General features: G+C 53.2%; 43 protein-coding genes (1 of these 43 running past the window's edge). 22 read left to right on the top strand and 21 right to left on the bottom strand.

The features are described from left to right. Positions 1-72 precede the first annotated feature (72 nt). The 4 genes from ABD892_RS09630 to ABD892_RS09645 all read right to left on the bottom strand — a co-directional run bounded on the left by ABD892_RS09630 (position 73) and on the right by ABD892_RS09645 (position 12,983). Positions 73-1,569 carry a cadherin-like domain-containing protein gene (locus ABD892_RS09630; protein ID WP_345195375.1) on the bottom strand — a complete coding sequence of 499 codons (1,497 nt, stop codon included), beginning with the start codon at positions 1,567-1,569 and terminating at the stop codon, positions 73-75. Between the two features lie 144 nt (positions 1,570-1,713). Next, a complete protein-coding gene (locus ABD892_RS09635) occupies positions 1,714-3,282 on the bottom strand; it encodes a TolC family protein (RefSeq protein ID WP_345195377.1) in 1,569 nt (522 codons plus the stop codon). A gap of 39 nt (positions 3,283-3,321) precedes the next feature. Next, entirely contained in the window at positions 3,322-12,213 is an 8,892-nt protein-coding gene (locus ABD892_RS09640; protein ID WP_345195378.1) for a cadherin-like domain-containing protein, read from the bottom strand. 170 nt (positions 12,214-12,383) lie between these two features. Then, positions 12,384-12,983 (bottom strand): DUF938 domain-containing protein, encoded by a 600-nt coding sequence (locus ABD892_RS09645; protein WP_345195380.1) that lies wholly within the window; start codon positions 12,981-12,983, stop codon positions 12,384-12,386. A gap of 228 nt (positions 12,984-13,211) precedes the next feature. Between ABD892_RS09645 and ABD892_RS09650 the strand changes: the two genes are divergently transcribed. The 3 genes from ABD892_RS09650 to ABD892_RS09660 all read left to right on the top strand — a co-directional run bounded on the left by ABD892_RS09650 (position 13,212) and on the right by ABD892_RS09660 (position 18,492). Next, positions 13,212-14,918 carry a hypothetical protein gene (locus tag ABD892_RS09650; RefSeq protein WP_345195381.1) on the top strand — a complete coding sequence of 569 codons (1,707 nt, stop codon included), beginning with the start codon at positions 13,212-13,214 and terminating at the stop codon, positions 14,916-14,918. Positions 14,919-15,059: 141 nt separating this feature from the next. Beyond that, positions 15,060-16,457 (top strand): hypothetical protein, encoded by a 1,398-nt coding sequence (locus ABD892_RS09655; protein WP_345195383.1) that lies wholly within the window; start codon positions 15,060-15,062, stop codon positions 16,455-16,457. Positions 16,458-16,677: 220 nt separating this feature from the next. Beyond that, the gene (locus ABD892_RS09660) at positions 16,678-18,492 is read left to right on the top strand and encodes a sensor domain-containing diguanylate cyclase (protein ID WP_345195384.1); all 1,815 of its coding nucleotides are present in this window, start codon (positions 16,678-16,680) and stop codon (positions 18,490-18,492) included. Between the two features lie 62 nt (positions 18,493-18,554). Here ABD892_RS09660 and ABD892_RS09665 read toward each other — a convergent pair whose 3' ends face one another. After that, on the bottom strand, positions 18,555-19,151 hold the full coding sequence (locus ABD892_RS09665) for a pyridoxamine 5'-phosphate oxidase family protein (protein WP_345195386.1): 597 nt from the start codon (positions 19,149-19,151) through the stop codon (positions 18,555-18,557). Positions 19,152-19,240: 89 nt separating this feature from the next. Here ABD892_RS09665 and ABD892_RS09670 point away from each other — a divergent pair, with 89 nt between their 5' ends. After that, positions 19,241-20,356 carry a DSD1 family PLP-dependent enzyme gene (locus tag ABD892_RS09670; protein WP_345195387.1) on the top strand — a complete coding sequence of 372 codons (1,116 nt, stop codon included), beginning with the start codon at positions 19,241-19,243 and terminating at the stop codon, positions 20,354-20,356. Positions 20,357-20,370: 14 nt separating this feature from the next. Here ABD892_RS09670 and ABD892_RS09675 read toward each other — a convergent pair whose 3' ends face one another. Further along, positions 20,371-21,657: an amidohydrolase gene (locus ABD892_RS09675; RefSeq protein WP_345195389.1), complete on the bottom strand. Its 1,287-nt coding sequence runs from the start codon at positions 21,655-21,657 to the stop codon at positions 20,371-20,373. A gap of 203 nt (positions 21,658-21,860) precedes the next feature. Between ABD892_RS09675 and ABD892_RS09680 the strand changes: the two genes are divergently transcribed. From ABD892_RS09680 to ABD892_RS09700, 5 genes are all read left to right on the top strand, one after another. Further along, positions 21,861-22,547, top strand: a complete 687-nt coding sequence (locus ABD892_RS09680) for an energy transducer TonB (protein WP_345195390.1) — start codon at positions 21,861-21,863, stop codon at positions 22,545-22,547. Between the two features lie 91 nt (positions 22,548-22,638). Further along, positions 22,639-24,633, top strand: a complete 1,995-nt coding sequence (locus ABD892_RS09685; RefSeq protein WP_345195392.1) for a TonB-dependent copper receptor — start codon at positions 22,639-22,641, stop codon at positions 24,631-24,633. Positions 24,634-24,711: 78 nt separating this feature from the next. Next, positions 24,712-25,995: an ATP-binding protein gene (locus tag ABD892_RS09690; protein WP_345195394.1), complete on the top strand. Its 1,284-nt coding sequence runs from the start codon at positions 24,712-24,714 to the stop codon at positions 25,993-25,995. Further along, on the top strand, positions 25,992-26,549 hold the full coding sequence (locus ABD892_RS09695; RefSeq protein WP_345195395.1) for a response regulator transcription factor: 558 nt from the start codon (positions 25,992-25,994) through the stop codon (positions 26,547-26,549). Before ABD892_RS09690 ends, ABD892_RS09695 begins: the two co-directional genes overlap by 4 nt. Positions 26,550-26,592: 43 nt before the next feature. After that, a complete protein-coding gene (locus ABD892_RS09700) occupies positions 26,593-27,297 on the top strand; it encodes a pseudouridine synthase (RefSeq protein ID WP_345195397.1) in 705 nt (234 codons plus the stop codon). A 103-nt stretch (positions 27,298-27,400) separates the two neighbouring features. Here the strand turns inward: ABD892_RS09700 and ABD892_RS09705 are convergent, their stop codons facing one another. Next, on the bottom strand, positions 27,401-28,963 hold the full coding sequence (locus ABD892_RS09705) for a WD40 repeat domain-containing protein (RefSeq protein WP_345195398.1): 1,563 nt from the start codon (positions 28,961-28,963) through the stop codon (positions 27,401-27,403). A 441-nt stretch (positions 28,964-29,404) separates the two neighbouring features. Here ABD892_RS09705 and brnQ point away from each other — a divergent pair, with 441 nt between their 5' ends. From brnQ to ABD892_RS09720, 3 genes are all read left to right on the top strand, one after another. Next, positions 29,405-30,727 carry a branched-chain amino acid transport system II carrier protein gene (gene brnQ / locus ABD892_RS09710; RefSeq protein ID WP_345195399.1) on the top strand — a complete coding sequence of 441 codons (1,323 nt, stop codon included), beginning with the start codon at positions 29,405-29,407 and terminating at the stop codon, positions 30,725-30,727. 127 nt (positions 30,728-30,854) lie between these two features. After that, a complete protein-coding gene (locus ABD892_RS09715; RefSeq protein ID WP_345195401.1) occupies positions 30,855-32,090 on the top strand; it encodes a sterol desaturase family protein in 1,236 nt (411 codons plus the stop codon). A gap of 52 nt (positions 32,091-32,142) precedes the next feature. Further along, positions 32,143-33,192, top strand: coding sequence for a saccharopine dehydrogenase family protein (locus ABD892_RS09720; protein WP_345195402.1), 1,050 nt, complete (start codon positions 32,143-32,145; stop codon positions 33,190-33,192). A gap of 45 nt (positions 33,193-33,237) precedes the next feature. Here the strand turns inward: ABD892_RS09720 and ABD892_RS09725 are convergent, their stop codons facing one another. Further along, positions 33,238-34,023, bottom strand: a complete 786-nt coding sequence (locus ABD892_RS09725) for a hypothetical protein (RefSeq protein ID WP_345195404.1) — start codon at positions 34,021-34,023, stop codon at positions 33,238-33,240. A 232-nt stretch (positions 34,024-34,255) separates the two neighbouring features. On the opposite strand from ABD892_RS09725, the gene ABD892_RS09730 reads away from it, so the two are divergent. Next, complete coding sequence (locus ABD892_RS09730) at positions 34,256-35,002, top strand: SDR family oxidoreductase (RefSeq protein ID WP_345195405.1); 747 nt, start codon at positions 34,256-34,258, stop codon at positions 35,000-35,002. Between the two features lie 240 nt (positions 35,003-35,242). On the opposite strand, the gene pfkA is transcribed toward ABD892_RS09730, so the two are convergent. The 4 genes from pfkA to eno form a co-directional block, all read right to left on the bottom strand. After that, positions 35,243-36,226 carry a 6-phosphofructokinase gene (pfkA, locus tag ABD892_RS09735; RefSeq protein WP_345195406.1) on the bottom strand — a complete coding sequence of 328 codons (984 nt, stop codon included), beginning with the start codon at positions 36,224-36,226 and terminating at the stop codon, positions 35,243-35,245. A 39-nt stretch (positions 36,227-36,265) separates the two neighbouring features. Beyond that, positions 36,266-37,687 carry a pyruvate kinase gene (pyk, locus tag ABD892_RS09740; RefSeq protein WP_345195408.1) on the bottom strand — a complete coding sequence of 474 codons (1,422 nt, stop codon included), beginning with the start codon at positions 37,685-37,687 and terminating at the stop codon, positions 36,266-36,268. Positions 37,688-37,906: 219 nt separating this feature from the next. Next, complete coding sequence (gene gap, locus ABD892_RS09745) at positions 37,907-38,911, bottom strand: type I glyceraldehyde-3-phosphate dehydrogenase (protein WP_345195409.1); 1,005 nt, start codon at positions 38,909-38,911, stop codon at positions 37,907-37,909. A gap of 548 nt (positions 38,912-39,459) precedes the next feature. After that, entirely contained in the window at positions 39,460-40,746 is a 1,287-nt protein-coding gene (eno, locus tag ABD892_RS09750) for a phosphopyruvate hydratase (RefSeq protein WP_345195410.1), read from the bottom strand. Between the two features lie 417 nt (positions 40,747-41,163). Between eno and ABD892_RS09755 the strand changes: the two genes are divergently transcribed. The 9 genes from ABD892_RS09755 (at position 41,164) to ABD892_RS09795 (ending at position 50,502) form a co-directional block, all read left to right on the top strand. Then, entirely contained in the window at positions 41,164-41,931 is a 768-nt protein-coding gene (locus tag ABD892_RS09755; protein WP_345195411.1) for a GntR family transcriptional regulator, read from the top strand. A gap of 222 nt (positions 41,932-42,153) precedes the next feature. Beyond that, complete coding sequence (locus tag ABD892_RS09760; RefSeq protein WP_345195412.1) at positions 42,154-43,155, top strand: OmpA family protein; 1,002 nt, start codon at positions 42,154-42,156, stop codon at positions 43,153-43,155. Positions 43,156-43,438: 283 nt separating this feature from the next. Continuing rightward, on the top strand, positions 43,439-44,797 hold the full coding sequence (locus ABD892_RS09765) for a sigma-54 interaction domain-containing protein (protein ID WP_345195414.1): 1,359 nt from the start codon (positions 43,439-43,441) through the stop codon (positions 44,795-44,797). A gap of 4 nt (positions 44,798-44,801) precedes the next feature. Beyond that, on the top strand, positions 44,802-45,131 hold the full coding sequence (fliE, locus tag ABD892_RS09770) for a flagellar hook-basal body complex protein FliE (protein WP_345195415.1): 330 nt from the start codon (positions 44,802-44,804) through the stop codon (positions 45,129-45,131). Between the two features lie 23 nt (positions 45,132-45,154). Continuing rightward, on the top strand, positions 45,155-46,777 hold the full coding sequence (gene fliF / locus ABD892_RS09775; RefSeq protein WP_345195416.1) for a flagellar basal-body MS-ring/collar protein FliF: 1,623 nt from the start codon (positions 45,155-45,157) through the stop codon (positions 46,775-46,777). Then, entirely contained in the window at positions 46,777-47,793 is a 1,017-nt protein-coding gene (fliG, locus tag ABD892_RS09780) for a flagellar motor switch protein FliG (protein ID WP_345195417.1), read from the top strand. Before fliF ends, fliG begins: the two co-directional genes overlap by 1 nt. Positions 47,794-47,819: 26 nt before the next feature. Then, positions 47,820-48,689 (top strand): FliH/SctL family protein, encoded by an 870-nt coding sequence (locus tag ABD892_RS09785; protein ID WP_345195419.1) that lies wholly within the window; start codon positions 47,820-47,822, stop codon positions 48,687-48,689. Next, a complete protein-coding gene (fliI, locus tag ABD892_RS09790) occupies positions 48,686-50,065 on the top strand; it encodes a flagellar protein export ATPase FliI (protein ID WP_345195420.1) in 1,380 nt (459 codons plus the stop codon). The genes ABD892_RS09785 and fliI overlap by 4 nt, the downstream gene beginning before the upstream one ends. Beyond that, on the top strand, positions 50,062-50,502 hold the full coding sequence (locus tag ABD892_RS09795) for a flagellar export protein FliJ (protein ID WP_345195421.1): 441 nt from the start codon (positions 50,062-50,064) through the stop codon (positions 50,500-50,502). Before fliI ends, ABD892_RS09795 begins: the two co-directional genes overlap by 4 nt. Here the strand turns inward: ABD892_RS09795 and ABD892_RS09800 are convergent, their stop codons facing one another. The 9 genes from ABD892_RS09800 to ABD892_RS09840 all read right to left on the bottom strand — a co-directional run. Next, the gene (locus ABD892_RS09800) at positions 50,503-50,988 is read right to left on the bottom strand and encodes a flagella synthesis protein FlgN (RefSeq protein WP_345195422.1); all 486 of its coding nucleotides are present in this window, start codon (positions 50,986-50,988) and stop codon (positions 50,503-50,505) included. Further along, on the bottom strand, positions 50,985-51,284 hold the full coding sequence (gene flgM, locus ABD892_RS09805) for a flagellar biosynthesis anti-sigma factor FlgM (protein WP_345195424.1): 300 nt from the start codon (positions 51,282-51,284) through the stop codon (positions 50,985-50,987). Before flgM ends, ABD892_RS09800 begins: the two co-directional genes overlap by 4 nt. 131 nt (positions 51,285-51,415) lie before the next feature. Then, on the bottom strand, positions 51,416-52,582 hold the full coding sequence (gene flgL, locus ABD892_RS09810) for a flagellar hook-associated protein FlgL (RefSeq protein WP_345195425.1): 1,167 nt from the start codon (positions 52,580-52,582) through the stop codon (positions 51,416-51,418). A gap of 15 nt (positions 52,583-52,597) precedes the next feature. Then, entirely contained in the window at positions 52,598-54,559 is a 1,962-nt protein-coding gene (gene flgK / locus ABD892_RS09815) for a flagellar hook-associated protein FlgK (RefSeq protein ID WP_345195426.1), read from the bottom strand. A gap of 26 nt (positions 54,560-54,585) precedes the next feature. After that, on the bottom strand, positions 54,586-54,882 hold the full coding sequence (locus tag ABD892_RS09820) for a rod-binding protein (protein WP_345195427.1): 297 nt from the start codon (positions 54,880-54,882) through the stop codon (positions 54,586-54,588). Between the two features lie 50 nt (positions 54,883-54,932). Continuing rightward, positions 54,933-56,045 carry a flagellar basal body P-ring protein FlgI gene (locus tag ABD892_RS09825; RefSeq protein WP_345195428.1) on the bottom strand — a complete coding sequence of 371 codons (1,113 nt, stop codon included), beginning with the start codon at positions 56,043-56,045 and terminating at the stop codon, positions 54,933-54,935. A gap of 14 nt (positions 56,046-56,059) precedes the next feature. Next, positions 56,060-56,776, bottom strand: a complete 717-nt coding sequence (locus tag ABD892_RS09830; protein ID WP_345195429.1) for a flagellar basal body L-ring protein FlgH — start codon at positions 56,774-56,776, stop codon at positions 56,060-56,062. A 2-nt stretch (positions 56,777-56,778) separates the two neighbouring features. Then, positions 56,779-57,567 carry a flagellar basal-body rod protein FlgG gene (flgG, locus tag ABD892_RS09835; protein ID WP_345195430.1) on the bottom strand — a complete coding sequence of 263 codons (789 nt, stop codon included), beginning with the start codon at positions 57,565-57,567 and terminating at the stop codon, positions 56,779-56,781. A gap of 27 nt (positions 57,568-57,594) precedes the next feature. Beyond that, positions 57,595-57,671, bottom strand: the end of a protein-coding gene (locus tag ABD892_RS09840; protein WP_345195431.1) for a flagellar basal body rod protein FlgF. 664 nt of this gene lie beyond the right edge of the window; only the last 77 of its 741 coding nucleotides appear in the window; the start codon falls outside the window, past its right edge; its stop codon occupies positions 57,595-57,597.

Here is a 57,671-nt window from a genome sequence, read left to right on the forward strand (position 1 = left end):
TTTGCCTGAAGAGCACAGGGGACGCTCTCTTCATTCAATTTAGCCTTACTTCTTCAGATCGTTAAGCGGGAGTTAAGGTATATAGGCCTGCAAAAGACCATGTTCCGGCATTTGTTCCAGGGTATACACAAGGTGTTTGTCGATACTATCCACATCGGTAACTAACAAATCATCCTTGGTGATGACCACATAGCCACCGGGATTCACAGTCGCGCCGTTGTTGATATCCAGCACGGGATCATCGTTGACCGGTGTAATATCCAGATTGACCGTTGATGAACCGGTCAGGCTGCCTGCCGCGCCTTCACCGCCGCCGCTGTCCGTCAATGACATCGAAAATGCCAATGCACCACTCAGTCCGGTTTCATTCCCGTTATGTTCAAACGCGACGCGACTCAGCTGATCGGCAGAGAATGTACTGTTCAATACAAGTTCAACATCACCAACACCGAACTTGCCATCCCCATCGTTGTCCAGAAACAGACGACCCTCGGCAGTCAGTCCATCCGACATATCGGTGATCTCTACTAACGTATCGCCAGGTACATCAGCATGCTGGCTTTCACGATCCATCAGTGTTAATCCAAGATGGGTACTTTGCCCTTCAAAGAGGCTACCGCCCGGATGATTCACAGCAGGGGGTTGATTCACTGGCTGCAGGTTAAGCGTTACATTCGCAGACGACGATTCTCCGGCACCGTCATTCACCGTGACAGTAAACGCATCTGTGTCACCCACGGCCACATCAGAGCCGTCATGGGTATACACCAGCTGATCAAGTTGGTCATAGGAAAAGGTGGTACCGGCAACGACGAGATTGCCATTCAACGTCAGCGTTCCATTGCTGGGTAGACGATCGATCCGAATGATCATCTGCTCTTCAACCTGGTTGCCGGTGGTGATATCCGGGTCAATCAGACCCAATGCATCATCCGAAAATATCAGTGACCCGCCTTCACTGACCGGGATCTGTATCGAATCAGACAACGTCGGCTGATCATTCACGGCAGTGACTTCGATATCGACCGTATGGGCATCACCGGTATTACCAGCCTCATCGGTCACCAAAAACGTGAGCGTGATCGTTCCGTTATAGTGCTCAGCCGGTTGGGCACTCAAGCCAGATAGCGCCTTATTAATCGCATCCGCACTACCTGTCAGGGTATAGGTGCCATTCTGAGCAACAACAGCGAGGTCTGCAGTACTGTCAAACTGCAGCAGCTGCTCAATCGCGCCGGGATTGGCCTGATCATTGTTATCTGCCACTGAGATGGTCAGTGTGAGGACATCATCTTTTTTCGCATCGCTGACCGTGATGCCATCAATACTGATCGGCGTATCAGCATCTTCAACGGTTTTACGTTTAGAGTCCTGACTGTCACTGATGGCCGGTACTGTCGTGTCGGCAATAGCAGCAAAGGCTGCAGGTGTATGATCCTGTGAGTTCTTGTTCTCTGTCCCTGCCTCAAAGCCACCCGTGGGCTGTGCGGTTTCAGCCGCCGTCACCAGACCAGCGGCATCAAGAAGAACACGGGGCTCAAGCGCCTGCAGTAGCATCTTGCGGGACATGTTTCACACCTGACCTGTATTATTTTTGTCGCGCAATTCTATACGTATGGTCAAGAAAGTGTAAAGGTCACCCTTGCACTATCCAGGCATGTCGGTTCTGGCAGATTCAAGGTTGGAGTTTTATTGTTGCTGCCCAGATTCTGATTACAGATTTCTGAATAACGGCGTTTTCTTATCGACCTTCAATGGGCAAGCGTCAGGCTCATTGTGAGCGATTGCCTGCACGGTAGGTATGGCGCCAGACTCCCAGCGTGCATAGGTCATATCAAGGGCATGACTGATATCCGCCACTGACCATTGCTGGTAATCCTCCGGCACCGGATCGAGATTAAGGCTAAACAACATGGCGCCCCAGGCGTCCTGCGCCTCGGCATAGGCCAGCAAACGATTCATGGAAGAACGCAGGGCGCGGGCTTCACTTTGTATACGTTCCATATCACTGGCAGCCTGGCTCCTCATGGCCTGACCGGTCAGGCGCGCGATATCCTGGTCAATGCCATAAAACTCACCGGCACGCTGATAGCGATTGAGGGTATTCTGGTAATGCTGCCAGGCCAGATGAACCTGGGCAATGACCGCCATATTCACAGCCATGCGACGCGCATCCGTTAACTGCATACGCGCCTCTCCCTGGGCTTCAATATCCCGATGCGACAGCAACCGGAAAATATTCCACGACACCCGGATGCTGGCTTCCCCCCATCCCTGGTGATACAGATAGCTGTTGCTGTCATAGTTTCCGGTATAGGCAAACTCCACGCCCGGCCAGAGTCGCAGCAATTCCTTTCGTGTCTCCCGCTGATCAATACGGGCGTTGTACAACTGGTTGGAATAATCCATGGAATTGGCCAATGCCGTCAGTTCAAGGGCTGACATATCAGAGGGCGCGACGGGCAATGCCGGCAAAGTTTCGGGACAATCTAGCGTGACATGTGCACCGGGCGGAATATTCACCAAGACGGCCAACTCCACATTGGCCGCATTCACTGTCTGCTGCATCTGTTCAAGTTCACTGACGATATCCAGTAATCCACGAAGATTTTGCAGGGTTCCCAGCGGCATTTTCAGTTTTTCCCGCCGCACCTGTCGCAGGCTGGCGGCTGAGCGTTCGGCACGGGCCAGCAGGCTGTCAATTTCATCTGACATCTGTTGCATAACCGCCGCACGCCAGAAAGTAGCCCGTGTCTGCTGTAAGAGCCGAAGCATCACCTTCTGCCGCTCATTACGCGCGATTAGATAACGATCCGCTTCCTGCTGGGCACGCAGGTAACTGACACCGAAATCCAGGGCATTCCAGGCAAACTTCAAATCCGCGATCTTACGTTCACGATCCTGAGAGGTGGAAGGTTCCAGCGAGACGTTGCCGGTTTCAATCGACACACTGGTTGAGGCATTCGTATTATCACGATTGAGATAACCGGCAGAGGCCGCCAGTATCGGCAGCATATCCATTTTGACCAGATCAAAATTTCGCTGGGACAGCGCCTGCTCCATCAGTTTGACGCGATTATCCAGATTGTATTTCAGCGCCCTGGCCATCGCCTCACTGAGGCTCATGCCAGAGCCGACAGGCTCCTGTGAGGCATGGATTAACGCCTGATCAATCTGGGCTGACCGGGTTCGGTCATCCTGCAGTATCGGTGCGGGAGCGACCGTGCAGCCGGTCAGTAATCCTGCTCCCACCAACACAAGCACCTTGTTCGTCAGCAACATCGTTTGCCTGTTCCCGTTTCAGCATCCGACTCGCCCAGGTCACTCCCCTGCCGAGAGATGCGCCAGCAACTGGTCACGCTGGAAAACAAACCCCGTGGTCATCACTGCCTGCCGGAGCTGCTGATCCAACCCTGCACCGTGGAATGACGATCCGGAAGGGGGCGTGTAAGACGCATCACCGGGGAAGTGCATCTTGTCCAAATCGCTATTACGTTCTTCTGCTGACGATGAATCATCAGGATTACCCGCCGCCGGTGCTTCCAGATCATCCAGTGTTTCTACGTCAGCTGCCGCTGGTGCTTCAGCCTGCTGCATGAAGCTTATGGCAAAGGTGGTCGCCGCTTCATTACCGGTTTGGTCGCGACCCCGCACCAGAATGTCCAGGTGATCGACCCCCAGTGCTCGCGCCGCATCCGCATTGACAACAAAGACCCCGTTTTCCGAGTCAAACTGAATATAGTCGGGCAAACCGGATCCGTCCGCCAGGCTGGCCTCCAGTCGCACCTGCTGAGAGCGATCAGTATGCTCAAAGGCGCCGGAAGGAATCGCAAAACGGTAGAGATGTTCTGTGACCAGCTGATCAGGCAGTAATGCAGACAAGCGGAGGGGATTTAAACGGGGATCTTCGGGAAAACGTAACAGGGTAATGCCAATACCCGGTATAACGGCCGTTTCCTGGCCGAATGGATTCTCTTGATCACGATCCGGGCGATCAGGTGTCACCGGAGTCGGCTTTTCATACGGGGGAATATACGGATCCTGTGGCACTATCACCGAGATGGTCAACATTGCCTGATCCCGCACGGAAGAATGTCCAACCGAAAGTCCTGCGGTATAAGTAAACTGGTCAGTGTAGCGCTGTCCCGGAAGCATAGCCCTCACATCAGCACTGTCGTTATCCAGTTCATAGACATAGTCGCCGTTCCAGGTCACTTTCAAACGACCATAGTCGCCCTGGATAAACTGCCCAATACACAGTGAACAATTATTCACTTCAAAGACATGCAACCTGCCCGAGCCTATGTCCACCCCAAAACCATCATCATCGGTGATCACATTCCCTATCGCACTCAGTACACGGTCACGGGTGACCGTGCCAAGATTATCTATGGCTATTACCTTACCAAACGGATGAGGAGGATCCGGCGGTTTGTCGCCCATTGTGACAGTAATGGTCAAACTGGCCTGGGCATTCAGCCCCTGGGAGTCACTGATGGTATAGATAACCGCTGTTTCAGCACTTTCTCCTTTCGACAAATAGGAAAAATCACCCACCGGATCAAACTGATAACTGCCATCTGCATTTATGACAAAAAAACCACCATTGTCTCCTTTGACAAGCTGTCCTTCATTAACGGAGACCGCTTGCCCAGACATATCCCGTCCCGCGACACTGATCACACTCAACTGGTCACCGATATCCGGATCACTGTCGTTCACCAACACACCTTCGTGGAACTCAACGGCCAGTGCTGAATCGGCAGTGCAGGTATTGACATCATCACGGGCAATCGGTGGATCATTGGTGCCCACCATTCGCACGGTAACCGATACCGTTGTTTCTCTCACACCGGTTCCCTGGGGTAAGGCGGCAGGGTCATTGCCATCATCGAAGTGGAAATTGATGGCGATATTTTGCGTCATGCCAGCCGCCAGAGAGTCATCCGTATTCGCGAATGTAATGCTCTGGATAATCTTATCCACAATGGCCTTATTCGCAGGCTTCAAGAACTCTATTGCCAGGCGCCCACCCCTGTTGTTCGTCACATCAGCAACTGCGCCTGCAGTACTCTCAACAATCTGCAAACCCGATAAAACCAATCCCTTCCCGGTGAAATCAAAGTCAAACTGATCCTGTGAATTGGCGCCGCCAGCCCGTTGCACGACGAGCGTTGCACTTTCAAAGTCGTCTTCACCCCGAAGTATGAGTTCCACATCACTCACTGCCCCGGATGATGCCAGGATGACGGGCACGCCAAGATCCCGCCCCTCCGTATAGATCACCGTACCGCCAAACCCAGTGAGTACCGGGGCATCATTAACGGCAATCACTTTCGTCTTGAGCGATGTCAGCAATGACCACTGGTCTGTCGGACCTAATGCACCAGAAATATCCCTTCTGTTAGATACCACCGGTTGGTCTGACAGCCGAACGGACAACACACCCGGCTCACCATTGAAATCAGTTGCCGGCAGGAAACGCAGCTTTGCCTCATTCGGCAGGAGTTGTGCCTGTTGATCGGATACGACAGGGATCGTCTGCCAGCCACTGCCTGTCGTATACTGCCAAAGCCCTTCTGACGGAGTGGCGGCGTTTCCCACAACCGCAATCCCCCCCATCGGTGTATCCGCTTTCTCTCCACCGGCAATCGCTGTCTGATTATCAATGTCATCGCTGTAGACAGGACGGAACAGATTGTCGACACGTTCCCCCGGTGGATTTTTATGATCTTCAGCAACGGCAGCGAGACGGGCACCAGACGCAGCAGAGGGCCTGTCGTTCACCGATGTCACACGGGTATCAATCGTAACCACCGAGACAGACCAGACACCGGTCCTTCCCACGCCGCCCGTTGTTTCAGGATTCTTGAGATCCGAGGAGGCTGTGCTCATGGCCAGATCCGGCACTGAACCATCGCCAAGGCGCACTTCCAGATGACCCGGTACACCGTGGAAATCGGTAGCGGGCACAAAGCGCAGCAGATGATCGGACCTTGCCAGAAAAGCCTGCTGATTGTTCAACCCGGCAGGAATATCCAGCCAACGCCCTGCACCATCGCCCACCTGCCATGTTCCCTGTTGTGCATTGGACAGGTTACCTATGAACGCTACATAGGTCAGGGGCGTTGCATGCATCTGGGGGAACCAGTCATCCACTGCATCGTCATAGTTCCCACGCAGTAATGAAATAAGCGACGAACCATAAATATTCGCAGCCTGTGTGTCTTCAAGAACCGCAGGAATCTGTGCAGAACCACTGGCAACGGGAGCATCATTAACAGAGCGAACATCAATCACAAAACTGACTTCTTTTGATGCTTCGCCCGGCAAACCGGTATGACCTTTGTCATCGACAATCAAACGCACATTGAGCGCCGCGTGCAGGTTTGGCGCCGGGCGGTATTGCAGCGTCGTCAGTGCCTTATTGATGTTATCTTTCGTACCGGTAAGCGTGATCAGATAAGGCGCGGTTTCAGTAACCATCGACGCATAGGCAGAATCGACTTTAAGAGCGCCTGATGCCGCATGAATGGTCAGCGCCATCTCTCCGCCAAAGTCGTCCACATCAAAGACAGTAATTGTCGTTAATGGCCCCCAGGGGCTGTCTTCATTAATGGTGACCTTCTCATCTGCCACGGTAACCCAGGCCGGATCATTGACAGCACTGACGTTGATGAGAATCTGGTCAGAGACAACGCGCAGGGGATTGTTCTGGCCGTTATCCAGATCATCCACATTAACGGTAAGAATGACCGTACGATCCAGATTTGCCGCCGAAGGGGTATACCTCAGCCCATTCAGTGCGGCATTGGCCTTGGCCAGCGTTCCCCGGAATGTCATGGCAGCGGTACCTTCGGCACCATCAGTGATCGTCACTCCGGATGACGCAGACAGATTGAGCTGACCACTGGCATCATCAAGCGTCAGGGTGACTTCAATCTGGTCAGTGAACGACGGATAGGGCTTATCCGCCGGTTCATCAACCGTAATAGGATTGCCGTTGGCCGGACTGAAAATCAGGCTGGTACTGGTGCCAAGTGTCTGAACACCCGGCACCGCCAGAACCGGCGGATCATTGACCGGTATCACATCAATCGCGATAGTCTGACTGTCTGTCTTTGCCGGCTGATCACCGTGATACCCCTGGTCATCAACAACAATGGTTAGTTGATCCGGGCCGTTGTAATCCTGATTTCCCTGGTATTCCAGGTTGGCCAACAAACGGTTAATTTTTGAGAGTGAATCCGATAACGCGATTGCACTGTCATGGTGCCCTTCAACCTTCAGCTTTCCATGTTCCACCGTCAGGGTGACATTGACGGCACTGCCAAACGCATCAGGGTCACTGATCGAAACCGCGTTGTCTCCAGTGAAAGTGAAAGGCTCATCCTCCCTGGCACTGATCTGTTGCGGTGCCGTAATCACCGGAGGATCATTCTCTGTAGACACCAGAATATCGATAGCCCGGCTGACCGTGTTATTCGATTCATTCACCGGCGTACCGTTCTCATTGACCCGCCCTCCATTCGCCATCTGGTCAGGCTGCACCAGCTCACCATTCTGATAGAGCCGATCATCAGCCGTCACATGCAGTTGCAGGATGGCATCCTTGTCACCGCGATCACCTGCAGTATCATCGATACGAAGAATCAGGCTTCCCAACGCAGTCTGGATATCCGCCAGGGTTCCCGTCATACCAATGGAGGGTGAATCATTCCCCCGCTCGAATAGAAAAAGGCCTGCGGGTTTGTCCAGATGGAGATTCGCTTCGTCATATAACGCACTCTCACCTTTCAGCGTCAGGCGAAGAAACAGGGTCAGCTGATCCGTTTCGCCGGTATCGATCGCAGCGAGATCCACATCCTCCACCAGAATTTTGCCCCTGAGATCAATCGTCGCACTACCACGACCATCCACCTGCTTGGGTGCATTCAATGTGACAAAGTCATTGCGGGGGATAATGTCGATCGCAAAGGTTGAAAGAGGAGATTCCGCCAGACCATCACTCACGACGAAACGAAACTGATCACGATGATCCTCATTGCCATCATGTTTATACGAAATCAAACCTCGATTGATGTCTGCCTGGGTGAACACATCACCCGCCTCAAGCACACGACTGCCTCGCATGAGCTGCCCGTGCGACACCGATTCCCTGAGCCTGTAGCGGAGCTGGTTCTCATTGTTGTCAGAGTCAATGGCATGCAGGTGTTGCTGGGCACTGATCACCCCCGTCTCCCCTTCCGCCAGCACCAGGGTGTGATTGATCGCCGTTGCATCCTGCCCGAACATATCCTGTCCATTAATATCCGGTGCATCCGGTGTGGTGGGGATCAAGGGCGGGTCATTCCAGGGCGCCACCCAGATCGTTACCGTGGCCGGGTTACTCAGATGACTGGATGAAGGAGGAGAAATGCTGTCCCTGACATCAAAGGGCGTTACCGGCTTTCCCAGATCATCCCTGACATCAAAAACAAAGGAATCAGAAAGATTGACCGGTTGATCTTTACCTGAGTGGCGATAGCGCAGCCCACTGTCATAACCGCCAGCGGCCGTTTTTACCCGTTCCGCACTGAACCATTGGGTCGTCGTGACCGCGGCCCAGGCACTGCCATCCCAGTATTCCAGCACGCCCTGCCGGGGAAGGTCCCGGATCTTGAACCAGAGGTCGTCCGGCAATCCTTCGATATACCCGACAGAATCAGTATCCCGACCTTTCTGCTCCACCGGGAAAGGCAACGCATGGAGTCGGTCAGGATCCAGCGCTTTTCCATCCATCTCAACCGTCAGTCGGGCATCACCACCGTTTTCCCAATACACCAGATCAATGGGATAAAGGCCGGCTTTCGCTGCCGTGAACGTTCCCTGACTTTTGGCGTATGCACGGTTGCCGTCGTGTTGGCTAACGGTTTGGCCATCGATGTTTAATCGAAAGCCATCATCCGAGCCAATATCGAATTGATGTTCGCCAGCAAAAAGGTCAATGTATCCGCGAAAATGAAATGCCATGGTCGTTAGCGCGGCCTGCTTGTTCCCTCCTCTCAGGCTCTGGGCATCTGTCGTACCCAGAAAATCCTGCAGGTTATGACGCCCCTGATCCGTGTAGTGAAAACTGGACGCCTTGAAGACACCATCCGGCGGCTCCGACATCAATCGTTCAGCGCTGGCAATGCTGTTAAGACTGGCCAGGGTTTCAATCCAATCCCCCAGAAGACTCCCGCCCGTATCGAAGACCTCCCCAAGCAGCCCTCCCCGGCAGACCGAAATGGATCGTCCATCGACATCGGTTAATGATTGATAGATGTCCTGACCTTCGGGCTCGACTGCTGCACTCGGCTTAAACAGGATATCCGGGTTAATAGACTGGCCCTCCAGCTCCACATCCAGCTTCGCCTTACCGCCATTTTCCCAATAGATCAGCTCGACAGGATAGAGCCCGTCGCGGTCGACGTGGAAATCACCGCTGCCCTTGTTATCACGACTGTAAGGTCGGTTACCGTCGTACCGACTGATATCCCGGCCACCGACACGCAGGACAAAACCGTCATCGGACCCGACAGAGAAATGATGGTCCCCGGCTTTCAGGTCAATGTAACCGCTGAAACGGAACGCCATGGTATGCAGATGGGCATCCGGGTTGCCAAACAGGGTATGACTGTCTTCTACGCCCAGAAAGTCTGACAGGGTATGCCTGCCATGGTCTGTGTAGCTGAAGGTTGTTGCGGTGAAAAAACTGTCCGGCTCCTGATGGGTCAGGGCTTCAATATCCGACAGTTTGCTCAGGGCTGCGCCGGTATCATAGACCTCGGCCAGCAAACCGCCCTGCCTGACGGCAACCGGTTGTCCCCTGACATCGGTAATAACGGGATAATCTTCACTGCCATCCACGTCCGTCGCCATGATCTGTTTGTCCGTGATGGCAGCAATACCGGTCTGGGTACCGGCTTTTTCTATCACCGTCAGCTCGCCCCCCCTGGCGACCGGCCGATCATTGACAGGGATGGCCCCCAGCCCCAGGGTTCCGTAAGCCCGGTTCGGACCGCCATCCCCAACGGAGAACTCGAAGCTGCTGACATGATCCTCACTGCCGTCATGCACAAAGCGAACACAATTGGAGTTAATATTCTGCTGGGTAAAATAACCGTAAGACTTGATGTCATTCAGTTGCTCACCACAGGCATGGCCGCCAATGAGGTTCTTGCCCACTTCAACCCATTTCACACCATCGTAAACCTGCAGCTCGCCATTGGGGGGTAACCGGGTCACGGTAAAGAGGACTTCCGAAGGCGGTGTTTCTTCCGTGCCATCCTTGCTGATCATGCTGTAGTTAAGATTCACATTGGTGATCAGCGCTTCGCCCCCTTCAATGGTCATGACCGGCTTGGGCGCACCCTCGTTATTGTTCACGGGAAAGGTCGGTTTCAACTCTTCCAACCCGTCCTCGGGTAACAATCCTTCACAGGGTTTGGTTGAAGGTTCCGGAATCTGAATGGTAAAGCGGTTATCAGTGGCTATCGGTTGCCCCTCACCGTGGCGTACACCGCCCTCCTCACCGGGATTCGGCCAGGCCTTGAGCGTGGAGTCACGCACACTGAACATAAAGGTATCGGTGACACTCCCTGACACATTGGCGGTTTGAAGGTAACTGACCTCCCCTTCGTCGATCTGCTTCTGCGTAAACCTTGCGCCAACCGACACCTCTTTTGGGGTACCGCCGATATTGACGACAACAAGGCCGTATACTGGTGAACTTTCGAGGGTATACACCAGCTCCGAGGGACGATTATCGATATCCTCTGAACGCAGGTGGTCACGATCAATACGGGTAGCACTGCAGGGTGTGACCGTTATCGGATGATTCGTCACCAGAACCGGGTCATCATCGACGGGCAGAATATCAAGCTCAATGGTTTGAGTGGCTGTCAGCTTGCCCGCATCACCGGTGCCACCACCCGCATCCGTGACTGCCAATGTAAACGACAAGTCACCATTGTTTCCGGTTTCCCCGCCATTATGCTCATACGCGACCTTGCCCAGCAGGTCTGCGGTAAACATACTACCGACGGTCAGTTCAGTATCTCCGGCACCGAACACACCATCACCATCATTATCCAGAAACAACCTGCCCTCACTGGCTAACCCTGCCGACACCCCTGTGACGCTGACCTGCACGTTTTCAGGCGCATCCGCATGACTGATTTCAGAATCCTGTAAGGACAACCCTAGATCCTTTCCCTGGCCTTCAAACAGGGTGTTATCACCGACACTGATCGCCGGCGGCAGGTTTTTCGGCTGCAGATCAATAATGACATCGCCATCATCCGACGTTCCGGCACCATCAAAAACCGTGACACGGAACTGATCGGTTTCTCCTGCCGACACATCCTGACCGTTATGGGTATACACCAGCTTATCGAGCTGATCGTAGGAAAAGGTGGTGCCCACCACCATCCGATTCCCCTTGAAGGTCAATTGCCCTTCAAGGGGCAGGCTGTCAATACGCACGGTCATCTGCTGCAGGAGCTGGTCACCGGTATCAATATCCGGATCACGCAACCCGAACTGGTCTGCCGCAAAGGTAACTGTCCCGCCCTCCTGGGCTGATAGATGAATATCATCGGAAATCGTTACCGGGTCGTTCACCGGGCGAACCATGATATCGACCGCCAGGGGGTCACTGGAATCACCGCTGTCATCCGTTGCCTGGAAGGTCAGGGTCATGGTGCCATTGAAATGGCCTGCGGGCAGAATCGTCATTCCCGTCAACGCATGGTTCAGCGCAGCTGAGGTGCCGACCAGAGTGAGTCCATCCGCATTCGGGGTCACGGTCACATCCGTCGAATCCCCCAGGGTCAAGATACGGTCCAGACTTCCCGGGTCGACCTTGGGATTGTTATCAGCAACCCGGATGGTCAGGCTAAGCACCTCTTCCGCCACGGGGTGCGAGACACTGATACCATCAATCACCAGAGGTGTTGTGGCATCCTCCTGCATTTTCCGGGAAGAGGATCCTGCATCGGCTATTTCAGGCGCCTTCGTCTCAGCAACGCTGCGTAGCAGCCTGTCTACCACCTCCAGGTAATCGGTATCCGTCAGGTTGATATCGTGATGTTCAACCGGAGAGGGTGACGTATCCGCCAGCGTGGCAAGACCGGCCGCATCAAGTAAAACCCGGGGTTCCAGCGCCTGCAACAGGAATCGCATAGCCATGCCTGATAACACCTGACCACAGTGAACAACGACGCAATTGAATGCTCAGGAAAGCTGCCGTTATGAACGACAGAGTGAAAAGAACCATCATATAACCCCTCCCAGCATAGAACCGGAATGCCTGAGTTGCACAATGGCCATGAAGGTTTCTATAGGGAGATAGTGTCGATTTATTCCGTCCGCTGGAAAACCAGGAACTGGTTATTGGCTGGCATGGTGTGATCCGCCACCAGCAACATACCGGCATCCCCTGCCCAGGCGATCAGCTGTTCAATATCACGGATTCCCTGATGAGCCGCACGCTGCCTCAGCTGAAGATCAAACGCCGCATTGGAAGCACTGGTAAACTGCCCGTCATACTTAAAGGGGCCATAGAGAAACAGGTAACCTTTGGCGGGTAATTGCCGACCGGCGCCCTGAAACAACCGTTCAACCGCGTCTGATGGCATGATATGCGTCGTGTTAGCGGTAAAGATATGATCAACCGCCAGACCTTCTGGCCAGGGCTGACTGACATCCAGCACCAGGGATTCCATGAGATTGGCCAGACCGCTCTGCTGACGCCAGGCTTCAACGCCTGACAGATTGGCTGACAATTCGGTGGGTATCCATGTCACATGGGGCAGATGGCTGGCAAAGTGCACGGCATGCTGGCCGGTGCCACTGCCTATCTCAAGCACGGTCGAGGGTGCCGTGAGGTATTTATCCAGCTGTGTCAGGATCGGCTCGCGATTACGGTGTGTTGCCGGGGCATCCGGTAAAGAAGACATAAACCTGCCACTCGTATCGTTGTCTGGACAGGATGACTACTAACGCCTGATCAGACCAAGGTATAAGCCATAGCGTTATACACCATAACCAACGAAAGCGGCTGGACCGGCGACAGCCATTGTCAGTCAAGCCGACAAAAATCAATAAATAATATACAGCCTTCAGGAAACTAAACGATACATTGCGTTGTCATAGCTAATAACCATAATTGTTAAGGTAAATTCTCGATGGCAACCGCTGCGTCATTATCCTCAAACCCCAATACTCAAGCCTATTTTGGATATCATGATGCACCGGCGGTGATTCCCTTTAACAGCCTTCCTGTGACCAGGATTGATGGGGCTATTGATCGCCTGTTAAGCCCGGAACAACTGCCACAGCCCAGAATAGCGCCTTTCCGGCAATTCGTGGATCGTACAATTACTGCCGTTAAGCGACAGTTCGAGCCCGACAACCTGAAATACAACCTGAAATGTATAGGCATTGTTCTAGCTGCGATTGTAGTCCTGCTCGTAATTAACGGACTGTTTGCCGGATTATTAACACCGCTTTTTCTATGTTTAGGTGAAGTAGGAATCTTGCTAGGTATTGAGTTTGCCTGTTTCCTGATTCCAATATCTTTGTTTTTATCAATCTGGGCAGCCATTCTCATTGGCCTCAGGATACATGATGTGCAACGCACCGCACCCGAGGGAGCGGGTGGGATCACAGCGGTACCGTTAAGGGCCAGTCATCTCGACACCCCTATTCCGCATCGGTATACAAATGTAGAAATTAAGTTACTGTCCAATATCCGGGCACTACATACGGCTCTACTTGAGATGCCTCAGAGATCCCAGTGGCCATTGTCGGACGATGACATTGCAAAACTTGCCCACATGATCAAGGAAGTTGACGATTTGTCAGCCCTCGCGTCTGGCAATCCAGAATATGATCGTGCACGATCAGACCTGATTGATTATTTAAATCAAAATAGAAACACCGCCCTTATGAATAGAATCAGAGGTTATGTCAATAAAGAGGATAAGATAAAACTCCAACGTTTAAATGGCGCTTTATCCATAGAAGATACTACCGATCTGAATGATGTTTTGGAGCAATTAGCAGAAATGGTTCAAGAGTATCACCTGGAAGAAGGGATCCCTGACTATTTCAGGCACGAACTGACACAGATATCCGATCAGCTATCCAATAAACTCCCACCATTGCTGGAAAGCCTGAAAAAATATGTACCTGAAGGCGATTATCAAATCGTATTAAGCGGTGTTGATAATGACAGTCTTCAATTCATAAAAGCCCAAGAGGAAACAGACGAAACGATCGCAGAAACTTCATATCAAGCGCTTGTCGACCAACTTCATTCAGTAGAGTTGATCTTTCGATTATTGAGTGCTTGCCCCCCGTCCCAAAAACCTGGCCAAACTGGCGAAATAGCAGCCATCTATACAAACCTCCGTTGCAAACTCACGGATACATTTGAAACATCCAATACCATGAAATTATGGGCGATTAGACCCATTATGCGAAAAGTGAAACGTTTCTGGGATGATCGCCCTGGCCCTGTAAAAATACCTGAGATCAGCTACGACGATATTACATGTCCAATATCCTTTGAAACTTGGGAAGAGATGGCGTCAACAGTTGGGGAAGCCGGTCAGATTATACATTGTCCGACTTCCAATAGATTCTATTTCCGGGCCTCTTTAGAAAGTCACGCCGAACGAGCCGATAAACCTTATCCATTACCAATACTTGATTGCCCTACAACAAGGAAACCACTTCATATTCTGGACACATACCCACTGTCCGGCATGATTAACCCTGAAGATTTCACGTTATCGGCCATACTGCCTGAGTCGCTTCCCATGCGTTTCATGCCTGCTGAAACGGACATATCACCGTTTGAGATGGCTCGATTTCTCGTCAGCACCTGATAAACACTCTGGATCAATGAAATGCGCTGTGAGTACAAGTCCCCCTGCTACGGCAGGCAAAAGATTGTGGAACTATCGGCAATATGACGCATCTAAAAGCAATAAATCATTCGCCACCACTCCGCCCGGGATAATCACTGTATGGAGCCCAGCGCAGAAACCAATCCCACCACATTACGCCCGGCTTTATCCGCCCAGGCACAGGCGTTAACCCGTAAACGATACGGCTATCTGATTACTCCGGCGATACAGCAAGCCGTACTTCATCATTTCTTACCGGATTATTATCCGTTAAGAAGGTACACTCGAATACTGTCCGATTTTTTCATCACAATCCGGCATCGGATCCAAACTTATTTGTCCAATCCTGCCGTGCAAGACAAACTCCGCCTGGCCGGTATCACGGCACTGGCACTGCTTGCAGCCAGCACCGCCATTTTTTTAGTCTTTCTCGGACTGGGGGCGCTTTTACTCGATACACTGCTTATGGCCATGATATTTTCAGTGTGCTGTTCTATACCTGCACTGGTCATGGCTGCGATTTATATTCCCATAGGCCTGCGTGAAAGGTTCCCTTGTCGCCCTGACTCTGCCGAGCCTTCAGCCCCCCCCAGAGAACCGGATCCCCCCTTTGTACTTGCAAACCTTACAGCAGCATACGAAGCGGCAAGAACCTGCACTGACGAAGATTTTGTACGTTTTACAGCACTCATTATTGAGTTATACACACTGCAGCAATATAACACCTTTGAGCCTTATCAGGAGGCGGCACGCTGGCTGCAAAACCGCCTCACTCAAACCCCGGATTTTGCAGGCAGGCTGCAGGAATACGGTGTTAATCAGGACAGAGATTACTTACTCAGCCTCAACAGTACACTTTCCACAGATAAAATTGAAAAGCTGCTACATACCATCGGTAATGATCAAGCACACCTGACGGTTCGGGAAAAAGCCCAGCTAAACACTTACCTGGAAAACCAATTAATCAGAAAAATGACGCATCTGGGCAGGAAGCTCAACCATCAGTTCGATGAAACATCGGTTACTGAGGAGAGTGGTCCTGCCCTGGATTCCCGCCTCGACCACATATTCCAGCTCTGCCAGTGTATTGATCTATGTGATGCTGTGGGTAATAACAGCCAACGCCTGAGAGACGCCAGAAACCAAGGCGCCCAGTGTTATCAAAGGCACTGCGCCCCCATTCGCTTACTCTGCCAGCAAAATGGCATTGACTGGGCCAAGGCTCCCCTCGCACAGGCTATTAATCAAAAACTTCCCCTCCACTGCCCGGCCTTTCAACCCGAAGGACTGGCAGGGTTGGAAAGGTGTGCTGTTCCTGCGATTAACCTGGTTGATGGTGACCTTGTCGACTACGAGCAGCGACCCGCTTACCTGCAAAGCCATCAGCGGAGTCCAGACAGCTGGGTCTCCCGTATTACCCATCAACCGTTTGTCTGTAAGGATATTGCACGCCTTGATCAGTTACTCCCTCTTGCACCATTCAGGGTAAATCGTTTACTCAATCGTACATATTCATGAGTGTCACCACATGACGCACATGCACATCATGATTTACCGCGCTTAAACAGGCCGTTTAACCAGAAAAATGCATACTGACCCCGTCAATATATCGAGTTCCTATTACCAGTAACGCCCATTATTTCCACATCGTTTTAAGCAAAAAAGCATCTTTAAAGACGCCTCACACCTTCTCTACGATACTTAATTGATATTGATCTCATCAGTCAGGGACGACACGATGTACAAGCGCTTCGCCCTCTTTTCCATGCCGCCGGTCGTCATAACCATTGTGCTGGTGGGTAGCCTGACCCTGCTTTCCTTTTATTATGAAAAAATGCTGGTTAATTCCACCAATGAACGGCTGAAGCAGGTGGCAGATGTCGCCGCCATGGTATTTCGCAAAGAGGTTCACCATGAAGAAGGCGCCCATGCCCACGACGAAGAGGCCATTCCCACCGATGACGAGGCATTTCTTGATGCCTTGATCGCCGAAGAGGATGGCACAGCATCCGCACCCTCGATAGATGAAGACGATGCGCATAAGCAGGATTTGGTCAACTTTGACGAACTGATTGACCAGATAGCCACCACGACCGGCAGCCGGATCACCCTGATCGACCAGAATGGAGCTGTCCTCGGGGATTCTACGCTGGCTGAGCTGGACCTGTTATCCGTGGATAACCATGCAGAACGGCCGGAAGTCGCCGCCGCCCTGGAGACAGGCATTGGCCGGGACGAGCGATATAGCGACAGCAAGAATGCAGATATGCTGTATGTCGCGGTTAAAGCCTATATTACTGACCATTACGGGGTTACCAGCCCCTATGTCATTCGCGCCGCCCTGCCCCGCACCATGATCTCCCACCAGATGCATCAGATCTGGTTGTGGGTTGCGCTGATCAGTTTCGCCGGTATCGCCTGCGTTATTGCGATCACCCTCTTCTTCAACCGGATGATGGACAAACAAACCGCCAGGGAACAGGCAGGCCTGAAAGCCGAGGTTAAGGAACGGACCCGCGAACTGAGCCTGATGCAGCAGCTGGGCAGCCTGATGTCCGCCTGCACCACCATGGACAGCGCAGCAAAAGTGGTGCATCCGGTGGCTGACAAGCTATTGCCCGGCTGTACTGCCGGCGCGATATCCCTGATTAAATCGTCCCGCAACCGGCTGGATATGCTGACCTCGTGGGGAGATGAGTGGCAAGGCGCCGACCGCTTTGAACCCAGCGAATGCTGGGCATTGCTGAAAGGCCACGCCCACTGCAGCGACGATGAGGGTCTGGAGATCCGTTGTGGCCACAGCCATGATGGGCACGATGTACAGGTCTGTATTCCCCTGGTCGCCCAGGGGGAAACCCTGGGTATCCTTCACCTGAGCTACCCCGATAAAGAGCATCTGGAAGCCAACCACGCCATGGCGGAATCCATGGCGGAGCAGATCGGCCTGGCCCTGGCCAACATGCGCCTGCGTGAAGACCTGCGCCAACAGGCCATCCGCGATCCGATGACCGGCCTGTTCAATCGCCGCCATATGATGGACTTCCTGGAACAACAGGTTTACCAGCCCGAGAACCAGCACAAACCCCTGTCGTTGATGATGATCGACCTGGATCACTTCAAACGCTTCAATGACACCTTTGGCCATGATGCCGGTGACTACGTCCTCAAGCAGGTGGCTATTGAGCTGCGTCAGGCCGTGGGTAAAAATGACCTGATCTGCCGCTATGGGGGCGAGGAAATCTGCATTATCTGCCCCGGCAGGGAGCTGGATGCTACGCGTGAACTGGCACTGGAGCTGGTACATCGGATTGCCGGCCAGGGCATGCAGTTCAATGGCCAGGCACTGGGTAACATCACGCTCTCAGTCGGTGTCACCACCCGGCGTGACAATGAAACCTCCATTGAGAAAATGCTCAAGGAAGCCGATGACGCGCTTTATGAGGCCAAGGAAGGGGGCAGAAACCGTGCGGTCGTCAACAGCGACAACATGCCACCGGCCAGTAACATCACCTCCATCGACGATGCCAAGCCCTCAGGTCAGGATGCTGGATAACGCTGCCAGTCTCCGTGTTGTGCCATTCACGTTACAGCCTGAGTCCTGCTGATTTCCCGTATTCAGGGCATCAGCAGGGTTTTCTGCCACATACCATCCATCAGCTCATACAACTCACGGCGATGCAGCCGGTCATCATCAGAGCCCGTCCAGATTTCGATCATCTCCGGCAATAGCTGTAAAACCCAGACACTCTTTGGAAAAGACAACGCACCATTTGCACCATATTGCTGCCGTAGCGCTGCGGCGCCCTCTGCAACGACCTGATGGGAGGGAATCACGCTGCTCTGTGGCGCCACGGTTTCGTGGAGAACATCAGCAATCTGGCTGTAGACCGGCTTACCCGCCCAGCCGTGCCGGAACGCCTCGTCCTGCCGATAGCAGTAACCGCCGCGAATCCGGAACTGGATAAAATCCTGCGGCCAGAATATATGCAGTTCATACCGGCCGTTTTCCTGCAACTGCTGCGCCTTCGGGCTCTCCCGGTTCACGTAAATATCGATGCCCGCTTCAGACACCTGTCTCAAGGTGATCATCCGGGTTCGGGGCAAACCTGCTTCATCAATGGTGACCAGGTTGGCAGAGCGCGCCAGTGGATCCCGACCCCGGATCGCGCGTTGATAATGGTGAACCAGTTGGTCGATCGGATTGTCTGACATAAGGATTCCACACCGGCTGCCGGTCAATAGTAACTACATTATCTGGAGTTTATCTCCATCCCTGCAGGTTGGAGTCAGAAGTGCATACCATGAGAGTTACAGAACCAATGAAATTGTCCATCGATACCCCTGCCCTGGTGCTGGATCGCCAGAAGCTCAGGGACAATATTCAAACCATGCAGGCCTATGCCGAACAGATGGGGGTTGCTGTCCGTCCCCATATCAAGACCCATAAATGCACCCATATTGCCCGCCTGCAGCGGGAACATGGCGCCATCGGCATCAGTGCCGCCAAGGTCAGTGAAGCAGAAGCACTGGTCAAGGCGGGCATGGATGGCATCCTGATCACATCGCCGGTTGTCACCGAACACAAGATTGCCCGACTGCTCTCACTCTTGCAGCGAGCACCGGATCTCTTGGTCGTGGTGGACTGTGTGGCTAACGCATGCCAGCTGAATGACGCCTGCCGTCAAGCGAACCTCACGCTCACCTGTCTGGTCGATATAGACCCCGGTGTCCATCGTACCGGCGTCAGTTATGCCGAAGCCCAGGGGCTTGCACGCACCATCCACAATCATACGCACCTCAACCTGGCAGGATTACAATGCTATGCCGGCAATCTTCAACATATTGCGACTTTTGAGGCGCGTCAGGAAGCCTCAACAAAGGCCATGACACAGACTGCCTCCGTTCGCCGGCAATTGCTGGAAAGCGGGCTGCCTTGCCCCATCCTGACCGGTACAGGAACCGGCACCTTCGATATCGACAGCGCCATTGATGGCATCACCGAGATTCAGCCCGGTTCGTATACTGTCATGGATCAGGAATACGCGAATATCGAAGGCTGTGATCAGCAGCCATTCAACCGTTTCCACCATGCCATGACTCAGTTGGTAACCGTCATCAGCGCCAACCATGACACCCATGTCACCGTGGATGCCGGCCTGAAAGCACTGTACATCGATCCGACCCAACCCCGGATTATCAGCCATCCGGGGTTAAGCTATGATTGGGGCGGTTTTGGTGATGAGCACGGCAAGGTCACCGCAACGCCAGGTGTTCCACTACCCGGAGTGGGGGAGGTGCTGGAGCTGATCGTCCCCCACTGTGATCCCACCATTAACCTCTTCGACCGGTTTTATGTGGTAGAAGGAAATCAGGTGGTGGATATCTGGCCTATTGATCTCCGTGGCTGCTCCCAATAGGACTGGAGGTAACATTAGTTAGAAGAGTGTGTCACCAGGGATTCAACCATAGCCGCCATCAAGGCCACCGCAGACCCCAGCACCGCTTCATCAATATCAAAACCACTCTTGTGGTGCCCCTCCGGCAAGTCACTCCCCATGATGAAGTACACACCCTGCCCTCCCTGGGCCTGAACCGCCCTGACCATCCAGGTGGCATCCTCGCTGGCACCAAAAGGGCGTTGTTCAACGATGTCATTGATGCCCGGCAACTGCTCTGCCTGTTGCCGGAGACGAGCGACCAGTTCCGGACTGTTGGCGCAGTCCGGTGCTTCCCCCTGAACCGTCAGTTCAACCTTCAAGCCATGCATGGCGCCCGCTGCCTGGCTAATACGCCGGACGGCCTCCATCATATAAGCATCCAGCGCCTGCGTTTCTCCCCGGGTTTCACCACAGAGATGGGCACTGGCGGGTATCACATTGCGCCCGCCTTCAGAGACAAGGCTGCCGATGTTAATACGGGTCATACCGTCACGGTGGGAGGGTATCGCCAGCATCTGACTGATCGCCGTAGAGGCGCAGGCCAGCGCATTGGCGCCCGCATTGGGTTCAATACCGGCATGGGCCGGATGCCCGGAGAAGGTCATATCAAACTTGGTGGTCGCAAGGAAACCCGTGGGATTCACTACCACCGCACCACTGGGCACGTTGATCCCAAGATGCATGGCCAGGAAATAATCCACACCGGTGATTATTGGCCCCTTTGCCACCGCCTTGCCACCACAGCAGCCTTCTTCGCCGGGCTGGAAAATCATCCGGATCTCACCGGTCAGGCGCTCACGGTTCTCCGCCACCCAGCGCGCCACCGATAAGCCAATGGCAGTATGGCCATCATGGCCACAGGCGTGCATTTTTCCTTCAATCTCGGAGGCAAACCCGCCACAATACGGGACATGTGCTGAAAACCGGGACTCGGTGACCGGCAACGCATCAATATCAAAACGGAGTGCAATGACCGGCCCCGGCCGGGCCATGCTCATCGTTGCCGCCAGACCGGAGTAGTCGCCCATGCGCTCCAGCCAGGCGAAATCAGCCCCCTGTTCAGCCGCCCGTTGTTTTTCTACAGCAACATCGATATTGCGCCCCATGACCGAGGGCAGATCCAGGTAATCCTCACCAAAATGCAGCTGATATCCCAGGGCATCAAGGGTGGCAGCCACTTTCGCGGTTGTGCGGTATTCCGTCCAACTCAGTTCAGGGTAGCGATGTAGGTCTCGGCGACAACGGACAGTGGCGTCAATCAGATCCGGGGATAGATTCATGCGGCAGGGTTCCATTACGACAACAAATGGCTGAAGCATAGCGGATCGATGGTACCGGGAAGGTCATCTTTCCGTCCAGCAAACCTGTGATAGAAAGAGGCTGACCTGCGACAACCTGTCGCACCCTGAAATCACATCGGCCGTATTACAATCCAACGAAAAACTACCTGGCAAACGGATGCCTCGGCCGGCCCGACGGAATCATGAAACGACTGTTATTGTTTTCCATTCTCCTGCATCTCTTTGCTGCCTGGCTGCTCGAGGCGCCTGTACCCGACATCCCACCAGCCAAAGCAGGAAAAACCTACAGCATCCAACTTCAGGCACCGTCGGCAAGCACAGATAGGACAACAACAGAAGCACCCGCCGCGCCACCAGCTGAATCAGCCTCAAAAGCGCTTCAGCCGGCAGACTCAGCTCCCAAGCCAGGCAAACCGCCGGAAAGCCCTGGTCCGACAACCCTATCCAAGACTCGCCCAGTGGCACGCACCTTACCTGAGAAAGACGATTCCAAGAGCAATGCGCAGCATCACGTCAAACAGGTTCCACCCACGGCCAATGAAACGCTCCAGCGTCATGCCATCTCGCCCGGCATTGAAAAAGACCGCAAAAGAACCTGGCTAGAAACATTACATTCCCTGATCAGTGAGCATCAGCACTACCCTACCCGGGCACGTCGACGAGGACTGGAGGGCAGTATCACCGTGAATCTCAGCATTGACCGAAGCGGTTACCTGATGAACGCCGAGATTGTTGAAGGCAAACGGGTCTTTCATCAGCCCACATTGAGCGCCATAAAGGCAGCTCTGCCACTGCCGCCACCGAATGGCCCTAAACACATCACCCTGACGATCAACTATCGGCTCAAACCCGCCGTTTCGACGCTGTGACAGGTGAACCTGCGACAATCTGTCACACTCTCAAATCCGCATTCCGACGGTAAGATTTTCCCCATAAAACCAAGAGAACGATGGGCAGACCATGGGGAAACACACACCACTGGCGCTGGCGTTGTCAGCGACCCTGCTGCAGACGCATGCTGACACCCTGTTAACCATTGATGTCGAGGCCGAGCAGCTACCCGGTGAAAGTCGACTGACGGTCGACAGCACGACCACACAGTCCACCACCGATGCCGGCGCCCTGGTGCGGGAACTGCCGGGTGCCACGGCCACCCGCCGGGGCGGCAAAGGGTTCGAGCCGATTATCCGTGGCCAGCAGCAAAACCAGCTGAATGTATTAAGCGACGGCAGTTATCTGTTTAGCGCCTGCCCCGGTCGCATGGATCCACCGACCACCTACACAACACTCGCCGGCTATGACAGCGTCACTGTCATCCGGGGCAACCGCTCCGTGATCTACGGCGGTGGCGGCAGCGGCGGTACCATCCTGCTGGAGCGGACTCGCCCATCCTTCACAGAACCAACCATGCAGGGCACCCTGACCGGTGGCTATACCGGCAACAGTGACCTGAAGGATTTCTCAGCGGATATCACGGCTGGCGATGCTAACGGTTATCTCCGTCTGTTTGGCGAATATGCGTCCATGGATAACTATAACGACGGCAGCGGTAATACCGTCAGTTCAGGTTATGACAGCAAGGGAGGCGGTGCCGTGGCGGGCTACCAGCTCACGGAAAGCACCTGGGCCGAAGTAAGCCTTGAATCTGTCCGTGAAGAGGATATCTATTATGCCGGCAACGGTATGGATAGCCCCGAAGCAAACAGTGACAGCTGGCGGCTGAAGCTGGAACAGGAATGGGAAAATGGAGTCTTCGACAGTACAGAATTCCAGCTCTATGGATCCGACGTTGGCCACTTGATGGACAACTTTACGCTCAGGGACCGTAAGCCTGCGATGCCGGGCATGCTGACTCAGTCAACGTCAGACACTCTCGGAGGTCGAATACTAGGCTATACCCGCCGGGGTGAATCGGATATCACCCTTGGCGTTGACCACCTGGAAAACCGTCGTAATGCCGAACGCTATACGGTGAATAAAAGCTCTGGTGCCTGGAGTGCCAATGCCCTGATGTGGCCTGATGTCCGTCAGCGGCAGACCGGTGTATTCATGGAAGTGGATACCACGCTCAATTCAGATAACACCCTGCGCACCGGCCTGCGTATAGACCGGGTCAACGCGGAAGCCCGCGCGGCCCACCAGACGTTTGGCAGCAGCTCTCCCGCCAACCTGTACCAGACACATTACGGCACACGCGATGACAGCGCCGATGAAACCAACCTTGGCGCCGTGGTAAGCTGGGCGCACCGTTACGACCACCAGTCACAGCTGGAACTGACCTTCAGCCGTAGTGTCAGAACCGCCGATGCCACCGAACGCTTTCTGGCAGCATCAAACTGGATCGGCAATCCCGATCTGAAGCCTGAGACACATAATCAGATTGACGCCAGCTGGCAATACCGGAATACGGTGGGCCAATGGACGACCGCAGCCTTCTATAACCGGGTTGATGACTACATCAATCGTTACAAGAGCAACAATGTTTCGCTATACGACAATGTTGATGCCCGCCTTTACGGTTTTGAAGGACAACTCAAGTCACCACTGACCGAACAGTGGACACTGACCGCCGATATCGCCTGGACCCGTGGCCGCAACCATTCCGATGATCGTAACCTCGCACAGATTGCGCCACTCTCCGGCCAGCTGGCGCTGGACTGGCAAACCGGCGAATGGAAAGCAGGCCTGCGCTGGCAACTGGCGGCCAGCCAAGATGATATTGATGAAAACAGCGGGCTGGATGCCGGGGAAACCGCAGGTTATGGTGTCATCCATCTCCACGGCAGCTGGCAGGCACATCCGTCACTGCTGCTGTCGGCGGGCGTGGAAAACCTGCTGGATAAAACTTATGCCCTGCATGTTAATTCAGCCAGTGTTGACCCATTTAATCCTGATGCTATCCGGGTAAACGAACCGGGTCGTCAAGTCTGGGTCAAAGCAAAATGGCAGTTCTGATAGCTGCCAGACCATATTGACAATGGCAGGCTGTCTCTGTTGCCATGGCAGCCTGCCCTGTTTCATTGATAAGGATGTATGAACCAATCGCTGAATGTCGGCGCCCGAAACCTCCAGCGCCTCTGCAGTATCCGCACGATTGTCCTGATTGCAGAAACCATTGGTCTGTTGCTGGCGGGTTACAGTCTGGCGTTGCCAATCCCTGTGCTGTCAGTAAGCCTGATCTTGTGCCTGAACGCACTGGTAATTATTGGCACCCTGCTTCGACTGCGATGCCCACGCCCCATTGGTCATCATGAATTGTTCGCCCAACTGCTGTTTGATCTATTTTCGCAGGCCACACTGTTCTATCTCACCGGAGGGTATACCAACCCGTTCATCTCGGTGTTCCTGGTCACAGTCATCATGGGCGCACTCCTGCTGCCATTGCGTTACAGCTGGGGATTGAGTTGTCTATCCATCGTTGTTTACACCCTGCTGATGAAGTGGTATCAACCGCTGACCGGCCATACATCCGGGCATGACGTTCAGGAAACCATGAGTACCATGGTCATCATGCACCTGGGCGGTATGTGGCTGACCTACACACTGAGCACCCTGCTGATTAATTTTTTCGTCGTTCGCATGGCTGAAGCCCTGCGGGAAGAACGGGCGACAGTTGCCCAGGCACGTGAGCGACAGTTACGGGATGAGCACCTGCTGGCCGTCGCCACCACGGCAGCGGGAGCCGCCCATGAACTGGGAACACCACTGGCAACCATGGCCGTCGTTCTGGGAGACCTGTCAGAGGAACACCGGAATAATCCCGAATTATCAGACGACATAAAACTCCTGAAAACCCAGGTGAAAGAATGCAAGAAACGCCTGAATCGTCTGGTCACCAGCAGTCAACGTGTAGAGCCCGACACGTTGCCTGCCACAGTATTTCTGGCCGAGGTACTGGATGAGTGGCAGTTGCTGCGTCCCCATCTCAAACCTGTCACACCCCATGTTGATCCCAGCTACCAGGAACCGATCAGCCAATGCCGGATTTCGGTCGATTCTGCCCTGCCCATGGCTCTGATCAACCTGCTGAATAATGCTGCCGATGCATCGCCGGACCCCGTTTCAGTCACATTGAGACCTGAAGAGAAAAAAATCATCATTGAAATAACAGATAATGGTCCAGGCTTTGACCTGCCACCCGGAAAAACCGTCATATCACCACCGGTATCAGTGAAAAAAGAGGGATTGGGATTAGGACTTCAACTCAGCCAGGCCACCATTGAGCGCAGTGGGGGAGAAGTAAGACTCTACCGTCGTCCGGAAGGCGGCACCCTGACAGCCGTAACCCTGCCCGCCAAGGAAAAGGACGCCGCATGAATCAAAGGGGAAATACAGAATCAGACAACCCTCTCGTTTTACTGGTGGATGATGATGTGACATTCCATCAGGTGCTGGCCCGTTCATTCCGTCGAAAAGGATTTGATGTCATCGTGGCGGATGGTGTCGATAACGCCCTGTCGCTGCTGGCACGTTATCAACCGGATTACGCCGTCGTCGATCTCAAGATGGAGGGCGCATCCGGTCTGGCACTAATCCCGGTATTACAGACCCAGGCTCCCGACTGCAGAACCATCGTGTTAACCGGTTACGCGAGCATTGCCACCGCCGTTGAAGCCATACGGCTGGGGGCAATGGATTACCTCTGCAAGCCTGCCGATACCGATCAGATTCTTGCTGCATTGCAGGGAAAAACCCCCAACCCGCATTTGCCGCCAGCCGAACAGCCCATGTCGGTTGATCGCGTGGAATGGGAGCACATCCAGAAAATCCTGCATGATCATGAAGGTAATATATCGGCAACGGCCCGCAGTCTTGGCATGCACCGCCGCACCCTGCAACGGAAACTGGCCAAACGCCCTGTTCCTGCCTGACTCAGCAAACACCAGGTAATCCCCAGACTCATCGTGAGCACACGTGCATCTCCCAACTTGCATCCTGTCGGTTATCCCTGACAATACCCGCATGACAGAATGCTACATCGCCCCCCCCTGCCTGGAAGTACTCCGGGAACTCTACCGCGACAATGACATCGTGGTTGTCGACAAACCGGCTGGCCTGCTCAGCGTGCCCGGCCGACACCCTGATAACTACGACAGTGCACTGACGCGCCTTCAGGCTATTGAGCCGGAAACCCGTGTCGTCCACCGGCTCGATATGGCAACATCCGGCATCATGGTCTTTGGCCTGCATGCAGACAGTCACCGGGCGCTGAGCCGCCAGTTTCAGGATCGCCTGGTCAGCAAGGCGTATGTGGCCGAGGTCTGGGGTGAGCTGGAAAAAGAAAGCGGTGAAGTTGAACTGCCTTTGCGCTGCGACTGGCCGAACCGACCCCGACAAATGGTCGATCATGAACAGGGAAAAAGTGCATTCACCCGTTATCAGAAGATGAATAGCCTAAATAGTCATGGACGGGTATGGCTCGAACCGGTAACCGGACGATCCCATCAGCTGCGGGTACATATGGCAGCTATCGGACATCCGATTCTTGGCTGCAGTTTCTATGCACATGAAGCGGCTCGTTCTGCAGCAACGCGTCTGCATCTGCACGCAACCAAACTTGCCTTTGTCCATCCTGTAACCACTAAAACCTTAGCGTTTGACTGCCCTGTGCCATTTTAAAAAACATATCATGGTGGCGATAATACATGATTAAGAAGTGCAGCCTGCTTGATGCGTGAACAGTGCGAATCGTTGCACCTGGACAATTCCAGAGCTATAACAATTATTGGCTATCAGTACTGCTGGTAGACTCATCACTGAACAACTGCCCAAAACGATCCGAGGTCGAGTCAGAGGAAGTAGTAATATCACTCGCTACTTCCTGAATCGTAAGGGAATCCTCATGTTCTAAATATTCAGGCGCAGATGGAAATATGTCCCATTCAATAATCTTTTTATCAGCACCACCGCTTAGAAATTCTATCTCACTAAACTTTAATCCATAGATCACTTCATTAACATGTTTCTCCAAACATGCGATTTTTTCCCATTCATCCTTCTTTTCCAGTTGAATAGGTTCAGCATCACTCGTAGAAAGCACCACACTATCGGAGGCTTTAATGCCAGTATTGGCAGATCCAATGAAACGAGATTCTCGTCGCCCCCAGACAACCGCAGACCAATCCAGTGAACAGGTGATAAAACATCTGGAAGAGATAATCGTTATACTATTAATTAGCGCTTCATGCCCATCAAGTACTTGAACGATTTCCCATTTTTCATGATTGGATGCATCGGACTGTTTTTTTATAATACATAATTCATTTTCATCTGATGCAGCGATCAGTGTATCCATCCCCAGAGATTTGCATTGAGTCATTCCATTATGCGCTAAAGAATATGAGCAAAACCACCGATTGATTTGATGATTAAACTTCCAGTATCGTAAAGTAAAATCAGTTGAAACGGAAACGAGCCTACATTGAGCTAACTCAAATACATTTTCATAGGGTTTTACTATCTCTAATGACTCAACAGAATCCGTATGCCCTGTCAAATATTGTACTGGCGACCATCGATTTTTTATTTCACCCCACACACCAATGGATTGATCTACCGATGACGAAAATACAAACATTCCCATTAAAGAGACGAGCCCTGTTACCGTGTCAGTGTGAGAAAGCTCTCTGACACAGCGCCAGCCCACAACTGGAAAAGATTTATAAAACTTAATTTTATTATTACAAGCATAGGCAAACGAATCACCATCCAGCCTCGTTAAATGATCAACAATACCTTCTGCGTTAGAGATAGTCTTTACACAGCTCCATTGTTCCTGAATAACCCTTTCCCAAACCTTAACGTCTCCATCCTGCGCGCAGGATACCATTGCAGAGGGACTCAGCACCTCGACGCCATAGACTTCATCTGTGTGATCAAGTAACTCATTCCGACAAGCCCATCCTTTTACTGTTTTCACCCAAACACGAAGGGAGCAATCATCAGAACATGATATCAAAGAAGGTGATTCATTTTTTTCAATTCCAGGAACAACAATCATTCTTCTTATTTTACCCGTATGCTCTGTGAGTATTTCTTTCGCCAGAACACTTGAATCTGTGCTTTTCGAACTTACTGAAAAAATCCTTTTACACCTCAACACCTCAACCTGTCTCTTTAGCACTGGCAAAGCCAAACCCAAAATACGCTGTGCATTCAATAAATACAACACAGACACAGAATTTGTATTCACTTTGCGAAACCTGTGAGCCGAGCGAATCACGACAAGACTATCAAGATAGTTAACTTGCCTTCCCTGATTGATTCCTACACCTGAAAACTCCATCAAACACCCTTTCAATACATGTAACATAGACTCCTATAGACAATGGAATCTTTATTTTATTCACGGTTTAACAACACCTGTCATGCAAACTGACAATCTCTCGCCCTTTGCCAGATTAAGTAAAAACACCTAGAGACACCTATACAGATAATCCGTTAGCGTTAAATAAAGGCTTTTATGAATGCAGGATCTTATCAAAAACATGAACTCGGTTACGTTACATTCGGACTCTCAAAATGCTGTAACCGGCATGTTGTCCTGTGCTGCCCTGCTACTATCTGCTGCCCTGCTACTGAGACGCGGGTTGGCAGTCTAGTATTTACGAAAACTGTCGGCCCTTACGGAAAGGGCCGATGGTTGTCGCACCGCCTTCATACATACAACCAGAATCCCCACCCGTAACGCTGACAGTCTCCATCCAACTGATGACACGAGGCTGCTGTGAAGACAACGAACATCGCCGCATTGGGACTCATGACCTTCTCCTTGTTTTTAGGAGCAGGCAATCTCATTTTCCCCCCCATTATCGGCTACCTGGCCGGCGACCAGACCTGGCAGGCCGGCGCCGGCTTTATCCTTGGCGATGTGGGACTGACCCTGCTGGCGTTGATCGCTGTTGCCTTGAGTGGTGGTCCTGACAAGGTGGTCAGGGATTTCTCCCCCGCTACCCAAAAGCTGTTCTGGGTCGTTTTATTCATTGTGATTGGTCCGGCGTTCGTTATCCCCCGTGCGGTTATGGTCGCCTATGAAACCGGCTTCATGCCCTTTTTCCCCAACACAGGGGATACGGTATTTCATGGCTATGTTGTGGTTTACCTCGCGATCACTTTGGCCCTGACGTTAAGGCCGGGCCAGTTAGTCTCCACCATCGGCAAATGGATGACTCCGTTGCTCGCGTTGATGTTAACCACAATCGCGGTAGGCACATTGATCAATCCGCAAAGTGCCATTGAGCCTGCCCGTGGCGTTTATGAAAGCCAGCCCGTCGCTGAAGGCCTGATCCAGGGCTACCTGACCATGGACGTATTGGGCGCACTGGGTTTTGGCTGGATTATCACTCACGCGATTAAAAGCCTTGGCGTCACCAGTGGTCGGGACATTGCCCGCTTCACCACCATGGCAGGCCTTATTGCAGCGATCGGCATGATCCTCATTTACAGCGCTCTGTTTTATCTCGGCGCCACCAGTCATGGCTTGGTACCAGACGCCAGTAACGGTGCCCGTATCTTATCCACCTATGTCGCCGCCCTGTTTGGCCCCGCCGGCAATATGGTGTTGACCCTTGTCATCACGCTTGCCTGTTTAACGACCTGTATCGGTGTCACAGGCGCCAGCGCAGAGTATTTCAGTAAAACGTTTACATCATTCAGCTATCGTCAGTATGTGGCTGCAATTGCCGTAGCCTCCGCTTTGGTTGCAACGGTCGGTCTTGACCAGTTGATCGTGCTGACGGTGCCTGTGATTGTAACCATCTACCCGGTAGCGATCGCCGTCATCATCATGCCCTTTATCCGCCGGTTTCTGTTTTACCCGACCATGGTTACCCGTGTCGTCAGTGCAACCGCCTTACTGTTTGCCATTCCGGATGGCATTAAGGCCGCTGGATTTATGCCTGAATCGATCAATGCCTTTTTGACTCAGCACCTGCCTATGTTTGAACAAGGCATGGGATGGGTCGTTCCCGGCATGATCATGCTGGTATTGAGCATCGCTGCCAGCCAGTGCTTTGGCTGGAACCGGCAGTCTGAAGAAGCGGCCTACTAAACAGACCATGCCCCTCTGAACCATTGACGGTTTGGAGGGGCGGTCACAGGAAGGATTTGGCAGCAGGAATCAAATAGTGTTACAAGTGTCGCAATAACAAAAACAACAAACGACAGGGGCATGTGCCGTGGACTACATCCTTTACGCCATCCCGGTTTTCTTGCTACTGATTGCGATTGAGATTCTCGCAACGGTGATTCGCAAGAAAGACTATTACCGCACGAATGATGCTATCAACAGTATCAGTACCGGCATGATCAGCACTGCCGCCAACCTGACAACCAAGGTTGTCACTTTCACGATTTATGTCGCAGTCTTCGAATACCTTGCCCCTTTTCAGCTCGATGCCAGCCATCTGTGGGTTTGGGTGCTGGGCTTCTTCCTGAAAGATTTTTTCTATTACTGGTATCACCGCGCCGGTCACGAGATCAATATCCTCTGGGCGTCACACGCCGTGCATCACCAGAGTGAAGAATACAACATGACCACGGCCCTGCGACAAACGTCCACAGGCTTCCTCTTTAACTGGATTTTTTATGTGCCGGTCGCATTAGTGGGTATACCACCGGTAGTCTTTTTTGCTGTCAGCTCCATCAACCTGCTCTACCAGTATTGGGTGCATACCCGGCATATACCGAAGCTTGGCTGGTTCGAATGGTTCTTTATCACCCCCTCCAATCATCGCGTTCATCATGCCAAGAATCGCCGTTATCTGGATAAAAACTACGGTGGTGTCTTTATCATCTGGGATCGCCTGTTTGGCACCTATGCCGAAGAAGACAACAACTATGAGCCGATTCGTTACGGCACCCTGAAGCCCCTGCGCAGCTGGAATCCTTTATGGGCCAACCTGCAACTCTATGTGCACCTGGGGCAGGACGCTGTCAAAACCCGTAGCTGGAAAGACAAGCTGACGCTATGGTTCCGCCGAACCGGTTATCGGCCGGCAGATGTAGCCACACCGATGAAAATGCCTGATATCCATGCCTATGAGAATTACAATCCATTCGTTAATCCAACACTGCAGGCTTATGTCGCTTTCCAGTTTCTGATTTTGATCGTCGGCACCGTGCTGTTAATTGCAGCCAACGACACACTGTCTTTTGGCTTAACGGTCTTGTGGACCGCGATGCTGGGTTACCAACTACTGATCATCGGATGGTTGCAGGAAAAGAAAAACGGTTTTGTCTGGCTGGAGCTATCCCGTTTTGTTGCGGTCATTCCAGCACTGATACTGACGCAAAAAGAATTATCACTGACACATGACATGATGTTGTCCCTTGCCGTTTATGGCGTTCTGTCGCTGGCCGCTATCTCGATAATCGGGTCAAAAAAGACAATTGTCAGCTACCAGAATTCCTGAGAGTATGGCGAACCAATAATCATGAGCGGCTTCTGCGCGGTAAGGAAAGACAATGGCTAAATGGATGATATACGGCGCCAACGGCTACAGCGCCAGACTCGCCGTTCAGGCGGCGAAAGAACGGGGTTTTCAGCCGGTTTTAGCAGGGCGTAACCGCGAAAAAGTCGAGACCATTGCCCAGCAGACCGGGCTTGAAGCCCGTGTATTCAGCCTGGACAACACCGCCGATATCATCACCAACCTGCGCGATATCAAAGCCGTGATACATTGTGCCGGCCCCTTCTCCGCCACCGCCGCGCCCATGATGGAAGCCTGCCTGCAAAATGGCACTCACTACGCGGATATCACCGGTGAGATTCCTGTCTTTGAACATGGGAAGACCTTGCATGAGCGTGCCCGTGAAAACAATGTGGTGCTCTGCCCCGGCGTCGGCTTTGATGTTATCCCGACCGACTGTATCGCCGCCTGCCTGAAAGAAGCCCTGCCGGATGCTACGGAACTAAACCTGGCATTTAATGCCGGTGGCACTCTCAGCCCCGGTACCGCCAAGACCTCCGTTGAAATTCTGGCTGGCGGCATCAAGGTGCGTCGCAATGGTGAGCTGGTGACTGTGCCACGCACCTGGAATATACGAGACATTGATTATGGCCGTGGACCACGTACCTCTGCCGTGATTCCCTGGGGCGATGTATCCACTGCGGCATGGACGACAGGTATCAAAAATATTGCAGTGTATATTCCTGCACCGGGCAGCCGGCTGGCATTGAAGGCCACCAGCCTGGCGACGCCACTGCTGAAGCTTAAACCGGTACAACAATTCCTGAAAAAGCGCATCGAGAAGTCCATCCCCGGCCCAACCGCCGAGCAACGCTCCGCACGGAAAACCCTGCTATGGGGGGAAGTAATCAACGCCAGTGGTCAGCGGGTTGAAGCACGTCTTCAGACGGCAAATGGCTATGATGTCACTGTCGCCGGAATCCTGGCCGCCGGTGAGATGCTGGCAAACTACCAGGGCGAAGGCGGCTACTTTACCCCTTCACAGTTGTTTGGCCCGAAGATCATTGAATCACTGCCTGGTTCTGGCACGATCGAAATCCGCTAGGTTCAAGATGGGCATACCAACCAGTCAGACGGGTATGCCCTGCCATCATCTGGCTTTTTTCATTCGCCAGGTACTGGCTGAACTCAAGACGCCCTGCGTATACACTTTGTAATCAATGGTCAGATAAGCACCGGAGATCGTGATTTTTCTGACGATCTCACGTGCCGTGCTAAAGGTTTTGAAGCGAATCTTTTCCTGTTCATCCTCTTCAGCGTCATCGTCTATTTCAGGCAGAATCGACACTTCATCATCCACCGGCAAAATGGACACTTCGCCCTCTTTCTCCTCGTCATCATCCCGCTTGATGGGCTGACGGTGAGTGACCCGAAACGTCTGAATAAATTCCAGATGCTGATTATCCAGCGATACCAGGCCAACATCACCGCTTGAGCTATTCACATCAATACGCAGAATGTCATGACTGGAAAACAGGCGCAGGTTTTCACGACGGCGTGTCTTTTTTGGAGGCGAAAACAAATCGGCTTCAAGCCGAATATTGCCGGACGAATCTCGCTCGACCTTGGCGGTTACCTGATAATTATCCGGTCTCTTTCTCGGCGAACTTTCAGTCCCCATGCAGAAGTAACCCTGGGTCTCCCCTTCCCATTGCTGTGCCATCTTACGAAACAGGGTGTCTATTTGACGCTGTTCGCTACTGGTCAGCTTACGCGCCTTGACTGGTTCAAACACTTTCCCACTCGCCGCCTGAGGAGATAGTGAAAAGCAGTCTGCGGCTAAAGCCGGTGTCAGGTTCAAAAAACCAACCAGTATGACAAACCAGGATAAAACAAATTTCCTGCCCCTTCCCATTTCCGATTCCTCATCGGCCATTGTTGTTATTCCCGGGCCAGCCCTTGCAAGTGGCCCCAGGCACCGCACGGGATAATAACGAAACCAGTATGTAAGTGCTAAGTTCTACCCCACACTTTGTGACAGAGGAAAGGTTTATCCAATGGCCAGACGGTTACAGCAACCCCATCGTCAGTAGAAGTGACTATCCTGTCAGTTCGTTTTTCCTAAAGCGCGTCAAGACACCTTTGGCTTATCAATAACGGAGGCAATCATGGCACAACTCCCCTACCAGACCGCACTGGTTACCGGTGCATCCAGTGGTATTGGCGCCGGTATTGTCAGAACGCTCACGCAACAGGGCGTTACCGTTTATGCACTGGCCCGGCGGGAGGATCGACTTGCCGCATTAGCGGCAGAGACAGGCTGTACGCCGGTAGTGCTTGATCTGTGTGATAGCGATGCTCTGTATGAGCGGCTTTCCGGCCTCGAAGTCGACATTCTCATCAGTAATGCAGGAAGGGGCATTGGCTACACCACACTCTGCGAAGCTGAACGCCAAGATATCGAGCACGTTATCAACACCAATCTTATCGCGGCCATGCAGCTGGTTAACGTGATCGTTCCGGGGATGGTCGCCCGTAAAAAGGGGCATATTCTGCACATTGGCTCGATCGCCGGCCTCTACCCGTTGTTTTCATCCGTTTACGGCGCCAGTAAAGGCGGCATTCATCTGCTATGTCAGAATCTTCGGCTGGAGCTCAAGGGGACGCCGATTCGCTGCACGGAAATCTGTCCCGCACGAGTGGATACCGAGTTTTTTGAGGTCGCCTATAAAGACCCTGATGTCGTTAAAACAATAAAAACGGAAATCGACCTGCTCAAACCCGAGGATATTGCCGATGCGGCATTATATGCCTTATCTGCGCCTCCTCATGTGAATATTGGATTGATTGAAATTACACCGACTGAGCAAATGGCTGGGGGGCTGGTGACATGTCCTATAACCAGCAGCAACTAATCTGTTTCTTTGATTGAATATCACTACGCCTAAGCCGCTGGAGCAACGAATACCACGAAACGTTTAATAGGCAGCTGATAAAATTATCATTCAATTTAATCTATCAGCAGTAAAGTCTTGCCAGATTGCTCAGGAATAGTGTCAATAAGAGACATATATCAAAAATACCCTATAAAACATGATTTTCAGGATCTGCGGTAAAAATAAAAACCACAGAACCTGAATCATTTTTATCTGTTATTAAATTGAAACGATATCAGCCACTTCCAAAAGTTCATCATCAATCGCGTTATGCTTACTGATAGCTTCAGCAAAAGGCGTCAGAGCCACGGCATTGTTCCTGACGCCTACCATGACACAACTATTGCCCGCCATCAGTGTTTTGACAGCAGCAACGCCCAAGCGGCTTGCCAGCACCCGGTCAAAACACGACGGACGTCCACCACGCTGGATATGACCCAGTACTGTCACTCTTGCCTCGTAATCCGGCAGTTTCGCCTCCAGGGTTTTCGCGATTTCGAACGCCCCTCCATCCTTACCACCTTCCGCAACCAGAACAATACTGGACGTTTTGCCTGTACGGTCACTACGTTCCAGCGATTTGATCAGGTGATCAATACCCCGGTCTGCTTCAGGAATCAGGATTTCTTCCGCACCACATCCGATGCCGGAATTCAATGCGATAAAGCCGGCATCACGCCCCATAACTTCAACGAAGAACAACCGGTTATGGGATGTTGCCGTATCACGGATCTTGTCCACCGCTTCAATCACAGTATTCAGTGCGGTGTCATAGCCGATGGTGTAATCGGTACCAAAGATGTCGTTATCAATAGTACCGGGAATACCCACAACAGGTATTCCGAACTCCTTTTCAAAGAGCGTTGCCCCCGTAAAGGAACCATCGCCACCAATCACCACCAAGGCATCCAGATCCGCACTGCGGAAATTCTCGAACGCCGTCTGTCGTCCTTCCGGCGTACGGAATGCCTGGGACCGGGCGGACTTCAGCAACGTCCCCCCCTGGTTGATGATATTCGCCACCGAACGGGCATTCATGGGTTCGATCTGGCCATCAATCAGTCCCTTGTAACCCTCTCGAATCCCGTAAGGCTTGATACCATGATGGACACAGGCCCTGACAACGGCCCGGATCGCAGCATTCATGCCCGGCGCATCACCACCGGATGTCAGTACGCCTAACCTGCGAATTTCTCTGGTCATGTTACAACACCCTGTTAAACGTTCATCACCGGATATGGTTCACACCGTAATAATTTTCACGGTGTTAGTCGAGCCGCTGCTTTCACCCCGGGTCAGAATTACCCTGTCACCTTTTTCAACATGCCCGCCCTTGACCAGCTCTTCAATGGCATGGGTCTCAACTTCCGGGTTATCACTGCGCATGGAGAACGGCAAACAGTGTACGCCACGGTACAGCGCCAGACGACGACGGGTTTCTTCCAGGCGACTAAGTGCAAATATTGGCAGCCCCGAATTAATCCGGGACATCCACAAGGCGGTTTTACCACTGCGGGTCAGGCAGACAATCGCACGTACGCCATCCATATGATTAGCCGCATACATCGCGGCCATGGCAATGGCTTCATCATTTTCCTGAAAAGAAAACTCCATGCGATGCTGTGATACGGTCGCTGCCGGCTGCTTCTCTGCACCGCGACAGATACGGGCCATGGCTTCAACGACACCGTGAGGGCATTTACCCGTCGCGGTTTCTGCAGACAGCATCACCGCATCCGTGCCATCCAATACCGCATTGGCCACATCAAAGACTTCGGCACGGGTCGGCAGGGAGTTCTGAATCATCGACTCCATCATCTGAGTCGCCGTAATCACTGGACGATTCAGCAGGCGAGCGGTAGCAATCATGTTTTTCTGCACACCGACCAGCTCGGCGTCGCCAATTTCAACCCCCAGATCGCCACGGGCAACCATGACAGCATCTGATGCACGAATAACTTCTTCCAACCGTTCCTGACTACGAACAACCTCAGCCCGCTCAATTTTGGAGAGAATCGCAGCATTGCCGCCGGAGGCCTGCATTAAACGACGGGCCTCTTCCAGATCTTCGCCATTACGGACAAACGAAACGGCCAGGTAGTCAACACCGATATCTGCGGCTACCTGAATATCATGCTTATCCTTGTGAGTCAGGGCTGGTGCTGAGAGTCCACCGCCCTGAAGGTTAATCCCTTTGTTATTGGACAGGACGCCACCGTTGATTACACGGCAGTGGATTTTCATACCATCAATGTCAGTAACTTCCAGACTGACACGACCGTCATCCAACAGCAGAACATCACCTACCTTGCAGTCATCAGGCAGTTGCTTATAAGCAATACCAACGGCTTCACTGTTGCCCTGATCTGTCGCCAGATCGCCATCCAGCGTAAAGCGGTCGCCGTCGGCCAGGCTCACCTGTCCGTCACGAAAACGGGCGATCCGGATTTTTGGGCCCTGCAAATCACCCAGAATTGCCACCGTACGCCCCAGTCTTGCCGCAATGGACCGTACCCGCTCAGCCCGCAGCCGGTGCTCTTCCGGCTCCCCATGGGAGAAGTTCAGACGTACTACATCCACACCGGCGGCAATCAGCTTCTCCAGTGCATCTTCGCTTTCTGTGGCAGGTCCCAGGGTGGCAACTATCTTGGTTCGTCTCAGCATATTCATTTCTGACCGGAAATTAGCAGGGCTATGCAGGCAGCATAGGGCAGGAAAACCATTGTCGTTAGTCTGACTAACAGGATTCTCCGCTGCTCAAAACAACCTGCGGCATAAACAGACGGCTTTTCGCCACCGATAGTGAGGAAAAGCCGCCTATTTATGACTCATAAAACGAGAGACCGTTCAATGAACGGCCTCTTTATTTCTATCGGGCAACCATTAGGCGTTAATAAACGCTTTGGCGGTATCCAGCATACGGTTGGAGAAGCCCCACTCGTTGTCATACCAACTCATGACTTTGACCAGGCGTCCCTGGACTCGGGTCTGGGTCGCGTCAAAGTTGGAGGAGAAAGGGCTGTGATTAAAGTCAATGGACACCAGTGGCTGGGTGTTGATATCCAGCACGGTATTCATCGGTGCCTTGGCAGCAGCCGCAGCAACAATCTCATTCACTTCTTCCACACTGGTATCACGAGCGGCGATGAAGTTAAGATCAACCACCGATACGTTGGCTGTGGGCACCCGTACCGCCATGCCAGAGAAACGGCCCTGCAGTTCAGGCACAACCAGGCCAACCGCTTCAGCCGCACCGGTCTTGGTGGGGATCATGTTCAACGCCGCAGCACGGGCGCGATACAGGTCAGTGTGATAAACGTCGCTCAGGCGCTGGTCATTGGTATACGCATGGATGGTCGTCATCATGCCGCTTTCAATACCAATGGCGTCGTTCAGGGGCTTGGCCACCGGTGCCAGGCAGTTGGTGGTGCAGGAAGCGTTGGAGATAACGGTCATGTCAGCCGTCAGGATGTCGTGGTTCACGCCATAAACGACGGTTGCATCCACGTCCTTACCGGGAGCTGAAATGATGACTTTCTTCGCGCCGGCATCAATGTGCGCCTGGCACTCAGACTTGGAACGGAAAATACCGGTGCATTCGAACACGACATCCACACCCAGGTCGGCCCAGGGCAGGTTCGCCGGGTTCCGCTCGGCGAATGTGCGAATTTCATCGCCATTGACGTACAGGGCATTCTCGCCGGCTTCAACCAGGGCGTTAAAGCGACCATGAACGGTGTCGTACTTGGTCAGGTGTGCGTTGGTCTTGGCGTCGCCCAGATCATTGATCGCAACAATGCGGAATTCATCGGTACGGCCTGCTTCGTACAACGCGCGCAGTACGTTGCGTCCGATACGTCCGTAACCATTGATGGCGATGTTGATCATGTAGTTTCTCCCGGTTTTAACCAGTGTCACGGTTAACTGTGTCTGTTCGGTGACAGTGTGATGGCTGTTTCGATACCATCGGCCGAAAGCCGTTGTCGATTACCCTTCACCTGCCTGCTGACTGACCTGGACCAGGTATTCTCCAAATACCACTGTTACCTGACCGGTACATCATCAGCCAATACTTAAATGGTATTACAATGGTATTTAATCTAGCAACTCATTTATTGATCAAACAAAACCATTTATTGACACGAAACAATACCTTACAGAATCAAACAGGAGCCATCATAAGCTGACAGGGAATAGATAAAACAAGAACAATAAAGAACCTTCGACGGCAGTAAAAAGAAAACGCCATTTCCAGACCTTTTCCAGAAAGCCACCCAATAGGTATTATCCGAAAACACCTTTTCAATACAGCCCTTATTACCAGCCCGAAAAGCACCATGGAAATCGATGTTTGGAACAGCAAAAAAAACCTCCGGTGAATAACCGGAGGTTTTTTGGGTTTCAGGGCTGACCAGCGCCTGCCTTATCAGCAGGAATTACTTGAATTCTGCACGCCCACGGTAGGTCGCCTTGCTGCCAAGCTCTTCTTCGATACGCAGAAGCTGGTTGTACTTGGCCACACGGTCAGAGCGGCACAGGGAACCTGTCTTGATCTGGCCGGCAGCGGTACCTACTGCCAGATCCGCAATGGTCGCATCTTCGGTTTCACCGGAACGGTGGGAAATCACCGCCGTATAACCGGCTTCACGGGCCATCCGGATAGCATCCAGGGTTTCACTGAGGCTGCCGATCTGGTTGAACTTGATCAGGATGGAGTTGGCAATACCCTTGTCGATGCCTTCCTTAAGGATGCGGGTATTGGTCACGAACAAATCGTCCCCCACCAGCTGCAGCTTGTTGCCGAGTTTTTCAGTGAGTACTTTCCAGCCGTCCCAGTCAGACTCATCCAGGCCATCTTCAATAGAAATAATCGGATACTGGTTCGCCAGGTCAGCCAGGTAATCTGCGAAACCTTCGGAATCGAAAGCCTTGCCTTCGCCCTTGAGGTCATACTTGCCATCGCGGTAGAACTCAGAGGCTGCGCAGTCCAGGGCCAGCGTGACGTCGTCACCCAGCTTGTAGCCAGCATTTTCAACCGCTTCCTTGATAACGGCCAGCGCATCCGCATTGGACGCCAGGTTCGGCGCAAAGCCCCCTTCATCACCGACAGACGTGCTCAGCCCCTTGGCAGACAGGACTTTCTTCAGGTTGTGGAAGATTTCCGCGCCCATGCGCAGCGCTTCGGCAAACGAGCTGGCGCCGACCGGCTGAACCATGAACTCCTGAATATCCACATTATTGTCAGCGTGTTCGCCACCGTTGAGGATATTCATCATCGGTACCGGCATGGAGTATTGCCCGGAGGTGCCGTTCAGATCCGCAATGTGCTGATACAGGGGAATACCCTTTTCCGCCGCAGCAGCTTTTGCCGCAGCCAGGGAAACAGCCAGAATTGCGTTGGCGCCAAGCTTGTTCTTGCTCTCGGTACCGTCCAGCTCAATCATCAGGTTGTCGATCGCACGCTGATCTGCCGCATCCTTACCCAGCAGGGCTTCACGGATCGGGCCGTTGACATTGCTGACCGCAGTCAGAACACCTTTGCCCAAATAGCGGCTCTTGTCGCCATCGCGCAGCTCCAGGGCTTCGCGGGAACCGGTGGACGCACCGGAGGGCGCACAGGCCCGTCCCATGGCGCCAGACTCGAGAATAACGTCTGCCTCAATGGTGGGATTGCCGCGGGAATCCATGATCTCCCGGGCTTTGATCTCTTTGATGATGGCCATTACGTTCAACTCCACACAGAAGAAACCTGTCGGCTGGCTGGCTGAGCTAACTGACAAGCGGGCTGAAAAAGTGCGCCAATGGTATACGACAAGGCTCGCTCTTTAAATACCACTGTTTGATTCAAATCACGAAATAGCAATACCACTGACAATAAAAAGGCAAAAAATGGTATTGATAGCTCAGAAAAACCGGATACACTGACACGCAGTCACGCATAATGCCGATCTGCCAGTAACGACACAATATAGCCCTATCCCTGCGAATAGCGACGCTATATTCGCTTAATGCGAGAACAGGCAAGCAGATGCAATGGTCACCGCGGCCTGTTCTGGACCGGATTGGACACATAACGTCTAAAAAATGGTATGGCATTATGCGTTTGAACATACGTCCGCCAAACCTGACGCTGCCCGACGATGACTGATACCTCACTGACAAGCCGCCTGGTCGAACTGATTTTTGGCCAACCCGAAGCGCTCCGAAACAGCGCGACGCCACTCTATATCCAGCTTCAGAGCCTGATTCAGGAAGCGATCAGCCAGGGCATTCTGCAGTGCAATGACGCCCTGCCGGCGGAGCGGGAGATCGCCAGCACCATGAAGGTCTCACGGGTGACGGTCAAGCGCGCTATAGACGACCTGGTCAATGACGGCATTCTGACCCAGCGTCAGGGAGCCGGCACCTTTGTTAATGAGCGTGTCGTTCATGAATTGAATCGGCTGAATAGCTTCTCGGAAGTGATTCTGGCAGTAGACAAGCATCCGGATTCCCGCTGGATTGAGCGCGGCGTTGGCCTGGCCACATCCGATGAAATCCAGAAACTGCGCCTTCAGCCGGGTGATGAGGTGGTTCGGATGTTCCGGGTCAGAATGGCTGACGACAAACCGGTCGCCCTGGAGCACGCCACCGTCCCCCGTAAATTCCTGGATAATCCTTTTGGTATCACAGGCTCACTCTATGAAGCGCTGGACGAGGCGGGCATCCGGCCAGTCAAAGCCATTCAGCGACTGCGGGCAGTGGCTGTCGATGCTACCTATGCGGATTATCTGGATATTCCCGTCGGCAGCCCGGTCATATTCCTTGAACGCCATGGCCTGCTGGAAGACGATACGCCGGTGGAGCACACCCGCTCCCACTTCCTGGGTGATACCTTTGATTTTGTGACGGTGATTCGGGAGCCCTGACACCGTCCGTGTTCCAGAACCACCGGTTCCCATGGGAGCCGGAAACTGCCAGTCATTTGACACATCAGCCTATACGCTTTTATCCAAACTCGATCCTGCTATTGTCCTTTCCAAGGCCCAAGGGCTAACACCGCTACTATTACCGCCCATGCCATTTATGCCATGACTTTTTCACTAAACTAAAAGACAGAAGCAGTAGCAGTACGCTGGATTCATAAGGATATGAAGTGCAGTAACGTAGTTTTCCTGACGATGATCAGCGGTATGGTGGCCATGGGCGCCAAAGCCGGTAATTATTTGACACCGATGGATAACACCATCTGGCAGGTGGAGTCATCCATATTCGCCTGTAAACTGACCCAGCCCATCCCGCGCTTCGGCTCCGCAACCTTCATTGACGAAGCCGGTCTCCCCATGATGCTGCAGATTGAATCGCCCGTACTGAAAAAGCAGGCTGACACAATCACAGTGTTTTCTGCCCCCGCGCCCTGGCATCCGTTTGGCGCCAATGTCGAGCATGCCAGCAATCCGGTTCAGGATCAGGCCTATCGTCATGAACCGGGCGCCACGGAATTACTGGACAAAATGAGCAATGGCCTTTGGGCACAGCTGGATATCCTGGCGAATACCCAGCTTAAACATCGGATAACGCTATCATCCGTGGGCATTGCCGATGTGATTGAACCCTTCAGTGAATGCCGGAAAACCCTGCTACCGGTGAATTTTGACCAGATCAAACACACGATTGTCTATTATGACTCCGGCCAGCAGGGTTACCGAAAGGATCATCACCCGTTCCTGCAGGACATGATTACCTATATCCTGGCCGACCCACGCGTCAACCGCATTGAAATTGACGGCCATACCGACGGGATTGGCGATTCGCTGGCCAACAGAACACTGTCCATGGAGCGCTCGAATGCCATCAGTAGCCTGATGCTGAAGCGCGGGATTGCGGCATCCATGATCACAACCCGCTACCACGGGGATCGCTATCCGGTTCGCTCCAACAACACCGCTGAAGGCCGGGCCAAGAACCGACGGGTTGAAATCCGCCTTTATCGCGATGAAAAGCCTAAACAGGCACCTGAGGCCGTAGAAAATGCCAGCAAAGAGCCACCCTCACTCTCCATGGCAAAAGAAGAAAACACGCTCGCCCAAAACGTCGATGATTCAGAAACATTGGAAGAGGCCCCAGCCGCCACATCCCCAAAAGAAGAATAGATATTTGACGCTTTTTTCTTAAAAAAACACCAAAGAATTCCTCACCACTTCGATTCATAAACCTGCCAAAAAACTTTAATGTTTTTTAGCAATAACCAACCAGACCGGCATCGTGAATTTGTCTATTTACGCCGATAAATCTGAACAGGGGATGTTCTATATTTCAATTGTTCATAATTAAAAACATTTCATATCTCATTGTTTTATTGAAGTTTTCATGGATATGAAAAGCCGTAAGAACCAATATCAATACTGAGCATATTCTTGTCTGTTGCATACGGAAATGACTAAACACAGCGTTCTCATGGTGGGAGAAACAGGCTTTGACTCGCCAGTCAGCCAACAGCTGACAACGCTGCCGTTTACCCTCGAAAAAGTGGTTGACTGCCTGTCAGCCATGCAAGTGATCCAACAGAAGAAAATTGACCTTATCATAGCCAGCGATCAGCTGCCGGATGCCACCACGCTGGAATTCATCCAGCAGGTTGGCCGTCAGAATCCCATGCCTGCACTTGTGATTGCCTCTCCTGATGCCTGTGTTGAGGATGCCGTTGCCGCTATCCATGCCGGCGCCAGCGATTTTATTGCCGGCAATATCACCCTGAAGCGACTGACGACCCTGCTGGAACAACAGCCTGTAGAAACCCCGGAAGGCCCCATCGCTGCCTCAGATGCCAGTCGTTCCCTGTTAGCCATGGCACGGCAAGTGGCCAGCACGGATACTACCGTTCTTATCACTGGTAACAGCGGTACCGGCAAAGAAGTTCTGGCGCATTTCATCCATCAGCACTCTCCCCGAAAGGCGCAGACCTTTATTGCCATCAATTGTGCCGCCATACCCGAAAACCTGCTCGAAGCGGAGTTGTTCGGTTACGTGAAAGGCGCTTTCACTGGCGCCTATACCAGCCGCCCAGGCAAGTTCGAGCTCGCCAATGAAGGCACGCTCTTTCTGGATGAAATCGGGGAAATTGCAGGTTCTCTACAAGCCAAGCTACTCAGGGTCCTGCAAGAACGCGAGGTGGAGAGAATCGGCAGCCATCAAAGTATTCGGCTCAATATCCGGATCATTGCCGCCACGAATCAGGATCTGGCCCGGCAAGTGAATGAAGGCACATTCCGTGAAGACCTGTTTTATCGCCTGAATGTTTTCCCGCTCCATTGCATGCCCCTTCGGGAGCGCCGGGAAGACATCCTGCCACTGGCCCGTCACTTTCTGGCCCGGACAGGACGCTGCCTGCAATTCAGCCCTTCTGCGGAACAGGCATTGTTAAATCATGACTGGCCCGGTAATGCCAGAGAGCTGGAAAATGTTGTTCAGCGGGCACTGGTGCTCACCACCGGTAATACCATTCAACCAGAAGCACTGATGTTGCCAGCAAACGGTACTCAGTCAACCACGACCACAAGCAGCCCAATCCGCTCCAACAAACTGCACAAACGAAATAGAACCCTGGAGCAGGAACACATCATCGACACCTTGCTGCAACACAAGGGGCACCGAACCCGTACGGCCGAAACCTTAGGCATTACAACCCGAACACTGCGTAACAAACTGGCCGATATTCGTCGTCAGGGCATCGATATTGAAGCCCTGATCGCCCAGTCAAAAACATCAGACGAACACCGATATCAGGGAGAATGAGGAAATGATCAAACCTGTCGGCGATGACGTACCAATGCTCAACCTTGGACAACCGATCAATATCGGCCAGCGCACGCCCGTCGACCTGAGCCAGTTTGGCCGCGTGGATGATCAGCCGTCATTCAGTTCCCTGCTCAAACAGGCGCTGGATCACGTCAACAGTTTGCAGCAGGACACCAGTAACCGGATGCGAGCCATCGAAACCGGTGCCAGTACCGATCTGGTTGGCACCATGATTGCCGCCCAGAAGTCCAGCCTGTCCTTCCAGGCACTGATGCAGGTACGTAACAAGGTCGTTTCCGCCTACGAAGAAGTCATGCGGATGCAGATTTAACCGAATAGTGCAGGCAGGGCACCATGGCAGACGAGCACACACCGCCAGCAGTAAAACACGAGTACCAGAGCCGCTGGCAACAGGTACTTACCCGGGTCAGCACCATGATCCGGGAAAACCCGAAATACCAGGGACTGATGCTGATCAGCCTGGCAGGGTCGCTGGCGCTCGCCATCGTCCTGGTGATCTGGTCAAACAGCACCGACTACCAGCCCCTCTATGGTAGCCAGGAGATCTACGATGTCGGCGGTGTCACGGATGCCCTGGAGCAGGCCGGTATCGCTTACCGTGTTCACCCTGGTAGTGGGCAGATATTGGTTGATGCGGCCCGTCTGCCGGAAGCCCGGATGCAATTGGCTGCGGCCGGCATCAAGCCGGAAAAACCCGAAGGATTGGAAGTGCTCGATAAAGAACAGCCTCTCGGGACTAGCCAGTTTCTGGAAAATGTACGCTATCGCCGGGGGCTGGAAGGCGAACTTGCCCGCACGATCATCAGCCTCCGGCAGGTGAGGAATGCCCGGGTCCATCTGGCACTGCCTCGTAAGAGCGCCTTTGTCAGAAAGGCAGAAAAGCCGTCAGCCTCGGTCTTTGTGGATCTGCTTCCCGGCCAGATGCTCGACAAAACCCAGGTGGAAGCTATCGTCAACCTGATTGCCGGCAGCGTGCCCGGCATGTCACGTGAATCTATTTCCATTGTTGACCAGCACGGCACCCTCCTCTCGCGGGAGCTGGCCATGAGCAACAATGGTCTGGACCTGGCCGAGCGCCAGCTGGACTACATCGACAAGCTGGAACAAACCTACGAGAACCGCGTAAGTGCACTGCTTGAACCGATCGTGGGCTATGGCAATTTCCGGGTTGAGGTGTCTGCCGATGTGGATCTGAATCGAATTGAGCAAACGTCCGAGGAATATGACCCGCAAGCACAGGCTATTCGGAGTGAACACTCCAGCGAACGACATGAAACCGGTAACGCCACCAAGACCCCTGGGGCGCTCAGCAACGAACCCGCTCAAACCAGTGATGAACAAACTGCAGCCAAGGAAGTGGGCCAGAAAGAGTTCACCCGTAACTATGAGGTCGATCGTGTCGTCAAGCATGTCACCCGGCAGCAGGGTACCATCAACCGTTTAAGTGTTGCGGTTGTCCTGAATGAAAGCGCCATGGCAGGCGGCAGCGTTCAGATGGAAAACCTGCAGCAGCTGGTGCGTGATGCCATCGGTTTCACCGAGGCTCGAAACGACCAGATCAGCATTCATACCGCCAACTTTGTCGTCAACGACGCCATTGCCGATAACGGGATAGCCTGGTGGGAATCCCCCCAGCTCCTCTATTACTTCCGCTACCTGATTGGCGGCATTTTGAGCCTCGCCGTCATCATGTTCCTGCTGCGCCCACTGGTACAGCGTATTGTCAGCCCACCCGAACCACTACCCGCGCCGGTGGATGAAGCCGCCGAAGCCGCCGCTGCGTTCAAGGCCGCCCATCCGGACCTGGGGCTGTTCAGCGACGAATCCCTTTCCCTGCTGCCACCGGAAGTGGCGGATTTTGAAACCCAGCTCGTGAGCGCCCGGAAACTGGCTCACAAGGAACCGGAACGGGTAGCCCAAGTCGTCAAAATGTGGATGAGTTCAACGGAATCATAATGACTACAGATAACAACAAGATCAGCCAGACAGCCCGAAATGTTGCTGTTCTCCTGCTGAGCCTGGGTGAGAAAGGTGCCGCCCATGTGTTCAAACACCTCAGTAAACAGGAAGTTCGTCAGATCACCATGGCCATGGCCACCATGCCCCCCCTGCGCCGGGATGAGGTACAAACCATCCTGAGCCAGTTTTTCCATGAATACCGTTATGAGGCCGGCTTCATCGGCGGTACCCAGCAATATCTCGAGAAAAGCCTCCAGTTGGCCATGGGCGAAAAAGACGCCACGAAAATGCTCGAATCCATCTTTGGACATGAGGAAACCGGCAACGGCCTGGAGATGATCAAGTGGATGGGAGCGTCCACTATCGCCGAACTGATCGCCCATGAGCACCCACAGCTGCAGGCCGTCTTACTGGCCAACCTGGACTCCAAGCAAGCCTCAGATGTACTCAAGCGGTTACCCATGCATACCCATAACGATCTGCTGTCACGGGTCGCCAAACTGGAAGAGTTACATCCGGCCATCATCCAGGAACTCAATGCCATGTTTGATGACAACATGGTCGAGCTGAACTCCGGCCACAACACCACCATCAGTGGCATGCGCCAGGTCGCCGACATCATGAACCGACTCAGCGAGGATGAAACCAAAAGCCTGCTGTCTCATTTCAAGGAAATGGATGAGAGCCTGGCTGAAGAGCTTGAAAACCACATGTTTGTCTTTGACAACCTGGCGAAAGTCAATGATGAAGCTATCAACCGGATCATTGCCGAAGTGCCTCAGGATGTCCTGGTTATGGCGCTGAAGGGGGCACCAGAGGAACTCATGGACATGATATTCAACAATATGGCCAAGAGTTCCGCCAAATACCTGCAGGATGACATTGATAACCTGGGTAGTGTCCGGGCCAGTCAGGTGCAGGCCGCCCGTAAGGAAATGCTGGATACAGCCCGGCGACTCGCTGATGAAGGCGAGATCGAGCTGAACTTCAGAGATGAAGAGATGATTGAATAACACGCCAAACACGCAGGGATCGCGCCATGAAACAGTCAAGTCGTGTTATTCGGGGATCAGGGGAACAGTGCCAGCGGGTCAGCTTCCCGGCCTTCCGCCGTCCCCCCCGGCAGGACGCACTGGCGATCCGGCCAGACGAAGCGGAAGCCCCCCCTTCAAGGGTTGTCCAGGAGCCCCTGGCGGCAGATTCCGATTACCCTGACATCAACGCCCTGATTGATCAGGACAGCGCTTATATGCAGGCCAATAGCGCGCAGGGCTTTGCGGATGGATATCGTCAGGGCATGGCGCTGGCGCGTAAAGATGGCTATGAACAGGGCCACCAGCAAGGGCTAGAGGAAGGTCGAACAGAGGGGCTGGCGGAAGGCCGTCAGGAAGGCTTTGAACAGGGACTGAAGGAAGGCATCACCAGCGGTCGCGAACAAGCGTACAAAGAGGCGCTGGCGAGTAGTGAACAGGAAATTAATGCCCTGGTGGCGCAGCTGAACGGTCTCCTGACAAATGTTCGCAGCCTCTATGAGAATCGACGGGATGAAATGAGTGAATGGCTGTCCACACTGGTGGATACGATTGTCCGGCAGATCATCCGTAGTGAGCCAAAGAGTCGTCCGGAACAAATTTACCGGGTCATCCGCAATACCTTACAAAGTCTGCCAGGCAACGATGGCACCTTCCAGATTTATCTTAATCCCGTGGATTCCGAACGCCTGCTGCAGTTCAAACCGGAACTCCGTCAACAGTGGGAGATTTTTGCCGCCGCCGAGATTGAACCCGGTAACTGCCGGATTGAAAACGGTGAACTGGAAGCGGAAGCCAACATTGAACAACGCATCCAGGACTGTCTCGACATGGTTCGCCTTTACATGCCGGATGAAATCGAGGAGCGGTTATCATGACCCCATCCGGAGATGAGGGGCATGGCCTGACACTGGCAGACCGGATCCAGTCCCTGCCCGTTGCCCGCATCTATGGACGGTTGACCAAAATGACCGGCCTGGTTCTGGAAGCCTCCGGCTGCCAGCTGGCGGTGGGTGACCGTTGCCGGATTGAATCACGACGGGAGAAACGTTGCCTGGAAGCCGAAGTCGTGGGCTTCAACGATTCTGTCCATTTTCTGATGTCGCTGGGCAATGCCAGTGGCCTGCAACCCGGGGACCGGGTATTACCCCTCGGCCACGATATGGCGATTCCGGTCGGCAACCGTTTCCTCGGCCGCGTCATCAATGGCCTGGCAGAACCCCTGGATAGCCAGGGCAGCATTCGCCCTGACGACACCATTCCCCTGAGCAGTCCACCGATCAACCCGCTGCATCGTAAACCCATTACAGACCCACTGGATGTCGGCGTCAGGGCCATCAATGGCCTGCTGTGCGTGGGTAAAGGGCAACGACTTGGACTGATGGCCGGCAGCGGGGTCGGCAAGAGTGTCCTGCTGAGCATGATGACCCGCAATACCACGGCGGATATCACCGTCGTCGGCATGATCGGTGAACGGGGGCGTGAGGTGAAGGAATTCATCGAACATACCCTTGGCCCTGAGGGACTGGCACGTACCGTGGTCATCGCCGCTCCCGCCGACGAGTCTCCGGTTATGCGCCTTCGCGCCGCCTTACTGTGTCACCGGATGGCAGAATACTATCGCGACCAGGGACAGGATGTTCTGCTGCTGATGGACTCCCTGACCCGCTATGCCCAGGCCCAGCGGGAAATCGCCTTATCAGTCGGGGAACCGCCAGCTACAAGGGGATATACCCCTTCCGTTTTCAGCCAGATTCCCAAACTGGTGGAGCGGGCCGGAAACGGGATTGAAGGGAGCGGTTCCATCACCGCTTTTTATACAGTGCTGTCCGAAGGGGATGATTTGCAGGATCCTGTCGCTGATGCCGCCCGGTCAATTCTGGACGGACATATCGTCCTCAGCCGTGAGCTGGCGGACAGCGGTCACTATCCCGCCATTGATATTGAATCTTCCATCAGCAGGGCCATGCCGCAAATCGCCGACGAGACACAACAGAAAGCGGCTCAAGTCTTCCGCCACTATTACTCCCGCTATCACCAGTTCCGGGACATGATGGCCATCGGCGCCTACCAGCGTGGGGCCGATCCGGAGCTGGATCGCGCCATTCAGCTTTACCCGCTGATGCAGGGCTATCTCAGGCAGGGCATGTATGAACGGATTGATCATGCCAGCTGTATCCAGCAACTCTATTCACTGTGGCAGGGCGGCACTACGCCCGCGCCAACCCCTGGTAACGATACGGAGGTCGCATGAGCACATCAGTCCAGCTCCTGGAGAAATGTCTGGAAATTCAGCAGCAGCGCTACCGGGAAGCGATGAAAAAAGCCCTTCAGTCAGAGCAGAGCCTGAATCAGCAGCGTGACCAGCTGAACTACCTGCAGCAGGCCATAAATGACTACCGGACTGGCACCGATACCCAGGTGACGCCCATGTCCGTGATCAACCTGATCCGCTTTCGAAACCTGCTCCAGCAGGTGGCGGACTTACAGCACCAGCGGGTAGACCGAGGCCAGGAGGAATACAACCAGCTAAGCCTGCAGGCCGCAGGCGAGCATCGAAAGCTCAAGGCAATGGAAAAATTACTGGAAAAAATACAGCAGAAAAGCCGCATGAAGCTTATCAAGAGTGAACAGAAAATGCTGGATGATCATGCTATCCGGCAATACATTGATCAGCGTCAGGATGCCTGATCAGGCCCGGTCGATATTCCTCGGACGGCTGGCGCGCTCCAGCTGACCACCCTGATTGTAGCCAGGCTGAGCCACTGAATTTCCCCAAAACAATTCCACCAGCCTGGCCGTGGCTGAACGTAGTCGTCCCTGTAAGCGGCCATTCATCAGGTTCATCTCACGGCAGCGTACCATCTGCTTTCTGATGGTTGTCCAAAGCTCACGTGCGTCATCCTGAACCTCTGCAGGCAATCCGGTAATCCACTGATTCATTCCCGCCATATCGGTGGTCAACCCTTGGGATGTCAGGAGCTGGTTTCTCTGTGATGCATCTGTTTCCAGCTCTTCAATCAACCCCGACAGCCGACTGCTTTCCTGCTCCAGGGAGGCCATGTCACGAGCCAGCAGGTACTGGTATTGCTGCTCCAGTAATTGCTCCATCCGGGTCAGAAGGCGATTGGTTTGACGCAGGGCTGTGAGCGTTGAGTCGGAAGCGGTAGTGGTCATGAGTCGATATCCTGAAGGAAACTCTCAAATTGCTGGATTTTTTTGGCCAGTAACTCCCTGTCGATGGGCATTTTTCCGGACTGGATGGCTTCCCGCAGAGACTCTACTTTTGCCATATCAATCACCGGCAGTTGCTCTACCTCATCTTCCAGAATGCCCAACAAACGAGCCTGGTCACTCAATTCCAATCGATCTGTGCCGGTAATGGCCGAAGGGGCTGGCACCTGCCGGGTAGCCGTCATCCCCGATAGCCGAGCGCCAGAACTCGGCTTATTCACTCCACTGATTCTGGACATGGCAGACTCTTTTTTCCGATCGTTCTGAATCAAACAATCGGTAATTTTCTGTAAATCTTGAATCTGCGAAGGTCAAAACCGGCAAAATTACGTGACTTTTCTGACAGCCCTACAGGAGCCCTCAGCGCTATTTAGCGCATGTAATCAAACAGAGACATACTCTGAATTTTGACAAATGTCTGCTGGGCTGCGGTCAGGGCCGTCTGCTGCAGATTGAGCCGGGATATGGCCTCGGCATAATCCAGGTCTTCCAGGCCGGAACGCAGTGTCTTGTTCATCAGGATGACATCCTCGTGGCTGTTACCTACCGAAGACATGGTATTGAGGCGCCCACCGATACGGGTCTGTACCTGTCCCACCTTTTCAATGGTGTTATCAATCGTCTTGAGCATGTCACCCAGTGAGTCCCCCGGAACAAACGTCCTGCCGTCAGAGATCTCCGAGGCAAAGGCAGACAGGGCGGTAAAGGTATCCACGGCCGTGAGCGTAAAGCGATCACCCACAGCGGTTGCACCCTCTATGTTGGCAGAAATCAAGCCGGTAATAGACAGTTCGTCACCAGTCACCGTTGTCGGCAACAAGACCGCAGGGCCTCCATCCTTGGGAGTCGCTGTTGTGGTCCAGGTGCCGGCTACATTTTCCACGGAAATACTGGCGTAAAGGCTGAAGGTATCAAGATCAAGCACCGTGACACCTTCCAGTGCGGCGGTTCCCACGGCTGTCACGGCCTGCACACCACTGTTAAAAAACAGGGCTGAGGCTGGGTCATTCGCCGCCACTTCGGTACTGCCGCTGATCGCTACCTGGCGCTGGCCTTCTGAACCCACATAGTCGTAAACACCCGGTGTCGCGGTTTCCACCACGGGCAGGGTCTGTGATGTCGTCCCCGAAAAAAAGTACTGTCCGTCTGAACGACGATAATTGACCAGGCTGAGCAACTCATCCATCTGCTCCCCAATAACCCCCGAAATCGACTCAAGCCCCTGGGGTCCCACCGCCACATTCCCCGTCAACACGATGGTTTCCCGGATTCCCTGAAGCACATTGACCATGTTGGTCAGGAGCGTCTCTTCCTGGCGCAACTCGTTTTCCAGCGCAGCGATGTTATCGGTATATTGCTCAAGGAAGGCTACTTCCTTGTTCAGATGCAAAATCTGTACAGCGGCCAACGCATCGTCGGATGGCTGCTGAAGCCGCTTGCCTGATGTAATGGCATCATAGGTGTTGGCCAGTTCGCTCCCCTGCTGCTGCATGGAAGCAACCATCATGTTATTAAACTGCACCGTGCTCACACGCATGGCAATACCTCCTTGTTACAGCAATCCGATCAGGGTGTCGAAGACCCGTTGTGCGGAAGCCACAACCTGAGCACTGGCCGCATAGGCCTGCTCTGCCCGAATCAGGGTCATGGCCTCTTCATCCAGGTTCACACCGCTGTAATTGTTGCGCTCTTCCTGCGCCTTCATCAGCATGGAATTCGTGGTTTCCTTGGCGGTCTCGGTCTGGAAAGTCATGACGGCAATACGTCCTACCAGTTGTGTATAGCCCTCAGAAAGGCTGTATTCGCCGCCTATCACGGCGCTGGCCTGTAACTCCGCCAGCGTTCTGGCAACGGTATTGTCGCCGGGTGCTGAAGCGATACCAGCCAGCGCCAGCTGGGTCGGGTTGTCATTCACGACCGCGATGTCATCCCCGCCCTGACGGGTAGGTTGCAACAGGTAGATTTCACCGGCGTTCAGCGTCCCACCATTGATGGTGAGCTGAAGTCCGTCAAAGTCAGCAAGCAGGGCACCTGGCGGTGCTGTCGCCGGTACCGTGCCGGAGCCAACCTGTTGACCATCAGACTTACGGGTCACGCGATACTCCGTGGTACCGCCGTTATCCAAAATCCGCAGCTCATAATCACTCGCCGTCAGCTGCTGGGCATCCTGAACGGACAGCAGCATAAAGGCATCACTGATGGGCTGGCTCGTTGCCACCCGAATGCGTTCAGCTGCAGGTATACCACTCAGCGGGAATTCCACGGTGTAAACATCGCCGTTCTGGATATTGGCCGGATCAGTGAACAACTGCACTTCCAAACCATCAAACGCAGGATTCGTCGCAGCGAGTGAAGCGACTGTACCGCTGGCCACACTGACACTGTCAATGCTGCGCACAATGTCGTAGTTCCCCCCCGATATCGTCATCACATATTCGCCACCTGGCACAATACTGGTCTGGCTGGTGACATTTACACTAAATTCTGCCGCCCCCGTATTGCCATCCGCCGGCACCACTCGATCCGGTGCCGGCTGCCAGTTGATATCGGCCATCATCTGGCTGGAAGGCCAGCCCTGCCGGTCCCCCAGATCAAAGCCTGTCGAAAGAATACTGTTGACCTGGTCAGAGAACACCATGGCAACCCGGCCGATCTCATTCAGCGCAGTACTGAGAACACCTGTCTGAAACTCCTGCAGGCCACCAACGGTGCCACTCACGTTGCCCGTCAATGGCACCACAGTGAACGAGTTATTGAGTCCCAGACCAGTGACATTGGGATCCAGCGGATCATCGATGACCTCCAAACTGTTATGCTGCGCTTCAAGCACCAGCGGATGACCAGAATTCAAATACACTCCCACCATCCCATTACCTTGCTCAAGCACGGTAATGCCAACCAGTCCGGACAGTTCTTCCAGCGCATGTTCACGCAAGTCCAGCAGGTCATTGGGTTGACTGACGCCGTTCTGGGCTTCCCGGATACGGTCGTTGTAACCGGCAATGCTGACAACCAGGCTGTTAACCTGTTCAACCGCCGCTTCCATCTGGTTATCCAGCAGCCTGGCCTGCCCTTCCAGCTGTTCATAGACCGCATGGAACTGCTGCGACAAAGAAGTGGCTTCACTGATGATATTTTGACGCGCAACCGAGGAAAGCGGATCGACAGTTGCCGCATTGACCGCCGAAAAAAACTGCTCCAACCCGGTGGTTAATACCGAGCTTTCATTACCCAGGTAACTGTCCAGAGAAGACATGTAACCTGCGGCAGTAGACTTATGGTTGTAAAGGGTGAGGTTTTCACGAATCTGTGCGGTCAGGAATTCACTCTGGATGCGGCGCACTTCACCGGCCTTAACACCATGTCCCGTGAAAGCGCCGGGGGCATTATAGAGTTGCACATCCTGGCGATTGAACCCCGGCGTATTGACATTGGTGACGTTATGGCTGCTGGTCTCCAGCATTCTCTGGGAGGCCAGTATCCCGCTTTTACCAATTTCCAGCAAACTGCTCATCGGTATACTCCTTTACCACACCCGGGTCATATGGTCTGATCCAGCAAGGTGCCTTTGGGTTTATCGGCATTAGGGTCCTGCTCATAACCAAACTGGCGCATCATGATCTCCGCCAGACCAAATGCACCGGTATTGCTCATTTCGGTCGCTATCCGGCTGTCCATCATTGAGTAATACAGCGACATCTCCGAGCCCCCCATCAGGTCATCCCCACCCAGGGTTTCATTGGCCGCACGTGCACTCTTGAGCATCATATTGATGAACAGCGATTCAAACGCCTTCGCCGCCTGCTCGAGGCCTTTGGGTTTATTCTGATGTGTCAAGAAATCGGCACCCGACACCATTCCTGAGTAATCAATGTTCATCCCTGGCATCATATGACGATCAGCTCCGCTCTGAGTGCGCCGGCCTGCTTAAGGGCCTGCAAAATGGACATAAGGTCCGTCGGGGAAGCGCCCACACTGTTAATGGCAGAAATAATATCCTGCAATGAAGCGGCTTCCGGCAACATAAACACCGCACCGCGCTGCTGCTCAACGGTCACTTCGCTTTCAGCGGTAGCCACCGTCAGCCCAAGCGATTCCGCCACCGGCTGGCGGACCTTCGTATCTTCGTTGATCGTGACAATCAGGCTGCCATGGCTGACGGCTGCCGGTAGCACCTTGACGTTTTGCCCGATCACCACGGTTCCGGTACGCGAATTAAAAATGACACGCGCAGGCGGGACGGCAGCCTCAATATCAAGGTTTTCGAGTACCGACATAAACGTCACCCGCTGACTGCTGTCGGGTGGTGCCGCAATCACAATGGAGGCACTGTCCCGGGCACGGGCCACATCGGGGCCAAACTTGTTATTCACCGCCTGCACAATACGACGGGCCGTGCTGAAGGCCGGATCACGCAGGTTCAGCACAATTTCCCGGTTAGACGAAAAGCTGCTCGGTACACTGCGCTCAACAATCGCACCGTTTGGGATACGGCCGACAGTCAGCGTATTGATAGTGACACTGGAACCACTGGCTCCACTGGCACCAGCACCACCAACAACCAGATCCCCCTGGGCCACAGCATAGATCTCTCCATCAATGCCTTTCAGTGGTGTCATCAATAACGTGCCACCACTGAGGCTTTTGGCATCCCCTAAAGAGGAAACGCTGATATCAATACGTTGACCTGGTCGTACAAAAGGCGTCAGCGTCGCATGGACGGAAACAGCAGCAACATTTTTCGACTTAAGGTCTGTTCCTGCCTGGGTCACACCAAATTCCCGCAACAGGTTTTTCAATGACTGGTCGGTAAACTCTGTTGATTTATCGCCGGAGCCATTCAGACCAACAATCAGGCCATAACCAATCAGCGGGTTGTTTCGCACTCCCTGGATATCTACCAGATCCAGCAGGCGTTCTGCACGAGCTGGTGCTGCCATTAAAAACAGCAGCACACTCATGAAAAACGCAATCTGTCGTTTGCAGGCATCCTTGCCCATAGCGACTCCTTCGCTTAAAACGGGAAAAACGGACTGTTAACCAGTTTCAGTAGCCAGCCCGGTTCATGAACATTTTCCTGATATCCAACACCGGAATACGTAATTTTGGCTTCTGCCAACCGCCTGGAGGAAACTTCATTATTGGTATCAATATCCTCAGGCCTGACCAAGCCACTCAAACGGACAAACTCAGCTTCATTATTGAGCTTGAGCCATTTTTCACCTTTGACCCGCAGCGCTCCATTGCGCATCACTTCGGTCACCTGAACCGTGACATAACCGCTTTGAATGCTATACCCCCGAGACAGTGCCGTATTGCCTGTAAAGTTCCGGTTAGGTGCAACATTGAATGCCAATGAGTTTGCACCACCGAGAATATCAGCACCAGTCTTACCAAAAACGATGGGGTCAGATATAGCAATCGTGCCACGTTTATCCAGTGTCGTATTGGAATCTTTAGTAATTCGGGTTCCGTCTTCCAGTTTTACGGTAAGGATATCGCCGGTTCGATACGCCCTCCGATCCGAAAAAAGCTGCATGGAGTAGGCTTTCCGAAAAAGGCTGCCATGATGTTCCGCTGCGTTAATAACGGTCGGCTTGACAGACATCTGAACAACCGCCTCCTCTGCAACCGGTATATCACGCAGTATTTCCTGCTGGGGAGCAGTCGAACACCCTGCCGCCGTTAACAGCAAACCTATAAACGTCAGAATTAGAATATTAAATGTCATGATTATCCCAACGCCTGATTCGCAAATTGCATCATCTGATCCGCCGCAGAGATCACCTTGGAATTCATCTCATAGGCACGTTGTACCGAGATCATGTTGACCAGTTCTTCCACCGCACTGACATTGGACATCTCCAGTGTGAACTGCTTGATCTTCCCGACACCATTAGCACCCGCAAGGTTTTCCACTGGCGCCCCACTGGCTGCCGTCTCAACGAACAGGTTGCCGCCTTTAGCCTGCAGTCCCGCCGGGTTTACAAACGTAATGAGAGGGATTTGGCCAAGGTCCACTGGCTCGACAACACCAGGTAACGCAGCAATCACACTGCCGTCTTCACTGACGGTAATGGAAACTGCATCGCTGGGAATTTGAATACCGGGTTCTATCGGCAAACCATTGGCCGTCACAATCGTGCCCTCAGCATTCCTGTGGAACTGGCCGTTACGGGTGTAGGCCGGGGTGCCGTCCGGCATGGCGACCTGAAAAAAACCATCACCGACAACGGCCATATCCAGCGCCTGTTCTGTCGTTTGATAGTTACCCGTTGTGAAAATTTTCTGGGTACCCGTCACCCGGACACCCGTTCCTACCTGCATCCCGGAAGGCAGGATATTCTGCTGATCCGCCAGTGCACCCGGCTGCTTTTCGATATGGTAGAAAAGGTCTTCAAAGCTGACCCGGTCACGCTTGAAGCCCACGGTATTGACGTTGGCAAGATTATTGGAAATCGTCGCCATATGGCGATCCTGCGCCGCCAGGCCAGTCTTACTGATCCATAAAGCCGGGTTCATCGTCCCTGTACCCCTCTGTACTTCCTGTTATTCTGTGCGTATCAACTTGTCGCCACTGGCGGCCAGTGTCTCCGCGGTTTTCATCACCTTGAACTGAAACTCAA

The sequence above is a fragment of the Kistimonas scapharcae genome, from assembly GCF_039540975.1.
Classification (GTDB): Bacteria; Pseudomonadota; Gammaproteobacteria; order Pseudomonadales; family Endozoicomonadaceae; genus Kistimonas; species Kistimonas scapharcae.

What these genes read in the sequence shown, in the direction of transcription:
- ABD892_RS09630 (WP_345195375.1), bottom strand. Translation starts at nt 1,569, where the DNA reads ATGTCCCGCAAGATGCTACTGCAGGCGCTTGAGCCCCGTGTTCTTCTT.
- ABD892_RS09635 (WP_345195377.1), bottom strand. Translation starts at nt 3,282, where the DNA reads ATGTTGCTGACGAACAAGGTGCTTGTGTTGGTGGGAGCAGGATTACTG.
- ABD892_RS09640 (WP_345195378.1), bottom strand. Translation starts at nt 12,213, where the DNA reads ATGGCTATGCGATTCCTGTTGCAGGCGCTGGAACCCCGGGTTTTACTT.
- ABD892_RS09645 (WP_345195380.1), bottom strand. Translation starts at nt 12,983, where the DNA reads ATGTCTTCTTTACCGGATGCCCCGGCAACACACCGTAATCGCGAGCCG.
- ABD892_RS09650 (WP_345195381.1), top strand. Translation starts at nt 13,212, where the DNA reads ATGGCAACCGCTGCGTCATTATCCTCAAACCCCAATACTCAAGCCTAT.
- ABD892_RS09655 (WP_345195383.1), top strand. Translation starts at nt 15,060, where the DNA reads ATGGAGCCCAGCGCAGAAACCAATCCCACCACATTACGCCCGGCTTTA.
- ABD892_RS09660 (WP_345195384.1), top strand. Translation starts at nt 16,678, where the DNA reads ATGTACAAGCGCTTCGCCCTCTTTTCCATGCCGCCGGTCGTCATAACC.
- ABD892_RS09665 (WP_345195386.1), bottom strand. Translation starts at nt 19,151, where the DNA reads ATGTCAGACAATCCGATCGACCAACTGGTTCACCATTATCAACGCGCG.
- ABD892_RS09670 (WP_345195387.1), top strand. Translation starts at nt 19,241, where the DNA reads ATGAGAGTTACAGAACCAATGAAATTGTCCATCGATACCCCTGCCCTG.
- ABD892_RS09675 (WP_345195389.1), bottom strand. Translation starts at nt 21,657, where the DNA reads ATGAATCTATCCCCGGATCTGATTGACGCCACTGTCCGTTGTCGCCGA.
- ABD892_RS09680 (WP_345195390.1), top strand. Translation starts at nt 21,861, where the DNA reads ATGAAACGACTGTTATTGTTTTCCATTCTCCTGCATCTCTTTGCTGCC.
- ABD892_RS09685 (WP_345195392.1), top strand. Translation starts at nt 22,639, where the DNA reads ATGGGGAAACACACACCACTGGCGCTGGCGTTGTCAGCGACCCTGCTG.
- ABD892_RS09690 (WP_345195394.1), top strand. Translation starts at nt 24,712, where the DNA reads ATGAACCAATCGCTGAATGTCGGCGCCCGAAACCTCCAGCGCCTCTGC.
- ABD892_RS09695 (WP_345195395.1), top strand. Translation starts at nt 25,992, where the DNA reads ATGAATCAAAGGGGAAATACAGAATCAGACAACCCTCTCGTTTTACTG.
- ABD892_RS09705 (WP_345195398.1), bottom strand. Translation starts at nt 28,963, where the DNA reads ATGGAGTTTTCAGGTGTAGGAATCAATCAGGGAAGGCAAGTTAACTAT.
- ABD892_RS09720 (WP_345195402.1), top strand. Translation starts at nt 32,143, where the DNA reads ATGGCTAAATGGATGATATACGGCGCCAACGGCTACAGCGCCAGACTC.
- ABD892_RS09725 (WP_345195404.1), bottom strand. Translation starts at nt 34,023, where the DNA reads ATGGCCGATGAGGAATCGGAAATGGGAAGGGGCAGGAAATTTGTTTTA.
- ABD892_RS09730 (WP_345195405.1), top strand. Translation starts at nt 34,256, where the DNA reads ATGGCACAACTCCCCTACCAGACCGCACTGGTTACCGGTGCATCCAGT.
- pfkA (WP_345195406.1), bottom strand. Translation starts at nt 36,226, where the DNA reads ATGACCAGAGAAATTCGCAGGTTAGGCGTACTGACATCCGGTGGTGAT.
- pyk (WP_345195408.1), bottom strand. Translation starts at nt 37,687, where the DNA reads ATGCTGAGACGAACCAAGATAGTTGCCACCCTGGGACCTGCCACAGAA.
- gap (WP_345195409.1), bottom strand. Translation starts at nt 38,911, where the DNA reads ATGATCAACATCGCCATCAATGGTTACGGACGTATCGGACGCAACGTA.
- eno (WP_345195410.1), bottom strand. Translation starts at nt 40,746, where the DNA reads ATGGCCATCATCAAAGAGATCAAAGCCCGGGAGATCATGGATTCCCGC.
- ABD892_RS09755 (WP_345195411.1), top strand. Translation starts at nt 41,164, where the DNA reads ATGACTGATACCTCACTGACAAGCCGCCTGGTCGAACTGATTTTTGGC.
- ABD892_RS09760 (WP_345195412.1), top strand. Translation starts at nt 42,154, where the DNA reads ATGAAGTGCAGTAACGTAGTTTTCCTGACGATGATCAGCGGTATGGTG.
- ABD892_RS09765 (WP_345195414.1), top strand. Translation starts at nt 43,439, where the DNA reads ATGACTAAACACAGCGTTCTCATGGTGGGAGAAACAGGCTTTGACTCG.
- fliE (WP_345195415.1), top strand. Translation starts at nt 44,802, where the DNA reads ATGATCAAACCTGTCGGCGATGACGTACCAATGCTCAACCTTGGACAA.
- fliF (WP_345195416.1), top strand. Translation starts at nt 45,155, where the DNA reads ATGGCAGACGAGCACACACCGCCAGCAGTAAAACACGAGTACCAGAGC.
- fliG (WP_345195417.1), top strand. Translation starts at nt 46,777, where the DNA reads ATGACTACAGATAACAACAAGATCAGCCAGACAGCCCGAAATGTTGCT.
- ABD892_RS09785 (WP_345195419.1), top strand. Translation starts at nt 47,820, where the DNA reads ATGAAACAGTCAAGTCGTGTTATTCGGGGATCAGGGGAACAGTGCCAG.
- fliI (WP_345195420.1), top strand. Translation starts at nt 48,686, where the DNA reads ATGACCCCATCCGGAGATGAGGGGCATGGCCTGACACTGGCAGACCGG.
- ABD892_RS09795 (WP_345195421.1), top strand. Translation starts at nt 50,062, where the DNA reads ATGAGCACATCAGTCCAGCTCCTGGAGAAATGTCTGGAAATTCAGCAG.
- ABD892_RS09800 (WP_345195422.1), bottom strand. Translation starts at nt 50,988, where the DNA reads ATGACCACTACCGCTTCCGACTCAACGCTCACAGCCCTGCGTCAAACC.
- flgM (WP_345195424.1), bottom strand. Translation starts at nt 51,284, where the DNA reads ATGTCCAGAATCAGTGGAGTGAATAAGCCGAGTTCTGGCGCTCGGCTA.
- flgL (WP_345195425.1), bottom strand. Translation starts at nt 52,582, where the DNA reads ATGCGTGTGAGCACGGTGCAGTTTAATAACATGATGGTTGCTTCCATG.
- flgK (WP_345195426.1), bottom strand. Translation starts at nt 54,559, where the DNA reads ATGAGCAGTTTGCTGGAAATTGGTAAAAGCGGGATACTGGCCTCCCAG.
- ABD892_RS09825 (WP_345195428.1), bottom strand. Translation starts at nt 56,045, where the DNA reads ATGGGCAAGGATGCCTGCAAACGACAGATTGCGTTTTTCATGAGTGTG.
- ABD892_RS09830 (WP_345195429.1), bottom strand. Translation starts at nt 56,776, where the DNA reads ATGACATTTAATATTCTAATTCTGACGTTTATAGGTTTGCTGTTAACG.
- flgG (WP_345195430.1), bottom strand. Translation starts at nt 57,567, where the DNA reads ATGAACCCGGCTTTATGGATCAGTAAGACTGGCCTGGCGGCGCAGGAT.